Annotated in this window: 52 protein-coding genes and 1 tRNA gene (1 of these 53 only partly in view); 22 read left to right on the top strand and 31 right to left on the bottom strand. The window is 64.2% G+C overall.

Annotated elements, in window-relative coordinates; all coding sequences use genetic code 11:
* The 3 genes from LB538_RS08805 to LB538_RS08795 form a co-directional block, all read right to left on the bottom strand.
* Window positions 1-365, bottom strand: partial view of a carbohydrate ABC transporter permease gene (locus LB538_RS08805; RefSeq protein WP_224531480.1) — the beginning only. The gene continues 502 nt to the left of window position 1, outside the view; 365 of the gene's 867 nt are visible here — the first part of the coding sequence; its start codon is at window positions 363-365; its stop codon lies off the left edge, out of view.
* 2 nt (window positions 366-367) lie between these two features.
* Window positions 368-1,264: a carbohydrate ABC transporter permease gene (locus tag LB538_RS08800; protein ID WP_224531483.1), complete on the bottom strand. Its 897-nt coding sequence runs from the start codon at window positions 1,262-1,264 to the stop codon at window positions 368-370.
* Between the two features lie 133 nt (window positions 1,265-1,397).
* Window positions 1,398-2,714 (bottom strand): ABC transporter substrate-binding protein, encoded by a 1,317-nt coding sequence (locus tag LB538_RS08795; RefSeq protein WP_224531488.1) that lies wholly within the window; start codon window positions 2,712-2,714, stop codon window positions 1,398-1,400.
* A gap of 165 nt (window positions 2,715-2,879) precedes the next feature.
* Between LB538_RS08795 and LB538_RS08790 the strand changes: the two genes are divergently transcribed.
* Both LB538_RS08790 and LB538_RS08785 read left to right on the top strand, forming a co-directional pair.
* Window positions 2,880-3,668 carry an IclR family transcriptional regulator gene (locus LB538_RS08790; RefSeq protein ID WP_095769349.1) on the top strand — a complete coding sequence of 263 codons (789 nt, stop codon included), beginning with the start codon at window positions 2,880-2,882 and terminating at the stop codon, window positions 3,666-3,668.
* A 167-nt stretch (window positions 3,669-3,835) separates the two neighbouring features.
* Window positions 3,836-4,672, top strand: coding sequence for an amidohydrolase family protein (locus LB538_RS08785; RefSeq protein ID WP_224531491.1), 837 nt, complete (start codon window positions 3,836-3,838; stop codon window positions 4,670-4,672).
* A gap of 40 nt (window positions 4,673-4,712) precedes the next feature.
* Here LB538_RS08785 and LB538_RS08780 read toward each other — a convergent pair whose 3' ends face one another.
* The 4 genes from LB538_RS08780 to LB538_RS08765 form a co-directional block, all read right to left on the bottom strand.
* Complete coding sequence (locus LB538_RS08780; protein WP_224531601.1) at window positions 4,713-5,840, bottom strand: extracellular solute-binding protein; 1,128 nt, start codon at window positions 5,838-5,840, stop codon at window positions 4,713-4,715.
* Between the two features lie 14 nt (window positions 5,841-5,854).
* Window positions 5,855-7,015, bottom strand: a complete 1,161-nt coding sequence (locus LB538_RS08775; RefSeq protein ID WP_224531494.1) for a CaiB/BaiF CoA transferase family protein — start codon at window positions 7,013-7,015, stop codon at window positions 5,855-5,857.
* A 3-nt stretch (window positions 7,016-7,018) separates the two neighbouring features.
* Complete coding sequence (locus LB538_RS08770) at window positions 7,019-7,570, bottom strand: MaoC family dehydratase (RefSeq protein WP_224531496.1); 552 nt, start codon at window positions 7,568-7,570, stop codon at window positions 7,019-7,021.
* A gap of 408 nt (window positions 7,571-7,978) precedes the next feature.
* Window positions 7,979-8,335: a hypothetical protein gene (locus LB538_RS08765; RefSeq protein WP_224531500.1), complete on the bottom strand. Its 357-nt coding sequence runs from the start codon at window positions 8,333-8,335 to the stop codon at window positions 7,979-7,981.
* 493 nt (window positions 8,336-8,828) lie between these two features.
* Between LB538_RS08765 and LB538_RS08760 the strand changes: the two genes are divergently transcribed.
* Window positions 8,829-9,287: a YbhB/YbcL family Raf kinase inhibitor-like protein gene (locus LB538_RS08760; RefSeq protein ID WP_224531503.1), complete on the top strand. Its 459-nt coding sequence runs from the start codon at window positions 8,829-8,831 to the stop codon at window positions 9,285-9,287.
* Between the two features lie 63 nt (window positions 9,288-9,350).
* Window positions 9,351-9,851 carry a DUF6496 domain-containing protein gene (locus LB538_RS08755; protein WP_224531505.1) on the top strand — a complete coding sequence of 167 codons (501 nt, stop codon included), beginning with the start codon at window positions 9,351-9,353 and terminating at the stop codon, window positions 9,849-9,851.
* A gap of 55 nt (window positions 9,852-9,906) precedes the next feature.
* Here LB538_RS08755 and LB538_RS08750 read toward each other — a convergent pair.
* Window positions 9,907-9,982: transfer RNA gene (locus LB538_RS08750), tRNA-Ala, on the bottom strand.
* Between the two features lie 164 nt (window positions 9,983-10,146).
* The gene (locus tag LB538_RS08745; RefSeq protein WP_140845574.1) at window positions 10,147-10,542 is read right to left on the bottom strand and encodes a TIGR02300 family protein; all 396 of its coding nucleotides are present in this window, start codon (window positions 10,540-10,542) and stop codon (window positions 10,147-10,149) included.
* A gap of 196 nt (window positions 10,543-10,738) precedes the next feature.
* Between LB538_RS08745 and aroA the strand changes: the two genes are divergently transcribed.
* The 3 genes from aroA to rpsA all read left to right on the top strand — a co-directional run bounded on the left by aroA (window position 10,739) and on the right by rpsA (window position 14,896).
* Complete coding sequence (gene aroA, locus LB538_RS08740) at window positions 10,739-12,097, top strand: 3-phosphoshikimate 1-carboxyvinyltransferase (RefSeq protein WP_224531507.1); 1,359 nt, start codon at window positions 10,739-10,741, stop codon at window positions 12,095-12,097.
* Between the two features lie 256 nt (window positions 12,098-12,353).
* Complete coding sequence (gene cmk, locus LB538_RS08735) at window positions 12,354-13,004, top strand: (d)CMP kinase (protein WP_140845572.1); 651 nt, start codon at window positions 12,354-12,356, stop codon at window positions 13,002-13,004.
* A gap of 194 nt (window positions 13,005-13,198) precedes the next feature.
* On the top strand, window positions 13,199-14,896 hold the full coding sequence (gene rpsA, locus LB538_RS08730; RefSeq protein ID WP_095769359.1) for a 30S ribosomal protein S1: 1,698 nt from the start codon (window positions 13,199-13,201) through the stop codon (window positions 14,894-14,896).
* Window positions 14,897-15,015: 119 nt separating this feature from the next.
* On the opposite strand, the gene LB538_RS08725 is transcribed toward rpsA, so the two are convergent.
* From LB538_RS08725 to LB538_RS08710, 4 genes are all read right to left on the bottom strand, one after another.
* On the bottom strand, window positions 15,016-15,723 hold the full coding sequence (locus tag LB538_RS08725) for an SDR family NAD(P)-dependent oxidoreductase (protein WP_224531510.1): 708 nt from the start codon (window positions 15,721-15,723) through the stop codon (window positions 15,016-15,018).
* Window positions 15,724-15,922: 199 nt separating this feature from the next.
* Entirely contained in the window at window positions 15,923-17,503 is a 1,581-nt protein-coding gene (locus tag LB538_RS08720; RefSeq protein WP_224531513.1) for a 5-guanidino-2-oxopentanoate decarboxylase, read from the bottom strand.
* Window positions 17,500-18,168: a TetR family transcriptional regulator C-terminal domain-containing protein gene (locus tag LB538_RS08715; protein WP_224531530.1), complete on the bottom strand. Its 669-nt coding sequence runs from the start codon at window positions 18,166-18,168 to the stop codon at window positions 17,500-17,502. Before LB538_RS08715 ends, LB538_RS08720 begins: the two co-directional genes overlap by 4 nt.
* Entirely contained in the window at window positions 18,138-19,010 is an 873-nt protein-coding gene (locus LB538_RS08710; RefSeq protein ID WP_224531533.1) for a dimethylarginine dimethylaminohydrolase family protein, read from the bottom strand. The genes LB538_RS08715 and LB538_RS08710 overlap by 31 nt, the downstream gene beginning before the upstream one ends.
* A gap of 211 nt (window positions 19,011-19,221) precedes the next feature.
* On the opposite strand from LB538_RS08710, the gene LB538_RS08705 reads away from it, so the two are divergent.
* From LB538_RS08705 to LB538_RS08680, 6 genes are all read left to right on the top strand, one after another.
* Entirely contained in the window at window positions 19,222-20,037 is an 816-nt protein-coding gene (locus LB538_RS08705) for an ABC transporter ATP-binding protein (RefSeq protein WP_318011852.1), read from the top strand.
* Window positions 20,038-20,094: 57 nt separating this feature from the next.
* On the top strand, window positions 20,095-20,892 hold the full coding sequence (locus LB538_RS08700) for a transporter substrate-binding domain-containing protein (RefSeq protein ID WP_095769365.1): 798 nt from the start codon (window positions 20,095-20,097) through the stop codon (window positions 20,890-20,892).
* Between the two features lie 145 nt (window positions 20,893-21,037).
* A complete protein-coding gene (locus tag LB538_RS08695) occupies window positions 21,038-21,751 on the top strand; it encodes an ABC transporter permease (RefSeq protein ID WP_411909005.1) in 714 nt (237 codons plus the stop codon).
* The gene (locus LB538_RS08690; RefSeq protein ID WP_224531536.1) at window positions 21,751-22,560 is read left to right on the top strand and encodes an ABC transporter permease; all 810 of its coding nucleotides are present in this window, start codon (window positions 21,751-21,753) and stop codon (window positions 22,558-22,560) included. Before LB538_RS08695 ends, LB538_RS08690 begins: the two co-directional genes overlap by 1 nt.
* An 88-nt stretch (window positions 22,561-22,648) precedes the next feature.
* A complete protein-coding gene (locus tag LB538_RS08685; protein ID WP_224531539.1) occupies window positions 22,649-23,650 on the top strand; it encodes an Ldh family oxidoreductase in 1,002 nt (333 codons plus the stop codon).
* 378 nt (window positions 23,651-24,028) lie between these two features.
* A complete protein-coding gene (locus LB538_RS08680; RefSeq protein ID WP_140844809.1) occupies window positions 24,029-25,012 on the top strand; it encodes a complex I NDUFA9 subunit family protein in 984 nt (327 codons plus the stop codon).
* A 9-nt stretch (window positions 25,013-25,021) separates the two neighbouring features.
* On the opposite strand, the gene LB538_RS08675 is transcribed toward LB538_RS08680, so the two are convergent.
* Window positions 25,022-26,392 (bottom strand): cytochrome P450, encoded by a 1,371-nt coding sequence (locus LB538_RS08675; RefSeq protein WP_224531543.1) that lies wholly within the window; start codon window positions 26,390-26,392, stop codon window positions 25,022-25,024.
* A 271-nt stretch (window positions 26,393-26,663) separates the two neighbouring features.
* Here LB538_RS08675 and gyrB point away from each other — a divergent pair, with 271 nt between their 5' ends.
* Window positions 26,664-29,135: a DNA topoisomerase (ATP-hydrolyzing) subunit B gene (gene gyrB, locus LB538_RS08670; RefSeq protein ID WP_095769371.1), complete on the top strand. Its 2,472-nt coding sequence runs from the start codon at window positions 26,664-26,666 to the stop codon at window positions 29,133-29,135.
* Between the two features lie 73 nt (window positions 29,136-29,208).
* On the opposite strand, the gene LB538_RS08665 is transcribed toward gyrB, so the two are convergent.
* From LB538_RS08665 to LB538_RS08620, 10 genes are all read right to left on the bottom strand, one after another.
* The gene (locus LB538_RS08665) at window positions 29,209-30,606 is read right to left on the bottom strand and encodes an NAD(P)(+) transhydrogenase (Re/Si-specific) subunit beta (protein ID WP_095769372.1); all 1,398 of its coding nucleotides are present in this window, start codon (window positions 30,604-30,606) and stop codon (window positions 29,209-29,211) included.
* A gap of 1 nt (window position 30,607) precedes the next feature.
* Window positions 30,608-31,027 (bottom strand): NAD(P) transhydrogenase subunit alpha, encoded by a 420-nt coding sequence (locus tag LB538_RS08660; RefSeq protein WP_224531546.1) that lies wholly within the window; start codon window positions 31,025-31,027, stop codon window positions 30,608-30,610.
* Window positions 31,027-32,304: a Re/Si-specific NAD(P)(+) transhydrogenase subunit alpha gene (locus tag LB538_RS08655; protein WP_224531548.1), complete on the bottom strand. Its 1,278-nt coding sequence runs from the start codon at window positions 32,302-32,304 to the stop codon at window positions 31,027-31,029. Before LB538_RS08655 ends, LB538_RS08660 begins: the two co-directional genes overlap by 1 nt.
* Window positions 32,305-32,389: 85 nt before the next feature.
* The gene (locus tag LB538_RS08650; RefSeq protein ID WP_095769375.1) at window positions 32,390-32,614 is read right to left on the bottom strand and encodes an aa3-type cytochrome c oxidase subunit IV; all 225 of its coding nucleotides are present in this window, start codon (window positions 32,612-32,614) and stop codon (window positions 32,390-32,392) included.
* 149 nt (window positions 32,615-32,763) lie between these two features.
* A complete protein-coding gene (locus LB538_RS08645) occupies window positions 32,764-32,913 on the bottom strand; it encodes a DUF3096 domain-containing protein (RefSeq protein ID WP_095806758.1) in 150 nt (49 codons plus the stop codon).
* A 148-nt stretch (window positions 32,914-33,061) separates the two neighbouring features.
* Window positions 33,062-33,754, bottom strand: coding sequence for an N-acyl amino acid synthase FeeM domain-containing protein (locus LB538_RS08640; protein WP_224531551.1), 693 nt, complete (start codon window positions 33,752-33,754; stop codon window positions 33,062-33,064).
* Between the two features lie 367 nt (window positions 33,755-34,121).
* Window positions 34,122-36,437 carry a putative bifunctional diguanylate cyclase/phosphodiesterase gene (locus tag LB538_RS08635; protein ID WP_095769378.1) on the bottom strand — a complete coding sequence of 772 codons (2,316 nt, stop codon included), beginning with the start codon at window positions 36,435-36,437 and terminating at the stop codon, window positions 34,122-34,124.
* A 148-nt stretch (window positions 36,438-36,585) separates the two neighbouring features.
* A complete protein-coding gene (locus tag LB538_RS08630) occupies window positions 36,586-40,059 on the bottom strand; it encodes an indolepyruvate ferredoxin oxidoreductase family protein (protein ID WP_224531554.1) in 3,474 nt (1,157 codons plus the stop codon).
* 207 nt (window positions 40,060-40,266) lie between these two features.
* Window positions 40,267-40,797 (bottom strand): hypothetical protein, encoded by a 531-nt coding sequence (locus LB538_RS08625; RefSeq protein WP_224531556.1) that lies wholly within the window; start codon window positions 40,795-40,797, stop codon window positions 40,267-40,269.
* A complete protein-coding gene (locus tag LB538_RS08620) occupies window positions 40,790-41,398 on the bottom strand; it encodes a CGNR zinc finger domain-containing protein (protein WP_095769381.1) in 609 nt (202 codons plus the stop codon). Before LB538_RS08620 ends, LB538_RS08625 begins: the two co-directional genes overlap by 8 nt.
* Window positions 41,399-41,491: 93 nt before the next feature.
* Between LB538_RS08620 and LB538_RS08615 the strand changes: the two genes are divergently transcribed.
* From LB538_RS08615 to LB538_RS08600, 4 genes are all read left to right on the top strand, one after another.
* Window positions 41,492-42,397, top strand: coding sequence for a branched-chain amino acid ABC transporter permease (locus LB538_RS08615; protein WP_224531558.1), 906 nt, complete (start codon window positions 41,492-41,494; stop codon window positions 42,395-42,397).
* A 187-nt stretch (window positions 42,398-42,584) separates the two neighbouring features.
* The gene (locus LB538_RS08610; protein WP_224531562.1) at window positions 42,585-43,190 is read left to right on the top strand and encodes a TRAP transporter small permease subunit; all 606 of its coding nucleotides are present in this window, start codon (window positions 42,585-42,587) and stop codon (window positions 43,188-43,190) included.
* Window positions 43,190-44,980 carry a TRAP transporter large permease subunit gene (locus LB538_RS08605; protein ID WP_224531607.1) on the top strand — a complete coding sequence of 597 codons (1,791 nt, stop codon included), beginning with the start codon at window positions 43,190-43,192 and terminating at the stop codon, window positions 44,978-44,980. Before LB538_RS08610 ends, LB538_RS08605 begins: the two co-directional genes overlap by 1 nt.
* A 7-nt stretch (window positions 44,981-44,987) precedes the next feature.
* Window positions 44,988-46,016, top strand: coding sequence for a zinc-dependent alcohol dehydrogenase family protein (locus LB538_RS08600; RefSeq protein WP_224531565.1), 1,029 nt, complete (start codon window positions 44,988-44,990; stop codon window positions 46,014-46,016).
* 232 nt (window positions 46,017-46,248) lie between these two features.
* Here LB538_RS08600 and LB538_RS08595 read toward each other — a convergent pair whose 3' ends face one another.
* On the bottom strand, window positions 46,249-47,358 hold the full coding sequence (locus LB538_RS08595) for a TRAP transporter substrate-binding protein (protein ID WP_095769385.1): 1,110 nt from the start codon (window positions 47,356-47,358) through the stop codon (window positions 46,249-46,251).
* A gap of 267 nt (window positions 47,359-47,625) precedes the next feature.
* Here LB538_RS08595 and LB538_RS08590 point away from each other — a divergent pair, with 267 nt between their 5' ends.
* A complete protein-coding gene (locus LB538_RS08590; RefSeq protein WP_224531567.1) occupies window positions 47,626-48,399 on the top strand; it encodes a gamma-glutamyl-gamma-aminobutyrate hydrolase family protein in 774 nt (257 codons plus the stop codon).
* 18 nt (window positions 48,400-48,417) lie between these two features.
* On the opposite strand, the gene LB538_RS08585 is transcribed toward LB538_RS08590, so the two are convergent.
* From LB538_RS08585 to LB538_RS08565, 5 genes are all read right to left on the bottom strand, one after another.
* Window positions 48,418-48,804 carry a hypothetical protein gene (locus LB538_RS08585; protein ID WP_224531570.1) on the bottom strand — a complete coding sequence of 129 codons (387 nt, stop codon included), beginning with the start codon at window positions 48,802-48,804 and terminating at the stop codon, window positions 48,418-48,420.
* 174 nt (window positions 48,805-48,978) lie between these two features.
* A complete protein-coding gene (locus tag LB538_RS08580; RefSeq protein WP_224531573.1) occupies window positions 48,979-49,962 on the bottom strand; it encodes a 2-hydroxyacid dehydrogenase in 984 nt (327 codons plus the stop codon).
* Window positions 49,959-50,981 (bottom strand): LacI family DNA-binding transcriptional regulator, encoded by a 1,023-nt coding sequence (locus LB538_RS08575; protein ID WP_095769389.1) that lies wholly within the window; start codon window positions 50,979-50,981, stop codon window positions 49,959-49,961. The genes LB538_RS08580 and LB538_RS08575 overlap by 4 nt, the downstream gene beginning before the upstream one ends.
* Before the next feature lie 66 nt (window positions 50,982-51,047).
* Complete coding sequence (locus tag LB538_RS08570) at window positions 51,048-51,932, bottom strand: DMT family transporter (RefSeq protein ID WP_224531610.1); 885 nt, start codon at window positions 51,930-51,932, stop codon at window positions 51,048-51,050.
* A 426-nt stretch (window positions 51,933-52,358) separates the two neighbouring features.
* Window positions 52,359-52,766 carry a DUF2000 family protein gene (locus LB538_RS08565; protein ID WP_224531576.1) on the bottom strand — a complete coding sequence of 136 codons (408 nt, stop codon included), beginning with the start codon at window positions 52,764-52,766 and terminating at the stop codon, window positions 52,359-52,361.
* Between the two features lie 44 nt (window positions 52,767-52,810).
* Here LB538_RS08565 and LB538_RS08560 point away from each other — a divergent pair, with 44 nt between their 5' ends.
* Window positions 52,811-53,671 (top strand): helix-turn-helix domain-containing protein, encoded by an 861-nt coding sequence (locus LB538_RS08560; protein ID WP_224531579.1) that lies wholly within the window; start codon window positions 52,811-52,813, stop codon window positions 53,669-53,671.
* A 220-nt stretch (window positions 53,672-53,891) separates the two neighbouring features.
* Here the strand turns inward: LB538_RS08560 and LB538_RS08555 are convergent, their stop codons facing one another.
* Window positions 53,892-54,365 (bottom strand): MarR family winged helix-turn-helix transcriptional regulator, encoded by a 474-nt coding sequence (locus LB538_RS08555; protein ID WP_224531613.1) that lies wholly within the window; start codon window positions 54,363-54,365, stop codon window positions 53,892-53,894.
* A gap of 372 nt (window positions 54,366-54,737) precedes the next feature.
* Between LB538_RS08555 and LB538_RS08550 the strand changes: the two genes are divergently transcribed.
* Together LB538_RS08550 and LB538_RS08545 are read left to right on the top strand one after the other, a co-directional pair.
* Window positions 54,738-55,769, top strand: coding sequence for a CobW family GTP-binding protein (locus LB538_RS08550; protein ID WP_224531589.1), 1,032 nt, complete (start codon window positions 54,738-54,740; stop codon window positions 55,767-55,769).
* Between the two features lie 229 nt (window positions 55,770-55,998).
* The gene (locus LB538_RS08545) at window positions 55,999-56,973 is read left to right on the top strand and encodes a WD40 repeat domain-containing protein (protein WP_224531595.1); all 975 of its coding nucleotides are present in this window, start codon (window positions 55,999-56,001) and stop codon (window positions 56,971-56,973) included.
* Window positions 56,974-57,105: the final 132 nt, after the last annotated feature.

Below are 57,105 nucleotides of genomic sequence, written 5' to 3'. Positions count from 1 at the left end.
AGGCCGAGGAACATGCCCGACTTGCCGCGGAAGCGGTAGCGCGCAAAAGCGTAGCCGCCAGCCATGCCGATGGCCACCGCGATCACCGTCGAGGTGACCGAGATGATCAGCGAGTTGCGGAAATAGTCAAGCACCGGGATGCCGCCTTTGCCGATGCCGCTGAACATGGCGACATAAGCGTCGACGGATAGCTGCTGCGGAATCCAGACCGGCGGCTTGGCCATGATCTCGACCGTCGGCCTCAGCGACGACAGCACGATCCATATGCCCGGCAGGCAGATCACCAGCATGGCGAGGAATAGGCCGACACGGTGCGCGATAGTCAGCGCGCGGCGCGTGAGGCGGGCGGAGGCGTTCTCGTCCATTCTCACCACTCCGCGCCGATCTGCGCGCGCGCCGCGGCGAGCTTGTTGTAGAAATAAACGGTGAAGGCGATCGACAGCAGAATCGAGAAATAGGCCATGGCATTGGCGAGGCCCATGCGGGCATCGCTGTAGGCCGTGCGCCCGACCAGCGTCCACAACAGCTCGGTGCGGCCGGCCGGGCCGCCATCGGTCATGATCTTGACGATGTCATAGGCGCGCGCGACATCGAGCGAGCGGATCGTCATGGCGATGTAGGCGAAGGGCATGACGAAGGGCCAGGTGACATAGCGGAAAGTCTGCCAGGGTGTGCAGCCATCGACGCGGGCCGCCTCGATCGGCTCCTTGGGCATGGCGAGCAGGCCGGCCAGGATCAGAATCGCGAAGATCGAGGTCGACGACCAGATCTCGGCGATCGAGATGGCGATGAAGGCGAGATGGCCTTCGATCAGCCAGGGGATGGCGTCCTCAGTGATGCCCAGCGACTGCAGCGCATTGTTCACCAGGCCGATATTGTCGTTGAACATGAATTTGAACTGGAAGCCGACAAGGATCGGCGAGAACATCATCGGGAACATCATCAGCGTGCGCAGGATGCGCTGGCCGCGCGTCGCCTTCTCGACCAGCATGGCCAGGCCGAGGCCGAGCAGCATCTCGAGGTTCAGCGCGATGGTGAGCAACAGAACGGTGCGGCCGAAGGCCCACCAGAAATCCGCATTGGTGAGGATCGACAGATAGTTCCTGAAGCCGATGAAGACGAAGAAGGTCTCGGGCCGCGTCAGGCGGAAGGGCGTGAAGCTGGAATAGAGCGACAGGATCAACGGTAGCACCACCACAGCCGCCAGCACGACCATGGCCGGAAGCAGCAGCAGGAACGGCTCGGATGGCTTGAAGCCTTTCATCAGGATCCTGTGGTGTATTGCATTCATTTCGGGCCGCCACGGGCATGGCCCCAGCCGGAGCGGAAAGTCAGCGGCGACAAGACGCTGTCGCCTCCCCCATTCACGATGGGGGAGGCAGCCTTGGGAGTGCTGCTTAGAGCTTGCCGGCGTCCTGAAGGATCTGCGTCGCCTTGGCGGCCGCCTCGTCCAGGGCCTGCTTGGACGTCTTGTCGCCAAGGATCGCCGCCTGCAGCTCGGGGTAGACGGCGTTGGAGATCTCGATCCACTCAGGCGTCTGCGGCACGGCGAAGGCGTGCTTGGCTTCCTCCTGGAAGGCGGCGAGGACCTCCTTCTTGTACGGATCGTTCTCAGCCTGCTTCAGGTCCCAGTCCCAAACCGCGGTGCGGGTCGGCAGCGGGCCGGCGGCGGCTTCCAGCTTCTGGCTGTCCTCATTGGTCAGCCACCACGCCAGAGAAGCGGCGGCTTCCTTGTTCGGGCAGTTCTCGGTCACTGAGAAGCCATGGAAACCCGACCAGCCGGTGCGCTTGCCAGAAGACCCCTTGGGCGCGACCTTCACGCCGACATTGCCGGCGACCTTCGAGGACTTCGGGTCGTTGAAGAAGCCGGCCCAGCCCGGCCAGTCGAGGTTGATCGCCACGGTGCCCGAGGCAAAGCCCTGGCCGAGATCGTCCCAGAGATAGTTGGTGGTGCCGGCCGGCACGGCCTTGGCCTTGTAAAGATTGACGAACCAGTCCAGCGCACGGATACCGGCCTCGGAGTTGAAGACGGGCTTGCCATCCTTGTCGAGATATTCGCCGCCCTCGGCGACCACCATCTCATAGAAGCGGCCGTTGATCGCCTCTTCCTTGCCGGCGAACTGGGTGCCGTAGAAATTGGGCGGGTTGGCGAAGAACTCGGCCTGGTCGGTCACTTCCTTCCAGGTGTCGGGTGGCGCAAGGTCATAGCCGTATTTGGCCTTGAACTTGGCCTTGTTGTCAGCGTTGTCGTAGAGGCTCTTCTGGTAATAGAGCGCCGAGACATCGAACTGCGCGCGCGGCAGCATCTCGAGCTTGCCGTCGATGGTCGCGGCCTTGATTGTCGACGGCACGAAAGCGTCGATCTCTTCCTTCGGCAAGAGCTTGCTGAGGTCGGTGTAAAGGCCGGTATATTGCGGCGCGAAGGACGAATGGTTCCAGCCGACGCACCAGTTGGTGCTGCCCGAGGCGATGTCGGACTTCAGCTCCTTGTCGATGTCGAAGCCGTTCTTCTTGGTCAGGATGTTGACCTTGGCGCCGGTCGCCTTCTCCCATTCGGGGATGCGCTCATAGAGCTTTTCATATTGCTGACCGCCGATCAGCTTCACGTCGATCGTCACGCCCGGAAATTTGCCGGGCAGATCGGCCGAAAACGCAGTGCCGCTCAGCAGCAGGCCAGCCAGGCCGGCGGAAATGCCTAGAACCAGTCTCGTCATGTTCTCCTCCCATGGGCTCGTAGCGACGGCCTGCCGAGTGCCCGACCGATCGCTTGAGCTTCATTCATATGCAAATAGCATTTTCATTCCCGGGTCAAGCCGAATGTGCTTCCAGTGGAATGAAGTTCATGCATATATGCAGATCGAAATTCACTGGAGGGACGGGTGGCAGAGGAAGAAGACGGGGACCGCTACCGCGCGCCGGCGCTGGACAAGGGGCTGGATATTCTCGAGTTGTTGTCCAGCGTGGACGGAGGGCTGACGCAGGCGGAGATCGCAAAGCGGCTCGACCGCAGCCCGAATGAGTTCTATCGCATGCTCGACCGCCTGGTGCGGCGCGGCTATGTCACCAAGATCGACGGCGACCGTTACTCGCTGACGCTCAAGCTCTTCGGCCTCGCGCAATTGCACGCACCGGTTCGCCGGCTGGTGTCCTATGCGACGCCGATCATGCGGGAGCTGGCCGAAACCTCATCGCAGGCCAACCAGCTGGTGGTGTTCGACCGGGGCGCCGCCGTGGTCATTGCGCAGCAGGAAGCGCCGCGCTATTGGGGCATCTCGATCCGCGTCGGCTCGCATATCAGCCTGTTCGACACCGGCTCCGGCCATGTGCTGCTTGCCTTCCGCTCGCCCGAAGAGCGCAAGATGATGATCGCCGAGCATCTTCAAAGCACCGAGCATCTCAACCTGACGCCGGAATTCTTCGCTCGCCTCGACCAGGTGCGCGACCGCGGTTACGAGATGATGGCGTCGCTGCAGACCGCCGGCGTCTACAATCTTTCGACGCCAGTGCTGGGGCCGGACGGCAGAGCCATCGCGGCGCTGACCATTCCCTACATCACCTTGGTCAACGCGCCCACGGCGCCGGACATCACACTGACGATCCGGCATCTGCAGGATGCAGCGGCAAGGCTCTCGCAGCTCGCCGGATCGGATGTGCCACAATCGTCGTAATTTCTTATTTGAATAATAGATTTTTCGGCGAGATAGTGTCCTGGAGCGGGATGAACCCAAAGCAGCCGGTCATCCCGTCCTAACGCTTTGTTTTTTGGAGCATGATCTTATCCGAAAAGTCTGCAACTTTTCAGGATCATTCTCCAGGCCACGGAGGATACGCCGCCATGATCATCGACACGCATCTGCACCTCATCGACCAGGGCGCGCTTCGCTATCCGTGGCTGTCCGGCGTACCGGCGCTGAACCGCGATTTCTCCTATGCCGAATATGCAGCCGATGCGCGGCGCTCAGGCATTGAAGCCGTGTTGCACATGGAGGTCGACGTCGACCCCGCCGACATCGCCGCCGAGACGGCGCATGTCAAGGCGATCGCCGGCCAGGCGGGCAGCCTGCTTCGCGGAGCGATCGCCTCCTGCCGGCCCGAGGAGGCGGGTTTCGAGGCTTATCTGGAAACGGTCAAGGCCGAGCCGTTCGTCAAGGGTTTCCGCCGCGTGCTGCATGTCGTTCCCGACGATCTTTCCGAAGGCGCGCTGTTTCGCCAGAACATCAAGCGGCTGGCCGGCACCGGCCTGACGTTCGATCTTGTGGTGCTGCCGCATCAGATCCCAAAGGCAATGGCGCTTGCCGACCTCGCGCCCGACGTCCAGTTCGTTCTTGACCATTGCGGCGTGCCCGACATCAAGGGCAATGCCGAGCATCCGTGGCGAGAGCATATGGAAGCAATTGCCAAGCGGCCCAACGTCGTCGGCAAGATTTCCGGCGTCGTCGCCTATGCCGATCCGGCGACGTGGACGGTCGAGACGCTCCGGCCCTATGTCGAGCACACGATCCGGTGCTTCGGCTGGGACCGAGTGATCTGGGGCAGCGACTGGCCGGTCTGCACGTTGGGCGGCGGGCTGACGACCTGGATCGCCGCCACGCATGCGCTGCTGGCCGGTGCAAGCGATTCAGAGCGGACCTGCCTGCTCTCGGGCAATGCACGCCGGCTGTGGCGGATATAGACGTCAAGCTCGCCGAGCGTCGCGGCGGCGATCGGCACATCTAGCCGGCGGCGGCTGGCGCGAAACTCTCCCGGAACAGGCGATTGATGTCGGCGACGACGCAGCGGGCGTCCTGCCGGCCGGCAAGGCCTTCATTGATGCGGTCCGAAGCCAGCTGCTGGAAGGCCATGTAGCCGTCATGGCGCGGGCGGACCCAGGCGCCCTCCAGTGTCGCCCGCGTAGCGCGATAGAAGTCGCCGGTCACGGCGTTGACGGCATCGTCCTCCCAGGCCGCGGCGTGGCCGGGCTGGCCGCCTGCGGCAGCATAAGGGCCGCGCTGCACGTCGCCGCTGGCGATCCAGTAGGCGAAGTCGATTGCCGCCTGGCGCTGGGCGGAAAAGGCGGAGACGGCAATGCCGGTGCCGCCAAGCGCCGAGCCGACCGGGCCGTTGCCGCCGGCGACCGGCATGTCGGCGAAGGCGAGGCGGTGCGGGCGGAAACCCGCCACCGCATAGGGAACATAGCCATAGATCAGCGGCGCGCAGGCGATGCGCGAGCCGGGCTCTACCATTTTCTCGAAGACGGCGATCGGATCCAGCGTCGGGCATGCGGGATCGACAAGTGCTGCGATCTCACGCAGCATCTCGAAGGCGGTTTCGCCAGTCTCGCCATCGACAAGGTCGGCCGAACCGTCGACTATGCATGGCCGGCCGAGGTCAGCAGTCAAAGTGTAGAAGCACATCAGCGAATGCGGCGGCCGAAGCGGCAGGAGCACGCGGCCCTGCCCGGCAAGCGCCAGCACCTCGGTCCAGATCGCCGGCGCGGCTTCGATCAGATCGGGCCGCCAGGCCTGCACCTGGGTCGCGGCGTCGATCGGGAAAGCCCATTGCCGGCCCTGCCAGCTATAGCTCGGATAGGATTGGCCGACGCTTGCCGCAGCCAGCGCCATGCGTTCCGCCTCGCGTCCGGGCACATCGAGCGGCGCAAGGCATTTCTCGGCGGTGATCTGGCCGACATGCGGGTGGTCGATGACGATCAAATCATAGGCGCGGGCGAGCTCTTCCACCGGGAAGGATTCGAAATCCTGCAGCGAGCGCTTTTCCCATTCGATCGAGACGCCGGTCTTTTCCTTCCACAGCGCCGAGCATGCCACCATCGGATCGTAGCCGCGCGGATGGTTCCAGGTCATGCCTTTCAACCGGATCACAGGCCGAACTCCGCGCGGATTTTCTCGCTGTGCTCGCCGATCCGAGGGGCGGCCCGATCCACCTTGGCGCGCGCGCCGTCGACGCGCAGCGGCGAACGCGTGGTGAGGATCGACACGTTGTCCTCGCGTGTCACGGTCTGCAGCATGTCGAGAGTCTTGAAGCCATCGCTCTGCATCAGTTCCGGCCAGGTCAGCACCTTGGCGCACCAGACATCGGCGGGCTCGAGGACCGCCAGCCACTCGTCGATGGTCTTCTCGGCGATGCGCCTGGCGATGATCGCCTTGATCTCGTCGCGGGCGGTGAACCAGGTCTCCGGCTTGTCGCGGAAAGGGTCTAGCTCGGGCAATTCGAGCAGGTCGGCTATCTTCGGGATCGGCGTCATGGCAATCGCCAGGTAGCCGTCCTTGGCCGGATAGACGCCGTAAGGCGCCGAGAGATAAGCGTGGGCGCTGCGGGAGGACGAGCGCTTCGGCAGGCGGCGGCCGTCGTTGAGATGCGTGGTCAGCACCTCGAACTGGAAATCGACCAGCGCCTCGAGCAGGCTGGTTTCGACAAGGCCGCCCTCGCCCGTGATGCCGCGCCGCACCAGCTTGGCCAGGATGCCTTGGGCGCTGGCCGCGCCCGCCAGCATATCGGCGATCGCCAGGCCGAACGGCACCGGTCCCTGCTCCTCGTCGCCGTTCAGCCACATCACGCCGGAACGAGCCTGCGCGAGCAGATCCTGCCCAGGGCGCTTCACCCATGGCCCTTCCTCGCCATAACCGCTGATCGAGGCATAGACGAGCCGGGGATTGATCGTGCTGACACGCTCATAGTCGAGGCCGAGCCGCTCGATGACGCCCGGCCGGAAGTTCTGGATAAGCACGTCGGCCTTGGCGATCACACCGCGCAGCGCGGCGAGGTCGGCTTCGTTCTTCAAATCGATGGCAAGGCTTTCCTTGCCGCGGTTGATGGCGTGGAAAATGGTGGAATCGCCGCCGATCTCGGTGTCGCTGAGATAGAGCCGGCGCGACAGGTCGCCGCCATCGGGCCGCTCGATCTTGATGACGCGCGCGCCGAGGTCGAGCAGGCGCAGCGAGCAGTAGGGTCCCGACAGGAACTGGCTCATGTCGATGACGACGAGGCCGGTCAGCGGAAGTTCGTTGTCAGCGGCCACGATTCACTTCTCGGTCTTGCCGACAAAATCGGCGGGGTTCTTGTATTTCACCGTCTGCAGATGCTCGCAGTAGAGCACCAGCTCTCCTTCACCCTTGAAGACTTCATAGCTGGCGCGGATCAGGCCCATATCCTGGTAGCGCGGCTTTTTGTCGAGGTTGGTGCGGATCGAATAGATGGTGTCGCCGATGAAGACCGGCTTGATGAAGCGCAATCTGTCGTAGCCATAGGAAAAGGCGTTGATGCAGTTAGTGGCGACCAGGCCGAGCCCGGCCGAGAAGACGAAGGCGCCCGCCACCAGCCGCTTGCCGAAGATACCTTCCTTCTCGGCGAACATCTGGTCCTGCACGTAAGGATGGATATCCAGCACCAACGCATTGAACATATGGCTTTCGCCCTCGGCGATGGTGCGGCGAAGCGAGCGGATTTTGTGGCCGGGCTGCCAGTCCTCGTAGAACCAGTTTTCCGAATTCCAGACAGGGATTTCGGCATGCGCCTCAGGCATGTCGGCAGGATGCGTCGAGGCCATACCAACGGTCGGCGAGAATGCGCTCATGATCCTCTCCGGGAGCTTCCGGCGCGGCCTGCAAGGCGGTTCCGGGCGCGATGCCGGATGGCGAGATGCATGGTCGCTTTCCTCCCGCTGTTTTCTTTCGTGAATAATATTTTCACATATGGGACTACCTTGCAAGCGACGATCGGCGAAATTTTCGCAAGGCGGCACCAGCGGAGGAGCCGCCGGCGACGCCAGGAAGATCGATGCAAAGCGCCTGTCTTGCCTCTGTTGGCAGCCTCAATCGCGAGGCGCCCTACTTCCAGGGCATAGCGTCTACGACGAGGCGACGCTCGCCGTGCAGAAGCTTGCCGAGACCGACGAGGTCGGAACGCCGATGTGCGTGCGGATCATCGAGGACCGGCTCCAATCCTGATCTTAGCGAGTGGAGTTCTTAGCGACTGACTTTGCTCACTGACCGATCCGCGCGAACGAGCCGGTATAGGTCTGGCCGGCAAGCGCGTAGGTGACGTTGAGCGTTCCCGGCGACGGCATCGTGGCGGTGATGTCGGCGCCGTTCGGCAGGCGCCCGAGCTTCAACGTGCTGCCAGAAATCCTGCCGGAGCCGTCGGCGACGCCGGGCTTGTTGTCGGCCAGGTCGCCCCATGCGTAGCTGGCCGTCACCTGCCCGCCTGAAGACACGGTCAGGACCGCCAGCTTGCCGTCATACATGCCGTTGAGCTGCCCCGCCCATATGCCGGAGAATGCGGCGTATCTGGCGGGAACGCCCTTGCCGGGTGGAACGATCGCGGCCGCCTCATCCAGCACCGCCGAATTCGGTGAGGCCGGAGCGAGAGCGGCGGCCGGAGCGGGTTGCGGGTCAGCAACAGGCTGTGTGTCTGGGGTCGATTGACAAGCAGCAAGCGCGACCGCAATGCAAAGCATCGACAAGAGATTGTTTTGTCGCGCAAGCAGCCCGGATCGAACACGTCCCTGCGCCGGATTTCCACCCAAAGCCGGAATTCTCATAAGCATCCCTCTGACAGGAAGCACTTAGCCTAGTTGCGGCCACCAGCATAGGGATTTCCTCCGGCGCTTGTTTCGCCGGATACGAGCTGGCGTTCGCTTCCGTTGGAGCAGCTTTCCCGACATCTCGACTTGCTGGCATCCATCGACGCTCCGTCGCGGGCATGAGGCTGGAACTCCCGCCAATGCGCCGCGTTCCAAAAGAAACCAGTAGCGAGCGCGCTCCGCCGATCCGAGCAAAGATCGTTCGTGAATTCCTTCGAGAAGAACGCGATGGGTGCACGGAGCTCCAGCCATGGCTTTCACGCTTGAGAGTCCAGCCTTTGAAAACGGCCATACCATTCCCGAGCCCTATGTCCGCAACGGAGGCAATTTGTCGCCTCCCCTGCGGTGGAAGAACGCACCGGCCGGGACCAGAAGCTTCCTGCTCGTCGTCGAGGATCCCGATGCGCCGCGCGGCATGTTTCGCCATTGGGCGGTTTATGACATTGCCGCCGGGCGAGACCGCTTGCCGGAAGGCACCGCTGGACCGGAAACTTTCCACCAAGCCGTGAATGACTTCGGCAATGCCCATTATGACGGTCCCCAGCCGCCAAAAGGGCACGGCGTTCACCATTATCACTTCCGCCTTTCAGCACTCGACGTTGAGGCGCTGGAGACCAGCGGGGAACCGGAAATCGCGAATCTTCTGGCCCAGGCGGCGCCGCATATGATCGCCACTGCCGACCTCGTCGGCACATATGAAAGCCGCTGATGCGCGATCCGACGCATCCTGTCGGCATTCGATCATGGCCCCGTTCGAACGAGGAGAAAGACAATGCCGGACAAGAAAACCATCGAAAAGGCGCGCGAGGACAAGCGCGAAGGCAAGTCGGCAAGCACGCAGGCCGGTGAATTCGTTCACGCGGAAATCGACAAAGTCCGCAAGGGCAAGCACGGCGCCCGCTCCACCAAACAGGCGATTGCCATCGGCCTTTCGGAGGCGCGCCGCGCGGGCGTCGACCTGCCGCCTCCGAAGAAAGGCGATGTGAAGGAGACCACGCGCAAGAGCGCCAAATATGCTTACGAGGCAGGCCAGGGCGAACGCAAGCCGAAGCGCCAGCCGAAGGTCTCGAAGGCGGTATCGAAGGTGCTTGAGAACGAGCCTAAGAGCACCGCCTCCCACAAGGCTCTGTCGAAGCAGGCCAAGAGCGCCGCAGCTGGCCGCACAGCCGAAGAGCGGTCGGCGGCGGCAAGGAAGGCCGCGCAGACCAAAGGCGCCGCCGGACGATCGGCTGCAGCGCGCAAAGCAGCCAGAACCCGCGCCCAGCGCGGTTAGAGCAATTCCGGCGCGAGCGGTCTTCCGTTCGTGCAGTTGTTCAGGAAGGACTGTTTGGTGGAGCCAATCGGAATCGAACCGACGACCTCTTGAATGCCATTCAAGCGCTCTCCCAACTGAGCTATGGCCCCACTCCCGGCAGTCGGCCGGCGCCGTTTCCGGCGAAGAGATCCGGCGCGGTTGGGAACCGCGCCGTCGTTTAGTGCTGGCGGCTTCTAGCGCCGCCTTCGGTCAAGATCAAGCCTTGAAAAGCCGCTTTTTCGTCACAGGCCAAAATGGCCGGCAAACGGTCCAATCAGACTTCGTCATCGTCGTCGCCGACGCCGATCATATCGGCGACGTCATCGTCCTCTTCCTCTTCGTCGGCCAGGAAGGTGTCGTCCTCATCGTCGCCGAGATCGACATCCTCTTCATCGTCGCCAAGATCTGGAAGCTCGTCGCCGCCGCCCTTCACCTCGTCATCGGCCTCCTCGAGCGAGACGACTTCGGCGCCTTCCTCTTCGTCGGCGTCCACTTCCTTCTCGGCGATTTCCTCATCTTCCTCGAGGGCGGAAATCTTGCCTTCCTCGAAATAAGAGCGTGGATAGCTCTTGCCGGTATAAGGCGAGACGATCGGGTCTTTGTTGAGATCGTAGAATTTCCGACCCGTTTCGGGGTCGACACGCTTGGTGCCAAGTTCAGCTTTTGCCACAGCAGGCCTCGTCAATAAAAGAGTGGTCCCCATAACCGCAGTTTTGAGCGCTGTCAAAGCCAAAAGCCGGCATTGTAAAATGCTCGTATTCGAAGGCCTCGCACAAGGGGATGACCATTGCAACGCACCGTGATACGAGACCGCCGCAGCATGACGAACCGAGCCGGCCAGCCGGCATTTCATTTGGAAGACAAGGATGTCTCACTCCGCCGCCGCTAAGCCGGCCACGGCCCGCAAATCCCCTGCTCTTGCCGGCACCGCGCGCGTGCCCGGCGACAAATCGATCTCGCACCGCTCGTTCATGTTCGGCGGCCTTGCCTCCGGCGAAACCCGCATCACCGGACTGCTCGAAGGCGAGGACGTGATGCGCACGGGCGCCGCCATGAAGGCGATGGGCGCGCATATCGAAAAGAACGGCGGCGAATGGGTGATCCGCGGCACCGGCAACGGCGCGCTGCTGCAGCCCGAAGGCCCGCTCGACTTCGGCAATGCCGGCACCGGCTCGCGCCTCACCATGGGGCTCGTCGGCACCTATGACATGGAGACGACCTTCATCGGCGACGCCTCGCTTTCGGGCCGGCCGATGGGCCGCGTGCTCGACCCGCTGCGCCAGATGGGCGTGCAGGTGCCGAAGGCCGCTCCCGGCGACCGCATGCCGATCACGCTGCGCGGCCCGAAGCATGCAGCGCCCATCACCTATCGCGTGCCGATGGCATCCGCCCAGGTGAAGTCGGCGGTGCTGCTTGCCGGCTTGAACACTCCCGGCATCACCACGGTGATCGAACCCGTGATGACGCGCGACCATACCGAAAAGATGCTGAAGGGGTTCGGTGCCAACCTGAGCGTCGAGACGGATGAGCGCGGTGTGCGCCACATCTTCATCGAAGGCCAGGGCAGGCTCACCGGACAGACGATCGCCGTGCCGGGCGACCCGTCGTCGGCCGGCTTCCCGCTTGTCGCGGCGCTCATCGTGCCGGGTTCGGACATCATCATCGAGAACGTGCTGATGAACCCGACCCGCACCGGGCTGCTGCTGACATTGCAGGAAATGGGCGGCCGTATCGACATCCTCAATCCGCGCAATGCCGGCGGCGAGGACGTGGCGGACCTGCGCGTGCGCTCCTCAGAGCTGAAAGGCGTGGCGGTGCCGCCCGAGCGCGCGCCGTCGATGATCGACGAGTATCCGGTGCTGGCCGTCGCCGCGAGCTTCGCCGAGGGTGAGACGCTGATGCAGGGGCTGGAGGAACTTCGGGTCAAGGAATCCGATCGTCTGGCGGCGGTCGCCAGGGGCCTGGAGCTCAACGGCGTCGACTGCACCGAGGGCGAAGCCTCGCTCGCCGTGCGCGGCAGGCCGGGCGGCAAGGGACTGGGCGCTCATCCCAACGGCCCCGATACGGCGGTGAAGACGCATCTCGACCACCGCATCGCCATGAGTTTTCTGGTGATGGGCCTAGCCACCGAGAAGCCGGTGACGATCGACGACGCCAACATGATCGCGACGAGCTTTCCGGAATTCATGGGGCTGATGAAGGGGCTGGGCGCGGAGATTGGGTGAGGTCGATGAGATTGGCCCAAACTGAAAGGCTGGCGGGACAGCACCCCCCTCTGTCCTGCCGGACATCTCCCCCTCAAGGGGGGAGATTGGCGGCTTTGGCGTTCCGCTCAATCCTGCAACACAGACAATTGGCGAAAGCCGCGATGACGGCTGATCTCCCCCCTAGAGGGGGAGATGTCCGGCAGGACAGAGAGGGGCGCGAAGGATCGCGGCGTCCGTCTTATTCAGCGCGTCTTCCGATCGCTGTGCCCGTCCAATGAGCACCCCCTTCACCATCGCCATCGACGGGCCTGCCGGTGCCGGCAAGGGCACACTCGCGCGCCGGCTTTCCGACCATTACCGGCTGAACCTGCTCGATACCGGCCTCACCTACCGCGCGGTGGCCCACAAGCTGCTCGAACTCGGCCTGCCGCTCGACAATGTCTCGGCGGCGGAAACCGCGGCGCGGCAGGTCGACCTCTCCAACCTCGACCGCACCGTGTTGGCCGCGCATGCGGTGGGCGAGGCGGCCTCCAAGGTCGCGGTCATTCCGACCGTGCGGCGCATTCTGGTGGAGAAGCAGCGGGTCTTCGCCAAGGCGCCGCCGGGTGCCGTGCTCGACGGCCGCGACATCGGCACGGTGGTGTGCCCCGATGCCGACATCAAGCTCTATGTCACGGCAAGCGCCGAAGTGCGCGCCAGGCGCCGGCTGGCCGAGATCGAGAGCATGGGCGGCAGCGCCGATTTCGCCACCATCCTTGCCGATATCGAGCGCCGCGACGAGCGCGACATGGGCCGCGCCGACTCGCCGCTGAAGCCGGCGGCAGACGCGCACTTGCTTGATACCAGCGAAATGGCTATAGAAGCCGCGTTTCTGGCGGCGATGGCGATCGTTGACGACGTCCTTGCCAAGAGAAACAAGGCCTGATCAGGTTTTTCGATTGCCGTTGGCGGCGAAAATACCCATATCGGGCACGAACCAGCCTGCCAGCATTCTTCATGCGCCGGACTTGCCGCCTGAACAGCGGCCAAGGGCTTTCAGCCCGGAACGCCGGCAGGCCCACGCAACGCTAACCCACGGCGCCCGCCCCGCTTGAAGACCGGGGTATTCCAGGAGAAACAATGTCAGTAGCTAATCCGTCTCGCGACGATTTCGCGAGCATGCTCGAAGAATCATTCACCGCCGGCCATTCCGGCGAGGGCCAGGTTGTCCGGGGCACGATCACCGCGATCGAAAAGGACATGGCCATCATCGATGTCGGCCTCAAGGTCGAAGGCCGTGTGCCGCTGAAGGAATTCGGCGCCAAGGGCAAGGAATCCTCCCTCAAGGTCGGCGACACCGTCGAGGTCTATGTCGAGCGCATCGAAAACGCGCTTGGCGAAGCCATGCTGTCGCGCGAGAAGGCTCGCCGCGAGGAGAGCTGGGTGCGTCTCGAAGAGAAGTTCACCAAGGGTGAGCGCGTCGAAGGCGTCATCTTCAACCAGGTCAAGGGCGGCTTCACCGTCGATCTCGACGGCGCCGTGGCGTTCCTGCCGCGCAGCCAGGTCGATATCCGCCCGATCCGCGACGTCACCCCGCTGATGCACAATCCGCAGCCCTTCGAGATCCTCAAGATGGATCGCCGCCGCGGCAACATAGTGGTGTCGCGCCGCACCGTGCTCGAAGAGAGCCGCGCCGAACAGCGTTCGGAAATCGTGCAGAACCTCGAGGAAGGCCAGGTGGTCGAAGGCGTGGTCAAGAACATCACCGACTACGGTGCGTTCGTCGACCTCGGCGGCATCGACGGCCTGCTGCATGTCACCGACATGGCATGGCGCCGTGTCAACCATCCGACCGAGATCCTCAACATCGGCCAGACGGTCAAGGTGCAGATCATCCGCATCAACCAGGAAACCCACCGCATCTCGCTCGGCATGAAGCAGCTCGAGTCGGATCCGTGGTCGGATATCGGCACCAAGTTCCCGATCGGCAAGAAGATCAAGGGCACCGTCACCAACATCACCGACTACGGCGCATTCGTCGAGCTGGAGCCGGGCATCGAGGGCCTCATCCACGTTTCGGAAATGTCGTGGACGAAAAAGAACGTGCATCCCGGCAAGATCCTGTCGACGACGCAGGAAGTCGACGTGGTGGTGCTCGAGGTCGATCCGGCCAAGCGCCGCATCTCGCTCGGCCTCAAGCAGACACTGGAGAATCCGTGGCAGGCTTTCGCTTCGAGCCATCCGGTCGGCAGCCAGGTCGAGGGCGAGGTCAAGAACAAGACCGAGTTCGGCCTGTTCATCGGCCTGGAAGGCGACGTGGACGGCATGGTGCATCTCTCCGACCTCGACTGGACCCGTCCGGGCGAGCAGGTCATCGAAGAGTACAATCGCGGCGACATGGTCAAGGCGCAGGTGCTCGACGTCGACATCGAGAAGGAGCGCATCTCGCTCGGCATCAAGCAGCTGGCCCGCGACACGGTCGGCGAAGCGGCCAGCAGTGGCGAGCTGCGCAAGAACGCCGTCGTCACCTGCGAGGTCATCGGCGTGAAGGATGGCGGTCTGGACGTGCGGCTGGTCGACAGCGGCATCGAGACCTTCATTAAGCGTTCGGACCTTTCGCGCGACCGCGACGAGCAGCGGCCCGAGCGCTTCACCGTCGGCCAGAAGGTCGATGCCCGCGTCATCGCCTTCGACAAGAAGACCCGCAAGCTGCAGGTCTCGATCAAGGCGCTGGAAATCGCCGAGGAGAAGGAAGCGGTCGCTCAGTACGGCTCGACCGACTCCGGCGCTTCGCTGGGCGACATTCTGGGCGCCGCGCTGAAGAAGCAGGGCAACTAAAGCCTTCCGGGAAAGCCGTTTGCGGCTTTCCGTCGGAATTGCGTAAGCCCTTTGGCGACAACAAAAACCCCGCCGGAGCGATCCGGCGGGGTTTTTCTATTGTCGGGATTTCTATGCGGTCAGGCGCGGCCGTAGAGCGGCACCAGCGTACCGCTCATCGCCAGGTTGGCGGGCGAGGCGAGGTAGGCGATCGCTTCCGCCGCGGCCTCCAGGCTGACCCATTTGGCGAAATCGGCATCGGGCATGTCGGCGCGGTTGGCGGGCGTGTCGAGCGTCGAGGGCGCCACGGCGTTGACGAGGATGCCCTTGCCCTTCAACTCCTCGGCCATGGCCACCGTCATCGCAGCGACCGCCGCCTTGCTTGCGGCATAGGCAACCATGCCGGAGCCGCGCCTCGGATCGAGTCCGGCGCGCGCGGTGACGTTGACGATGCGGCCGGCCGTGTTGGACTCCAGCATCGAGCGCACCGCGGCGCGGCTGCACAGGAAAGCCGTGCGGGCGTTGGTGTCCATCATCTCGGCGAAGGAGGCCGACTCGATCTTTTCGACCGGCGCCATGGTGAAGCCGCCGGCAAGGTGGATCGAGGCCCAGAGCTCGGGAACCTGATGGTAGAAGGCCTCGACCTTGGCCGAATCCGACAGGTCGACATTATGCGCCAGATGCACGCTGGCATGGGCTGCATAAGGAAAATGCGGCGGGGCCGCCGCGTGGGCATTTGGCACGTGGCAGATCGCGCCCTGCTCCAGCAGTCTGCCGACAACCGCGCCGCCGAGCGCCCCAGTGCCGCCCGTCACCACGACATGCCTGCCATTCAGCGTTTCCGTCATACCTAGACCGCTCCTGTCATTTTTTTATGATTATATCTTGGGTTATGCCGCCCCAGGCTCGAACGTCGCGCCTTTCGCGCTGTCACTCAATTGAAATATCGACATGGCTGGCGCAGCGTCTTTGCATGCGTCGGACCGTGGCGGCCGGCATCGATTTGCCGGCGCCGGAAGGGGTCAGCCGGGCAGAGGCACCAATCTTTCAGTCGACGGTGATTTCAATGACGCGCGGCTTGCCGGCCGCCCGCGCGCGCTTCAGCGCCAAGGCAAGGCCGCCGGCCCCGGCCAGCCGCTCGGCCTCGATGCCATAGGCCTCGGCGAGCTTGCAGAAATCGGGCGGCGCCGGCGACACGCCGACCGGCTCGACGCCGACATCGAGCATCGAGGTTTCGATCTCGCGATAGCCGCGATTGTTCCAGACGACGAAGATTACCGGCGCTTCGGCGTCGAGCGCGGCGCCGATCTCCGGCAAGGTGAACTGGAAGCCGCCATCGCCGGTGAGGCATACCACCGGCGCCTCCGGCACCGCAAGTGCTGCGCCGATCGCCGCCGGCGGGCCGTAGCCCAACGCGCCGAAGCCGGTCGCGGCGTTGAACCAGCCGCCGGGACGGTCGTGGTCGTAATAGAGGTTGGCGGCATAGATCGGCTGGGTCGAATCGCCGACGATGATGGCGCCCGGCAGCGCGTCGCGGATCGCCTCCACGGCGCGCACCTGCGCCAGATATTCGGGCTTCAGCTCGGCCCGAGCAGCCTCGCGCGCGGCGGCCGCACGAGCCTCGCCATCGCTTGCCGCGGCATGGCCAGATCCGATCGCTGCAAGCAGCGCCTCGATCGCTTCCACGCAATCCGCGTGGATGCCAACCGTCACCGGCCGGCGCGCGATCTGGTCGGCGCCGATATCGATGCGGATCAGGCTCGGCGGCAGCACGAAGCCGCCGTCGCCATAACCGTCATAGTCGGTCGGGCCGAATTCGGTGCCGGCGGCAATCACCAGATCGGCGCCCGCCATCAACGCACGCACGGCCTTGAGGCTGGGGCTGGCCGGCACGCACAGCGGATGGCCGTGCAGCAGGCCACGCGCATTGGCGGTCTCGGCCACGGGGGCGCCGAGCATCTCGGCCAGACGCCGCAGCGCCGCATCGGCCTTCTTGGCGCCGCCGCCTGAAAGAATCAGCGGACGGCGTGCGGCCCTGCAAAGCCGTGCCGCCTCGGCGATCGCCGCCAACTCCGGAGCGGGCGGCGCGGCATTGCTAAGGACGGCCGCAACACCATCGGCGGGCTTGACCATGACGTCGGTGGGGATCTCGATATGGACCGGCCCCGGGCGTGAGGAGGAGAAAACGGCGAAGGCGCGGGCGAGCGCGCCAGGCAACTGCCCGGCCTCGGTGATGCGCTCGGAAAACAGCGCCACCTTCTCCATCATGCCGCGCTGGTCGGGCAGCTCATGCAGGAAGCCCAGCCCTTTTCCCAGCGTGTCGGTGGCGTTAACGCCGGAAATGACCAGCATCGGCACCGAATCGGCGCGCGCCTGTCCCATGGCGGTGATGGTGTTGGTGAGGCCCGGCCCGGTGATGACGAAGGCGACGCCGGGCCGGTCGCCGGCGCGCGCATAACCGTCGGCCATGAAGCCGGCGCCCTGCTCGTGGCGCGGCGTGACATGGCGGATCTTCGAGCCCGCCAGGCCGCGATAGAGCTCGACCGTATGCACGCCCGGAATGCCGAAGACGGTGTCGACGCCATGCGCCTCGAGCAATTTGATCAGCGCTTCGCCGATGGTGGTCATTGGTTTCCTCCCTTTCCCGGCGCCAAGCCGAGCTCGGCCTCTATGGCTTTGACGCCTATCGCCGCCAATTCGCCAGGCGAGAACATCTCTGCTGCCAGGCAGCCTTCGATCCAGAGCCCGTCGATGATCGCGTTGATCGCGATGGCATGGCGACGCAGCTCGCCTGCCTCCGGCTTGCGACGCTCGGCGGCGAGCACCTCGGCAACGACTGCTTCCACCTCGTCGCGAAAGCCGAGATAGCCTTCGCGATGGGCACGGGCGAGCGCCGGATCCGCATTGGCGCGGCCAAGAAAGGTTGCCCAGAGCGAAAACACCCGCCGGTCGACGATCGGCGCGTTGAGGTTGGCGGTGACGAAAGCCGCGAGGCGTTGGCGAGGCGAGGCGTCTTCCATGACCAATGCCGCCTTCGCCTGCTCGGTCATGCGGCCGACCAGCGCCGTATAGGCTTCCTGCAGCAATTCTTCCTTGCCGGGGAAATAGTGCCGGATCAGCCCGGCGGTGACGCCGGCGCGCAAGGCGATGGTGCGCAAGGTGGCGCCCTGAAGTCCATATTCCGCCACGCTGTCCAGCGTCGCATCGATCAGATCCTGCCGCCGCCGCTCCTCGCCCTCGCGGCGGAACTTGCGGCGCGCATTCATTGGCGCAGGATCGGCCGCGTCAGGCATGTCGGCCCGCCTTCACAGGCGATGCAGAGCGCATCCGCCTCGAATGTCTCGACCGTGCAGCCGGCGGCTTCCATCGCGGCCTTGGTCTTGGGAAAACCAGCAACGGCGATGACCTTGTGCGGGCTGGTCGGCAGCACGTTCAGGCTGAGGCCGTTGGAAGCGGCGAACTCTTCGGCGTCGCCTTCGACCAGCCGGATGCCGCGCGCCTTCAGCATCTGATAGAACGCGGCCGGCAGAAGCGGCGAATGGACCAGGGCCAGGTCGTCGGCCAGCGGGCTGATCACCGACATCAGATGCAGGCACGCCTCTTCGCCCTGCCACAGCGGCAAATCGAAGCCGTAGACGGAAATGCCCAGCGGCGTCAGCAGGTTGGAAACCTGCTGGATGCCTTCCTGGTTGGAGCGCACACCACGCCCGATCGCCAGCGTGCGGGCATCCACCCATACGCAGTCGCCGCCTTCGACCTGACCAGGCGCCTCGACACGACCGAGGACGGGAATGCCCAGTCTCTTATAGGTTTCCTCATGCAGCGAGGGCTCCAGGGCGCGCAGTGGCTTGCCCATGGACAGGATCAGCGCGCCGCGGTCGGTCATCAGCGACGGGTCATGCGTGAACACCGAATCCGAAAGGCCGTCGGTCGTGTCCTCGATCCATTCGATCTCGGCGCCGGAAGCCGCCACCATGTCGGCAAGGGCCGCATGCTGCACGGCTGCTTTCGCCGGGTTGAATCCCGGGCCATAGTGCCAAGCCGCCCTGTCGGCGTCGCGCATGGCGTTGGCTGCCGACCGCATCAGCACGCGCCGCAGCGGCGCCGCCATGGACTGTGACCCGAAAGCGCTCATCGATGCCCTTTTAAGATGAAAAAAATCGTGAAAATTTCATGAAAGGCTATTTATACACTTGCGCAACAAGGCCGCAAGTGCCGTAATGAGCGGGATTGACGGGCTCGCGCTGTCGGGTCCATGCTGAAGCCTGGAGCGGGTCAGTGCAGCGTATGTTGATTAGCCGGATAGACGTTCGACGACCTGCCGTCGGCCAGATAGAGGTCACCCGGTGAGCGCTGCAGCAGCTGCCGCAGTCCAATCCGGTGAGGCGCAGAACGGCGCCGCCGAAGCCATCCATGTCGAAAACCTGCACAAGAAATTCGGCCAGTTGCACGTGCTGAAGGGGGTTTCGCTGTCGGCGCGCGACGGCGAGGTGGTCGCCATCATCGGCGGCTCCGGTTCCGGCAAGTCGACGCTCTTACGCTGCATTAACTGCCTGGAGAACCCCACAAGCGGCATCATCCGGGTCAATGGCGAGGAGATCAAGCTCAAGGCCGACAGCCATGGACACACCGTTCCGGCCGACCGCAGGCAGATCGAGCGCATTCGCTCGAGGCTCGGCATGGTGTTCCAGAATTTCAACCTGTGGAGCCACATGACGCTGATCGAGAATGTCATCGAAGTTCCGGTGCATGTGCTTGGCGTCAAGCGCGGCGAAGCGATCGCCCAGGCTGAGAAGCTGCTCGCCCGCGTCGGGCTGGCGGAGAAGCGCGACGTCTATCCGGCTTTCCTGTCCGGCGGCCAGCAGCAGCGGGCCGCGATCGCCCGCGCGCTGGCGATCAATCCGCGCGTCATGCTGTTCGACGAACCGACTTCCGCGCTTGATCCCGAGCTGGTCGGCGAGGTGCTGAAAGTCATCGGCGACCTGGCGCGCGAGGGGCGCACCATGGTGCTGGTGACGCATGAAATGAAGTTCGCCCGCGAGGTCGCGACGCATGTCGTCTACCTCTACAACGGGCTGGTCGAGGAAGAAGGTCCGCCGGAACAGCTGTTCGGCGCGCCCAAATCCGAAAGGCTCAAGCAATTCCTCCGCAATGTCGGCTAGGTGCCGGCATCAAGCGGAGCGAAAAACCGGGAACAACAACAAACTGGGAGTCCTGACATGAAGACTGTTCTCAAGACATTTGCCGCCGCGCTGCTTCTCGGCGTCGCGGCGATGGGCGGAGTGGCCAAGGCCGAGCAGGTCAAGATCGGCGTCGCCGCCGAACCCTACCCGCCCTTCACCTCGCCCGACGCCAGCGGCAAATGGGTGGGCTGGGAGATCGACTTCGTCAACGCCGTCTGCGCCGAAGAGAAACTTGACTGCGTGATCACACCGGTGGCCTGGGACGGCATCATCCCGGCTCTGACGACCAAGAAGATCGACGCCATCGTCTCTTCCATGTCGATCACCGACGAACGCAAGAAGACGATCGACTTCTCGGACAAGTACTACAACACCCCGACCGCGATCATTGGGCCGAAGGACCAGAAGTTCGGCGCCACGCCGGACGATCTCAAGGGCAAGGTGATCGGCGTCCAGGTCTCGACCGTGCATGCCGTGTACGCGAAGAAGCATTTCACCGGCGCGCAGGAAATCAAGGAATACCAGACCCAGGATGAAGCTAACCAGGATCTGGCCGCTGGCCGAATCGACGCGGTGCAGGCCGACTCGATCGCGCTCGGCGAATTCCTGAAGTCGGACCAGGGCAAGGCCTGCTGCGACCTGAAGGGCATGGTGGCGCCCGACGACGAAGTGCTTGGCCCGGGTGTCGGCGCCGGTATCCGCAAGGAAGACACTGCGCTCAAGGAAAAGTTCAACGCCGGCATCAAGGCAATCCGCGCCAACGGCAAGTATGACGAGATCTCGAAGAAATATTTCGATTTCGACATCTATGGCGGCGCCACGCAGTCGAACTGAGCCCTCTCGAAATGAGTGAGGGCATGGCGTCCGCGCCATGCCCGATCTTGCCACGCGTGCCCGCCGCTGACCTGACCGTCGGCGGCTCGCCAGCAATCCGGGGACGAAGCTGATCGACGCCTTTCTTCCGGCCTCCGCGGCCGGCATCATCGAACTCCTGTCGCCCGTGGCGCCCGGCTGGGGCGGCACGCTGCTGGTCGGCCTGCTGCATTCGATCGAGATCGCTATAGGCGCGACGTGCCTCGGCCTCATGATCGGCACCGCGGGCGCGTTCGGCAAGCTCTATGGCGGCCCGGTGACGCGCGATCTGCTCGCGGTCTACACGACTGTCGTGCGCGCCGTGCCGGAACTGGTGCTGATCCTGCTGCTTTATTACGCCGGCACCGACCTCATCAACCAGGTGCTGACTGCGATCGGCTACAGCCGTGTCGACATCAGCGGGCTCGCGGCCGGCATTTTCGTGCTGGGTTTCGTCCAGGGCGCCTATTCGACCGAAGTCATCCGCGGAGCCATCCTCGCCATCCCGCAAGGCCAGATCGAGGCCGCCCGCGCCTACGGCATGTCGCCGGGCCTGATGCTGCGACGCATCACTGTGCCGGCCATGCTGCCCTTCGCCCTCCCCGGCCTGGCGAATCTGTGGCTCATCGCCACCAAGGACACCGCGCTGCTTGCCGTCGTCGGCTTCTTCGAACTGACGCTGGCGACGCGCCAGGCGGCCGGCGTGACCAAGGCCTACCTGCTTTTCTACCTTGCGGCCGGCGCGCTCTATCTCGCGCTCTCGCTGTTCTCCAACCTGATCATCGGCCGCGTCGAGGCCTGGTCGCGGCGCGGCATGCCCTCCGTCAGGGAGGCGCGCTGATGTCCGCCGAAGCCTCCGCGATCCACATGGCGGCGCGCGCCTCGATCTGGCTCAAGCCGCACCGCATCGTGCTGATCCTGATCGGGCTGGCGCTGGTTCTGTGCGCCGCCGTCTTCATGCGCTGGGACTGGCTGCCGCAATATTGGGAAATGGGCCTGATAGGCATCTGGCGGACGCTTTGGATCCTCGCCGTCACCTGCGCGCTGGGCTTTGCGCTGGCCGTGCCGCTCGGGCTCGCCCAGGCAGGCGGACCGATCTGGTTCTCGGCACCGGCGAAGGTCTTCTGCACCATCATCCGGGGAACGCCGCTGCTCCTGCAGCTCTGGCTGCTCTATTACGGCCTCGGCTCGATCTTTCCGCAATATCCATGGATCCGCGAATCGTGGCTTTGGCCGTATCTCAGGCAGGCCTGGCCCTATGGCGTGGTGGCGCTGACCTTCTCCTTCGCCGGCTACGAGGGTGAAGTGATGCGCGGCGCATTCGCCGGCGTGCCGCGCGGACAGTTGGAGGCCGCCCGCGCGTTCGGCATGAGCCGCTGGAAAATCTTCCGGCGCATCTGGCTGCCGCAGGCCTTCTACCGTGCGCTGCCGACGCTGACCGGCGAGACCGTGCTGCAGTTGAAATCGACCCCGCTGGTGGCGACGATCAGCGTCATCGATATCTTCGCCGTCTCCTCCAAGGTGCGCCAGGACACCTATCTGACCTACGAGCCTTTGCTGCTGCTGGCGCTGATCTATATGACGATCACCGGTATCCTGGTCTTCGTCTTCAGCCGGATCGAGGCACGGATTCCGGTCAAGATCGGATAGCGAATAGAGAGTAGCGAATAGCGAGTAGTTTCTTTATTTCCCCCTACTCGCTATTCCCTATTCGCTACTCGCTGCAGGGGCAACACTGATGCAACTCACCCTCGCCCAGGCAACAGGCCTATGCCGGATGGCGGCGCTCGGCGCCGGCGCCAATGAAGAGGCGGCGCAATCGCTGACGGCCTCGATCATCGCCGCGGAGGCCGAAGGCCTGTCGACGGTGGGGCTGTCGCATTTCATCGACTATCTGGAAGCGCTCGAAGCCGGCCGCATCGACGGCAACGCCGATCCGGCGATCACGCGGCCGGCGCTCGCCGTCTATCTTTCGGATGCGCGCGGCGGACTTGCCCATATCGGCTTCGACCGCACAATCGACGACCTGGTCAAGGCGGCAAAACTGTTCGGCGTCTCGATCTTCTCGCAGAAGAACGCCTACACATGCGGCGCGCTCGGCTATTTCACCGGTCGGCTGGCCGACCAGGGGCTGGTTTCCTTCGCCGCCACCAACGGACCGGCGGTGCTTGCCGGCTCGGGCTCGGTCAAGCCGGTCTATTGCACCAATCCGATGTCCTTTGCGTCGCCCGCCGCCGACGGGCCGCCGCTGATCATCGACCAGTCGTCGAGCGCGACCGCCTTCGTCAACATCCGCAAGGCGGCCGAGGACGGCAAGAAGATCCCCGAAGGCTGGGCGCTGGATGCCAGCGGCAACCCGACCACCGATCCGGCGGCGGCGATGAAGGGCGCCATGCTTGCCTTTGGCGGCCAGCGCGGCGCCAACATCGCTTTAATGGTCGAGGTGCTGGCCGCGGGCATTTCCGGCGCCAACTGGTCGCTCGACGCGCCCTGGTTCACCGATGGGGCGGAGAGCCCCGGCACCGGCCTTTTCGTTCTGGCCATCGAGCCAAAGCTGCTCGACCCGAATTTCGAGCGGCGCATGAAGGACCAGCTCGAGCGGTTGCGGCGGCGCTATGGCGTGCACATCCCCGGTCGCTCGCGCGCTGACGCCGCCGAGAAGGCAAAGGCGCGCGGCATCACCACGTCGAGGGCAGTGGTGCAGCGCATTTCGGAATTCGCCGAGCGTTATTCGGCCTGATTTTTCCCTCCGCGATTGAACCTTTTTAGACGCTGCACGACCCATGTCCGGCACCCCACGCCGCGAGCCGCCCGATTGGCTTCGTCCGGCTCGCGGCTGGCGGCGCCACGCCGGGCGTTCAGGGCGGGGCGGGCGTGCTTGCTTCACGCCACCTTGATGCCGTCTCAGGTCAGGCCGTCTCGTTGGACTCTGCTTCGGTGTGGACACTGCCCGGAAAACCCCGCTTCGGCGGGGTTTTCTGTTCTCCCAAATGCGGCGGGGCAGGCATTCCTGGCAAGTTCAAAAACAAGCCGACGGCGACTTCCGGTCGCTCTTTGCCTTTGGCGAGAAACGGATTAAGAAACGGCTTCAGCCAAGCATTTGCGCGCGGAGGCAGTCATGACCGAAATCCTGCAGACCCCCAAGCTCGTCGTCGTCTTCGGCGGCTCGGGCTTCGTCGGTCGCCACGTCGTGCGAGCGCTGGCCAAGCGCGGCTACCGCATCCGGGTCGCCTGCCGGCGGCCCGACCTTGCCGGCCATGTGCAGCCGCTCGGCAATGTCGGCCAGATTCAGCCCGTGCAGGCCAATGTGCGCGTGCGCTGGTCGGTCGACCGCGCCGTGCAAGGCGCCGACCATGTCGTCAACCTGGTCGCCATCCTGCATGAGACCGGCCGCCAGAAATTTGGCGCCGTGCACGAGTTCGGCGCGCGCGCCGTCGCCGAGGCCGCACGCTCGGTCGGCGCCGGCCTCACCCAGATCTCGGCGCTCGGCGCCGATCTCAATTCGCCGTCCAACTACGCCCGCACCAAGGCGCTGGGCGAAAGGGCAGTATTCGAGACGATTCAGGATGCCGTCATATTCCGGCCGTCGATCAATTTCGGACCGGAGGACCGCTTCTTCAACCGCTTCGCCGGCATGGCGCGCCTGTCGCCCGTCCTGCCGCTGATCGGCGGCGGGCAGAATAAGCTGCAGCCGGTCTATGTCGGAGACGTCGCAGAAGCGATCGCGCGCTCGGTCGACGGCAAGGTCAAGGGCGGCCAGATCTACGAGCTCGGCGGCCCGCAGGTGCTGACCTTCAAGGAATGCATGGAAGAGCTGCTCGCGGTCATCGACCGCCGGCGGTTGCTGGTGCCGGTACCGTGGTGGGTGGCGAACATCCAGGCGTCGATCCTGCAGCTGTTACCCAATCCGCTCCTGACCAAGGACCAGGTGCTGCAGCTGCGCGAGCACAATGTCGTCTCGGACGAAGCCGCCAAGGCCGCCAGGACGCTTGCCGGCCTCGGCATCCAGCCGCAGGCGATCGCCACCATCCTGCCCAGCTATCTCTGGCGCTTCCGCGCCGCCGGCCAGTTCCAGCAGCGCCGGCCGATCGCCGATCGGTAACCAGCCGCTTCAAGCCCGGCGGGAGACCTGCATCGGCAGGCCGCCCTGCGGCTGCGTGGTGAGTTTCTGCACCGGCCAAGGTCGGGTCTGCGATGTCGCGTCGAAGCGGAAGCGCGACAACAGGATCGCCAGAGCGATGATCGCTTCCTGCATGGCGAAGCTTGCACCGATGCAGACGCGCGGCCCGGCGCCGAAGGGCAGGTACTGGAAGCGGTCGATCCTGTCGCGGTTTTCGGGATGGAAACGCTCCGGCAGGAAGGCGTTCGGCCTGTCCCAGAGCTTGCGGTGGCGATGCACCACCCAGGGCATCACTAGCACGGCGGCGTATTTCGGAATGTATAAGCCGTTCCAGGTCTCCGGTTCGATCGGCTCGCGGTTGATCGAGGGCGCAGGCGGATAGAGCCTGAGCGCCTCCTCGAAAGCGGCGCGGGTGAGCGGCATGGCATCCAGCCACCTGGTCGGATCGGGTTCGCGCGCCAGCACGGCGTCGATCTCCTGCTCGATCTTGTCGCGTTCCCAGGGCGCCCCGGCGAGGCAATAGATCGTCCAGCCCAGCGCCCGCGCGGTCGTCTCATGGCCGGCGCCGATGAAGGTGATGATGTTGTCCTCGACTTCGGCGCGGGTCAGCCCGTCCGGCCCCTCGGCGCGCAGCAGAAGCGTGAGGAAATCCTGCGGCACGCCGTCGGGATCACGCTTCAACCGCCCCTCGCGCATCTTCACTGTGTTGGCCACGATATTGCGGAAATAGGCCATGGTCTTGCGGCCGCGGATGCGGGTTAGCCGCGGCAGCCATTCCGGCGCGCGCAACAGGTCGAGCGGATCGACGCGGCCCATCGTTTCGAACAGCCGGTCGATCTCCTTGGCGAAGCTGCCGGGCTCGCCGGCGATCTCGCCGGAGAACAGCGTCTCGGCCAGAATGTCATAGGTGAGCAGCGTCATGTCATGCGCGACATCGGTCATGCCGCCGGCCTCGTAGCGGGTGACGAAATCCAGCGTGCGCTTCAGCATCGGCCCGGCGAAGCCGAAGATGTGGCGCGGTGTGAACACCGGCGCCATCGCCTTGCGCGAGCGCCTCCAGACCTCGCCTTCGGCGGTCAACAGCCCGTCGCGCAGGATCGGCCGCAGGATCAGCTGGCGCACAGTCGCCATCTTGTAATTCCTGGCGTTATCGATCAGCACATGGCGGATGAGGCCGGGATCATTGGCGATGACCAGAGGGCCGCCGATGCCGGTCACCGAGATCCAGGGCTCGTTGTAAGTATGCTCGCCCCACAATTCGAGCGGATTGCGGTAGACGATGCGCATCATCTCCAGCGTCGAAGGCGGCATTGTGCGCGGCGTCGGCGCCGGCGGCACGAAAGGGGCGGGCTTGGTGTCCATGAAGCATGCTCCGCTGACAGCCGAATGTAGTGTCCGACGAAGCGGGCGTCCATCTGGCCGAGCAGGTCCGCGATCGTCACCAAATACGGCTCGCGTCAGCCGGCTTGCCGGTCCGTCGGCTGGGGTGAATGAAAGGCTTCTCGCCAAGCCGGCAAAATGGCCGCAAACCTTGGAAAACCAGCCGTTTGCGCCTATATCTAGGACATCAAAACGGCGCGATTCGGGGTGACTTTCCCGTGCCGGACCATCGACATCAATCAGACAGGTATTCATGAGCGACCAGACCGAAAGCGCCATTGGCGTGGAAGCCGAGTACGGCGCCGATTCCATCAAGGTTTTGAAGGGGTTGGATGCCGTTCGCAAGCGTCCAGGCATGTATATCGGCGATACCGATGACGGCTCGGGCCTGCATCACATGGTCTATGAGGTGGTGGACAACGCCATCGACGAGGCGCTGGCGGGCCACGCCGACCTCGTCTCGGTGACGCTCAACCCCGACGGTTCCGTCACCGTGATCGACAATGGCCGCGGCATTCCGACCGACATCCACTCCTCAGAGGGTGTTTCGGCGGCGGAAGTGATCATGACGCAGCTGCATGCCGGCGGCAAATTCGACCAGAACTCCTACAAGGTTTCCGGCGGTCTGCACGGCGTCGGCGTCTCGGTGGTCAACGCGCTTTCCGCATGGCTCAAGCTCAAGATCCGCCGCAACGGCGAAATCTTCGAGATGAGCTTCACGCATGGCAATGCCGACGCGCCGTTGAAGGTGACGGGCACATATGAGCAGAACAAACAGCCCGGCACCTATGAGGGCCGCAGCGGCAGCGAGATCACCTTCTTCCCGTCGGCCGAGACCTTCACCATGGTCGAATTCGACTATGGCACGCTGGAGCACCGGCTGCGCGAGCTCGCCTTCCTCAATTCCGGCGTGCGCATCGTGCTGACCGACGCGCGTCATGCCGACCTGGTACGCCACGAGCTGCATTATGACGGCGGCCTGGAAGAGTTCGTCAAATATCTCGACCGGGTGAAGAAGCCGCTGATCGAAACGCCGATCGCCATTCGCGCCGAGCGCGACGGCATCACCGTGGAAGTCGCGATGTGGTGGAACGACAGCTATCACGAGAACGTGCTGGCTTTCACCAACAACATCCCGCAGCGCGACGGCGGCACGCATCTGGCGGGCTTCCGCGCGGCGCTGACCAGGCAGATCACCGGCTATGGCGAATCGTCCGGCCAGACCAAGAAGGAAAAGGTCTCGCTGACCGGCGACGACTGCCGCGAAGGCCTGACCGCCGTTCTATCGGTCAAGGTGCCGGACCCGAAATTCTCCTCGCAGACCAAGGACAAGCTGGTTTCGTCCGAGGTCCGCCCGGTGGTGGAAAGCCTGGTCAACGAGGCGCTGGGCACCTGGCTGGAAGAGCATCCGAGCGAAGGCAGGGTGGTGGTCGAGAAGGTGATCCAGGCGGCGGCCGCGCGCGAGGCCGCGCGCAAGGCGCGCGACATCACCCGCAAGAGCTCGCTCGGCGTCACCTCGCTGCCCGGCAAGCTCGCCGACTGCCAGGAGCGCGATCCGGCGAAGTCGGAAATCTTCATCGTCGAGGGCGACTCGGCCGGCGGCTCGGCCAAGGGCGGACGCTCGCGCCAGAACCAGGCGATCCTGCCGCTGCGCGGCAAGATCCTCAATGTCGAACGGGCGCGCTTCGACCGCATGCTCTCTTCGGACATGATCGGCACGCTGATCACCGCGCTCGGCACCTCGATCGGCAAGGACGAGTTCAACGCCGACAAGCTGCGCTACCACAAGATCATCCTGATGACGGACGCCGACGTCGACGGCGCCCACATCCGCACGCTGTTGCTCACCTTCTTCTTCCGGCAGATGCCGGAGCTGATCGAGCGCGGCCATCTCTACATCGCCCAGCCGCCGCTCTACAAAGTGACGCGGGGCAAGAGCTCGCAATATCTCAAGGACGAAAGCGCCTATGAGGAATATCTGATCGGGTCCGGACTGGATGAGGCCTCGCTAGTGCTGGCCTCCGGCGAGGTACGGACAGGACAGGACCTGCGCGCCTCGGTCGACGACGCGCTTTCGGTGCGCCAGCTAATCAACGGGCTGCATACGCGCTATAACCGCAGCGTCGTCGAGCAGGCGGCGATCGCCGGCGCGCTCAATCCCGACCTGCTTGCCGATCTGGGCCGCGCCAATGCCATGGCCGAGCGCGTCGCGAAGCGGCTTGACATGATCGCCGAGGAGACCGAGCGCGGCTGGACCGGCAGGCTGTCGACCTCCAATGACGGTTCGGGCGGTTATGTGTTCGAGCGCACCGTGCGCGGCGTGAAGGATGTGGTCCAGCTCGACGCCGGGTTGATCAATTCGGCCGATGCGCGCCAGCTCGACCGCTACGCAGCGCGCCTGGCGGAAGTCTATGGCGAGCAGCCTGCCTTGCGTCGGAAAGAGACCTCGGAACTCCTCTCGGGGCCGCTGGCGCTGCTCAACGCAGTGTTCGCTTCAGGCCGCAAGGGCCTCACAATGCAGCGCTATAAGGGCCTCGGCGAGATGAATGCCGAGCAGCTCTGGGAAACCACGCTGGACCCGAATGTGCGTTCGCTGCTGCAGGTCAAGGTCAACGACGCGACCGACGCCGACTCGCTGTTCTCGCGGCTGATGGGCGACGAGGTGGAACCACGCCGCGAATTCATCCAGGACAATGCGCTGTCGGTGGCCAATCTGGATATCTGAGCGCGCCTTTACAGATTCAAAAAGAAAGGCCCGACAGCTGTCGGGCCTTTCTTTTTGATGCCTGCCATGACGCTCAGTGATCCATCGCCTTGACGATTTCCTCGGTCATCTTCTTGGCGTCGCCGAGCAGCATCATGGTGCCGTCCTTGTAGAACAGCGTGTTGTCGATGCCGGCATAGCCGGAACCGAGCGAACGCTTGACGAAGAGGCAGGTGCGGGCCTTGTCGACGTCGAGGATCGGCATGCCGTAGATCGGCGAGGACTTGTCGTCGCGCGCAGACGGGTTGGTGACGTCATTGGCGCCGATGACATAGGCGACGTCGGCCTGCGCGAATTCCGAGTTGATGTCCTCCAGCTCGAACACCTCGTCATAAGGCACGTTGGCCTCGGCCAGAAGCACGTTCATGTGGCCGGGCATGCGTCCGGCGACCGGGTGGATGGCGTATTTCACCTCGACGCCGTTGGCCTTGAGCTTGTCGGCCATTTCGCGCAGCGCATGCTGCGCCTGGGCGACCGCCATGCCATAGCCGGGCACGATGATGACCTTCTGCGCGTTCATCATCAGGTAAGCCGCGTCGTCGGCCGAGCCCTGCTTGACGGTGCGCTCGATGCCGTCGCTGGCCACCGCGGCCGTCTCGCCGCCGAAGCCGCCGAGGATGACCGAGATGAAGCTCCGGTTCATGCCCTTGCACATGATGTAGGACAGGATCGCGCCGGAGGAGCCGACCAGCGCGCCGGTGATGATCAGCGCCAGATTGCCGAGGGTGAACCCGAGTGCCGCCGCCGCCCAGCCGGAATAGGAGTTCAGCATCGACACCACGACCGGCATATCGGCGCCGCCGATCGGGATGATCAAAAGCACGCCGAGCACCAGCGAGGCGGCGACGATCAGCCAGAAGACGAGCTTGGACTCGGTGGTCACGAGCAGCACGATCAGCACCACCAGCGCGATACCGAGCGCGATGTTGATGAGGTGGCGGCCGCCGATCATGATCGGCTTGCCGGACATGCGTCCGTCGAGCTTCAGGAAGGCGATGACCGAGCCGGTGAAGGTGATGGCGCCGATGGCGACGCCCAGGCTCATTTCGACCAGCGCCTGGGCGTGGATGTCGCCCGCCGTGCCGATGCCGAAACTTTCCGGCGCGTAGATGGCGGCAGCCGCCACCATCACGGCGGCGAAGCCGACGAGGCTGTGGAAGGCGGCGACCAGCTGCGGCATCGAGGTCATGGCGATGCGGCGCGCGGTGACGGCGCCGATGCCGCCGCCGATGGCGAGACCGAGCACGATCAGGCCGAAGCGGCCGGCCGAAGGCAGCGCCAGCGCCAGCGTTGTGGCGATGGCGATGCCCATGCCGATCATGCCGTAAAGATTGCCCTGGCGGCTGGTGGTCGGGTGCGACAGGCCGCGCAGCGCCAGGATGAACAGGATGCCGGAGACAAGATAGAGGAAGGAAGCGAAGTTGGCGTTCACGTCACTTTTCCTTCTTCTTGTACATGGCGAGCATGCGCTGGGTGACGAGGAAGCCGCCGAAGATGTTGACCGAGACCAGCACCAGCGCGACGAAGCCGAAGCCCGCGGCCAAGCCTGAAGCGGCGATGCCGACGGCGAGCAGCGCGCCGACGACGATGACCGAGGAGATGGCGTTGGTGACGGCCATCAGCGGCGTGTGCAACGCCGGCGTCACCGACCAGACGACATAATAGCCGACGAAGATCGCCAGCACGAAGATGGCGAAACGGAAGACGAAGGGATCGATGGCGCCGCCCGAAAGCGCATGCGCGGCGTTGCCGACAGCCTCGCCGGCCGGTGCATTGGCGAGATCCTGCACCGCAAGACGGACGGCGGCGGTCGCCTGATCGAGCTGGTCGAGGGCTTTCTGCAGCTGTTCCATCACGCGGTCCCTTTCGACTTAGACGAGGGCGACTTGGCAGCGGCAGGATTCCTTGCCGCTGTCTTCTTCGGAGCAGGATTGGAGGCGTCGGCGACCATGGTCTTAGCAGGAACGGCGGCCGGTTCGACGCGCGGCTCTTGCGCCGCCTTGGCGAAATTCGGGTGCACGACTTGGCCAGCGTCAGTCAACATGGTGGCCTTGACCAACTCGTCATCGCGCCTGATCGAAAGCTGTTTCGCCGTCTTGTCGACCATCGTCTCGAGGAAGGCGTAGAGGTTCTTGGCGTAGAGCAGCGAGGCGGAAGCAGCAACACGACCGGGCACGTTGAGATGCCCGACGACCTTGACGCCGTTCTCCGTCGTCACGACTTTGCCGGGTACTGCGCCCTCGACATTGCCGCCGCGCTCCACCGCCAGGTCGACGATCACCGAGCCCGGCTTCATCGAGGCGACCATGGCAGCCGAGATGAGCTTCGGCGCCGGACGGCCAGGGATCAGCGCGGTGGTGATGACGATGTCCTGCTTAGCGATGTGCTCGGCAGTCAGCGCCGCCTGCTTGGCTTGGTATTCCTTCGACATTTCCTTGGCGTAGCCGCCGGCCGTCTCGGCCGCCTTGAACTCCTCGTCCTCGACCGCCAGGAATTTGGCGCCGAGCGATTGCACCTGCTCCTTCACCGCCGGACGCACGTCTGTAGCGGTGACGATGGCGCCCAGCCGACGCGCGGTTGCGATGGCCTGCAGGCCGGCAACGCCGACGCCCATAACGAAGGTCTTGGCGGCCGGCACGGTGCCTGCCGCCGTCATCATCATCGGCAGCGCGCGGTCATATTCGGCGGCCGCGTCGATCACCGCCTGGTAGCCGGCGAGATTGGCCTGCGAGGAAAGCACATCCATCGACTGGGCGCGGGTGATGCGCGGCATGAATTCCATCGAAAAGGCGGTGATGCCGGCCTTGGCCATCGCGGCGACAGCGGCATCGTTGCCGTAAGGATCCATGATGGCGATGACGGCGGCGCCCGGCTTGTAGCCCTTGAGCTCGCCATCCGTCGGCCGGCGCACTTTCAGCACCACATCAGCCTTTTTGGCGTCGGCCGCCGTTCCGATCGCGCCGCCGGCAGCAGTGAAATCCTGGTCGGGAATGCGTGAGCCGAGGCCGGCGCCCTTCTCGACGATCACGTCGAAGCCGAGACCCGCCAGGCGCTTGACCGTCTCCGGCGAGGCCGCGACGCGCGGCTCGTTCGGGTCAATCTCGCGAGGGATGAATACTGTTTGTCCCACCGGATGATCCTTTCGGCTGGAACCTTGACTGCGCAAGGCGTCGGCCGGACGTCCGGCGACGTCGAGGGCAATGGGCTTGGGAAGTCTACCGCAGAATGAGAGTGCCGACGGCCATGATCAGGATGAACAGGATGGTCGCCGAGAAGAAGCCGCCGACGAAGAAACCGAAGGCCATTGCAATAAGGACGGCGGCACAGAACAGCGAGCCGTATTTGGCAAGACCGAGGAAGCCTTTGTAGGTACGGTCGTGCTCGGCATAGTCCATCTGCGCGCCCAGCTCGACAGGACCGGTCGGCGTGTGATCAGCCATGGAAGTACCCCTTCGAAAATGCCTTCGAGGCACATAGCGAAAAGCCGAACCAAGAGCAATGGCGCTATTGCCGCACAGTCCGCGACAACAGCCTCAAACGAAAGTTGAAATCGAATGCCGCGCGATGTCGACGCGGCCGGCGCGGGATTTCAGGCCGCGAGGTGGGGGAAAAGGCCGAGCAGGCCGACAACGATCAGGTAAAGCGCGACGATGTAGTTGAGGAGCCGAGGCATCACCAGGATCAGCACGCCGGCGATCAGCGAGATCAGCGGCGTCAGCGCGAGCGAGTGGATGGTCATGCGGGATCCTTTCTATGACAGGCGCGATCGCCCGGGCAGACCGGGCTGCGGAGCTTGTATTGACGCAATTCCGAACGGAAAACCGCTCACACTTTTCCTGGAATTGCTCTGACAACGTCGCCGCCGGCGAAAGGTTCATGGCCTGCATTCAGGCCGCGGCGCGGTAATATTTCGCCGTCGGCAGAATGGTGAGGGGCGTCAGCCGGTTGATGGCCGGATTGCCGAACATCATCCGCTGCTCCATCGGCGTCGATCTGAAGAACGGCAATCGTTTGAGCGTCAGGCGCATGTTTTCGCCGGCCGGGATTTCGAACAGTGCGAGCGGGGGAAGAACGCCCGGAAATACTCTAGCCTCTGTCCTCTGCACGGCCTGAAAGTAACGAACGTAAAAAGCGGAATGCTCCATCTTGACCGGCGTCAGCACCGAGTCCTGGCCAAAATAACAGGAGGCGACCATGGCAATCCTGAGTGTCAGGAAAGGTATCACTCCGGGCGACGGTGCGCTGGCAGGATCGGCTGCGAACCGGGTTCCATCGATGAAGGTTTCTCCGCGCGCAAGCCGCTCCCTCAATATTTCCGGATAGGCATCGACGGAGGGCGAGAACGGGCACTCGCTGGTAATATAATGGAAACGCAGTGTGCTGACCAATTGGCCATAGCAATAGACACCGAACCGGTAGGCGTTGGGCAGATTATCCCAGCGATCCTCGAACATACCGCTCGCGATCGGACCACACATACCTGAGCGCCGATAGGAATTGTAGCGGAGCCGGTATATCGCCTCCTGATCTTCACCCCCGGTGATGAGACGATATTCGACATGATCCAGCAGTTGCATCATGGATCGGTTGAGCGCCGAGTCGATTCTAGCGCTGGCGTCGACCGACGCGCTCTTTCTAGCAACAACCATAGTCTGTCCTCGAATTCCGCTTATAAATAAGCTATTCGAGTTGAAATGAGACACAAGCTGAAAATTCGATATCGCTGGTTTACCGGTTGTTAACCTTAACGGCCGTGAATCGTTCGGCGATCTCATGTGAAAAATGCAGGATCGTGCAGCCGGGTTGTCTGATCCGAACTGGCGGCGATCACCGCGGTGATTCTGAAATCAGGTGCTGCGCGCACCAGGACGTGGCGGATTTAGACAGCGCCCGAGCTGTCATCCTCTCATTGGGTGAACATTCGATCTTTTTTGAACGCAATAGCGTTCAGCTGGCTGTCCGTTTGCCGGCGATATACAGATCCGCTGCAAACGGCCACGTGACACTCGACATCGTCTCGATGCCCGACGCGCTGAGCGCGGCGCCGAAGAGGAAGCCCTGCACGAAGTCCGGCTTGACCAGATGGACCAGCGTCTTCAGCTGCTCGAAGGTTTCGACCCCTTCGATGGTGACAGAAAGACCCAGCGTCCGGGACAGGCCGACGATGCCCTTCAGAAGATCGAGCGACTGCCGGTTCTGGTTCAAATCGATCAGGAAGGAGCGATCGATCTTGATCTTGTCGAGCGGCAGCTTGTGCAAATAGCTGAGGCTGGAATAGCCGGTGCCGAAATCGTCGAGCGCAATGCGGACGCCAAGCGTCTTCATCTCTTCGATCAGCTCGCGCGTCAGCGATTTGTCGTCGAGCAAGGCGGTCTCGGTGACCTCGATTTCGAGCCTGTGCGGCGCAAGGCCTGACGCCGCCAGCGCGTCACGAACCTTCTGCACGACATCGCGGTTGCGGAAATCCTTGGCCGAAAGGTTGACCGATACGCTGGTCTGCGTCGGCCATTTGGCGCATTCGGCGCAGGCCGCCTGCAACACGAAAGTACTGATGTCGGCAATGATGCCCATCTCCTCGGCGAGCGGGATGAAGACGCTGGGCGAGATCGGGCCGAGATCGGGATGGTCCCAGCGGCAGAGCGCCTCGCAACTGGCGATGCGCATGGTGCTGATGGCCACGATCGGCTGGTAGACGACGCGCAACTCCCTGGCCTGCACGGCATTGCGCAGGTCGGCCTTCATCAGCTGGCGACTGCGGAACGCAGCATCCATTGATGCCTCGAACAGCCGCCAGCTGTTCTTGCCGAGCTCCTTGGCCTTGTAGAGGGCAAGGTCGGCCTTGACGATCATGGCGTCGACATCGGTGTCTTCGACCCTGGACAACACGGCGCCGCCGCTGGCCTGGATGCGTAGGCTGTGACCGGCGACATCCACCTCCCCCTGCAGGTTGACGAAGATCTCGTCGAGCAAATCGTTGAGATGGCTCTCGTCCTCGATGCGGTCGAAGAAGACCATGAATTCGTCGCCGCCGAAACGGCTGACATTGATGCCTGGCCCGGCGACCGCAGCCAGCCGCTCGGCCAAGGCATAGATCAGCCCATCGCCGACCGGATGGCCGAGTGTGTCGTTGACGCTCTTGAAATCGTCGAGGTCGAGCACGGCGAGGCCGCAGAGCCGGTCGCGGTCGCCGGACGCCATGGCTTCGCCGACCAGTTCGTTGAAATAGGCGCGGTTCGGCAGCCCCGTCAAATTGTCGTAGCGCGCCATGAAGCGGATCTTTTCCTCCGCCTCGACGCGGGCCGTCACGTCCTCGAAGGTGATGACGCCCAATTCCTGACTGCCTTCGCGCGCGGAAAATTCATAGTGCTGGCCATTGGCAAGCGAAACCAGCACCTTGCGGTCGCGGCCTTCGCGCAAGGCGCGCGTCAGCTGCGCCTCGATGTAGCGGCAGTCCTTTGGCGCCAGCATGCCGCCGGCAACGCCGCGCATCAGCAGGCTGTGGATCGAGCGCCCGAGCAGCGCCTCGGACGATTTCAGCGACATCAGATGGGCAGCCTCGGCATTGGCGACCGCGACGCGGCCGTCCGGGCCTAGCATGACCAGGCCGTGCGACATGGTGTTGAGCGCGCGGTCGAACCGGCGCGTCAGGTTCCTCGCCTGCTTGTGGCCGATGACCGCGGAGAAGAGCACGTTGCGGACATGGTCAGCGCTGCTGATCGTGACGAACGTCAGTGGGATGATCATCAAGCCGAGGACGACAGAAGCCATATCCATACGCAGGATGAGCGCAAGAGCCGCCGGCCCGACGAGGGTCAATGAAAAAATCTGGACCATGCGCATGGACCCGTAACTTCGCCCGACAACCGTTACCAGGGTCGTCAACGACAACGACACCGACGCCAGTTCACCAAACTGGTCAGGACGCAGGTAGATCGACACGAAGCAGAATGACCCCAGTGCGAGGCCCTGCGCGCTGCCTTTGATAATGTAGTTGCGCTCTATCGCTTCTGCCTCTGCGACACTTGCTATGGTGCCGCCCGCTCTATGGAAGCCTTGGATGCTGAAGTACCGCCAGAGGCTGGCCGATAGCAGAACGAAAGCCAAGGCCAGATAAAGCAGATCCTGCGTGCGCAGGTAGACCATGAAACCGACAATCCAGTAGCATACGCCGCCGATCGCCACCATGCCGGCGTTGTCGAACAATGCCCGCACGAACTGGATATAGACGTCCGCCGGGATGCTCTCGGTCTTCGCTCTGCCCATACACTCGGCCCAACACTACGCCTTGTCATGCCACACCCCGCCTTAAGAAAGGCTTAGAACGGCGCGCGGCGACGGTTGCAGAGGGTTGCTATAAGCAGGACGGATAAGGATTCGGGATTTTGGCGCGGCGTCCAACGCGCCGGCGCGATCATTCCGCCGCCCGAAGCGAAGGCTCCGCGGGGGCTTGCTTCAAACGCTCGATCAAACGCGAGCGCTCGCCCGCCGCCTTGTCGGCGCTGGCCTGCCGGACATGGCCGTAGCCGCGGATAAGCGCCGGCACGGAGGCCAGGGCCGTCGCGGCTTCCATCCTGCCCGGCGCCAGCGCGCCGGCGATCAGCTCGAGATCGGCTTCGTATGCCCTCAGCGACTGCCGCTCGATGCGCCGCTCGGCCGTGTAGCCGAAAAGGTCGAAGGCGGTTCCACGCAGGCCCTTCATCGCCGCCAGCAGCCGAAAGCCCTTCATCATCCACGGGCCGAAGCTCGATTTGCGGGGCTTGCCGTCATTGCCGCGCCGCCCGAGAATCGGCGGCGCGAGATGGAACTCGAGCTTCTCGAAGCTCTGGAACTGCTTGGCAAGGTCTGCGGCGAAAGTGCCGTCGGTATAAAGCCGCGCCACTTCATACTCGTCCTTGATCGCCATCAGCTTGAAGAGGTTCCTGGCGACGGCCTCGGTCACCGCGGTCGAGCCGGGCACGGCCTTGGCTTCGGCGGCGCGCAACGTCGCCACGCGGTCGGCGTAACGCCTGGCATAGGCTGCGTTCTGATAGGCGGTAAGGAAGGCGACACGGCGGGCGATGACATCGTCCAGCGTCTCCGCCGGTCGGGAAGCCGGCTTGCCCGTCTGGCTGACCAGGCCGCGCACGAAATCGGGCTGATGCGCGGCGCGGCGGCCCCAGCGGAAGGCCGCGATGTTCATCGGCACAGCCTCGCCGTTCAATGCTATCGCCTTTTCAACGGCTTCGGCGGAAAGCGGCAGTCCGCCATGCTGGAAGGCGAAGCCGAGCATGAACATGTTGGCGCCCAGCGAATTGCCGAACAAGGCCGTCGCCGTGCGGGTGGCGTCGAAGAAATGCGCCTTGTCGTCGCCGGCCGCCGCCCGGATCGCCTTCTTCAGCCGCTCGACCGGCAGCGAGAAGTCGGCGGACCGGGTGAATTCGCCGGGCATGATCTCGGCGGTGTTGGCGAGGAAGATCGTGTGGCCCTCGCGCACCGCGCCCAGCACCTTCTTGGCCCCGGAGACGACGAGATCGCAGCCGAGCACAAGGTCGGCCTTGCCGGCCGAAACGCGGATGGCATGGATGTCCTCGGGCGTCGGGGCGATGCGGACATGGGTGAAGACCGAGCCGCCCTTCTGGGCGAGGCCGGCCATGTCGATCATGCCGCAGCCCTTCCCTTCAAGATGCGCGGCCATGCCGAGCACCGCGCCGACGGTGACAACGCCGGTGCCGCCGACCCCGTCGATGATCCCCGCCCAGCCCTGGGTGCCCATGCGGAATTCAGCCGGCGCGGGCACGCCGTCGAGAGGCTCGGCCTTGCCGGCAATGCCCTCTGCCTTCCTGATCTTGCCGCCATGCACGGTGACGAAGGACGGGCAGAAGCCGTTGAGGCAGGAGAAGTCCTTGTTGCAGCTCGACTGGTCGATCCGGCGTTTGCGGCCGAATTCGGTCTCGACCGGCTGGATCGAGACGCAGTTCGACTGGACGCCGCAATCGCCGCAGCCTTCGCAGACCAGTTCGTTGATGAAGACGCGCTTGTCCGGATCGGGGAAGGTGCCGCGCTTGCGGCGCCGGCGTTTCTCGGCGGCGCAGGTCTGGTCGTAGATGAGAACGGAAACGCCTTTGAGCCCACGCAACTCGCGCTGGACGAGATCGAGGTCGTCACGGTGATGGATGCTGACGCCGGCCGGGAAATCGGCCTTGCCGGCATATTTGTCGGGCTCGTCGGTGACGACGGCGATGCGCTCGACGCCCTCGGCGCGCACTTGTCTGGCGATCATGTCGACGGTCAGGCCGCCCTCATGCGGCTGGCCTCCGGTCATGGCGACGGCGTCGTTGTAGAGTATCTTGTAAGTGATGTTGGCGCCGGAGGACAGCGCGAAGCGGATCGCCAGCACGCCGGAATGGTTATAGGTGCCGTCGCCGAGATTCTGGAAGATGTGGTCGCGCTTCGAGAACGGCGCCTGTCCGACCCATTGCGCGCCCTCGCCGCCCATGGCGGTGAAGCCGACCGTATTCCTGTCCATCCACAGCGCCATGAAATGGCAGCCGATGCCGGCGGCGGCGATCGAGCCGTCCGGAACCTTGGTTGACGAATTGTGCGGGCAGCCGGAGCAGAAGAAAGGCGTGCGCGAGCCGATATCGACAGTGTCTGCGAGCATCGCCTGGAACTGGCGCAGCTTCGCCAGCCGCGCGGCGATTTCTTCCGACGGGCCGATGGTGCGCAGAATCCGTTCGCCGAGCGCGATGGCGATCTCGTTCGGATCGAGCGCGCCCTTGGCCGGAAACAGCCAGTCGCCGCGCTCGTCCTTCTTGCCGACGATCACTGGCTGCGTGGCGGTGCCGTAGAGGTTCTCGCGCAGCTGAACCTCGATCAAAGAGCGCTTTTCCTCGACAACGACGATGGTGTCGAGGCCGCGCGCGAACTCGGCGATGTGCTGGAAGTCGAGCGGCCACGGGCAGCCGACCTTGAACAGGCGGATGCCGATGCGGTTGGCGGCCGCCTCGTCAATGCCGATATCCTCCAGCGCCTGGCGGACATCGAGATAGCTCTTGCCGATGGTGATGACGCCGAGCTTGGGATTGCGGCCGCCGGAATAGACAATGCGGTTGAGACTATTGGCCTGGATGAAGGCGGAGGCGGCGGCGCGCTTGTACTCGTGCAGCCGCTCTTCCTGGCCGAGCATGTCGATCTCGTGGCGGATGTTGAGGCCGCCCGGCGGCATGTCGAATTCGGGAATGACGATGCCCAGACGCTCGATCGAGGCGTCGACCGAGGCGGTCGATTCGATGTTGTCCTTGACGCATTTGATCGCCGCCCAGGTGCCGGCGAAGCGCGACATTGCAAAGCCGTAGAGGCCGTAGTCGATGATCTCCTGGACGCCTGCCGGGTTGAGGATCGGCACCATGGTGTCGACGAATAGGAATTCGGTGGCATGCGCATTCGTCGAGGATTCGGCCATGTGGTCGTCGCCCATCAGGGCAAGCACGCCGCCGTGCTTGGACGAGCCGGCAAGATTGGCGTGGCGGAAGACGTCTCCGGAACGGTCGACGCCCGGCCCCTTGCCGTACCAGACGGAAAAGACGCCGTCATGCGTGCCCTCGCCCAGCAACTCGGTCTGCTGAGAACCCCAGCAGGCGGTGGCGGCGAGTTCCTCGTTGAGGCCGGGCTGGAAGACGATGTCGGCAGCCGCAAGCTGCTTCTTGGCCCGCCACAGCTGCATGTCGAGGCCGCCCAAAGGCGAGCCGCGATAGCCGGAGACGAAGCCCGCTGTGTTGAGGCCCGCGCGGCGGTCGCGCTCGCGCTGCATCAGAAGCATGCGCACGACCGCCTGCGCGCCGGACAGGAAGACGCGCTCCTTGCCAAGGTCGAACTTGTCGTCGAGCGCGACGTCGTGCAGCGTCATCAGGTATTTCCTCTGCGGAGGCGGCTCAAATCAGGCAGCCAACGTCGGAGTGGGACGCCGCAGTCTTTCTTCCCTTGGCGGAGAGGTCAAACAAAATCGCAGAGGCCAAATAACACGCAACAAACGGTCTGGCGAGTGGCCGACGGCGCATGCAAGACCGCGCTAACCGCTTCCCGAGGAACAAAAATTTCGTGAGCGCTGGGCGTTTCAGGTCGCTTTCGAGCAATCCGGCTTCTGCGCATCGGGCAGCCTGCCGTCAGGATGGCCGGCAAGGTCCGGGTTGAGCTCGTAATTCGGGCCGATCACCAGCGGCCGGTCCGGCAGCATCGTCTGATCCTCCGACGAGGTCATGGTGGTGTCGATGCTTTGCAGCAATGTGCCGCTGGCATCCTGGATGCGGATCGAGACTTTGTAAGGCTTGTCCTTGACCACGCAGGAGAGCGGCGGGCTGGTGAGCGTGATATGGGGCAGCTTCGGCCAGATCTTCTGGTTGACGACGAGCGGATCACCGCCGGCCGGGTTCTGGAAGCTCACCACCGCGATCTGGCCGTCGACCATCGGCCGCAGCGGCTTCAGCGTGATGACATAGGTGGCGATGGCCAGCCGGTAATTGAACTCGAACAGCTTGCCGGAGATGGCGAAGAGTTGCTCCTTGCCGGTGTCGCGGCAGGCGCCAAGCGCGAATGCAGCGATCAAGGCGACGCCGACCAGAGCCGAACGCGACAATTTCCTAAGCATTGCTGACCTCCCTCGCCGCTGTGCGGCGGCGGTAATAGCGGTTTGCCTTCTGGCGGTTGCCGCAAACCGCCATGTCGCACCAGAGGCGACTGGCGTTGCGGCTGCGGTCGACGAACAGCCAGCTGCAATTGGGACAGATCCTCAGCCTCGCCACCGTTTCGTCGCGCAGAAGCGACAGCGCCGAGACGGCCAAAGCCGCCTCGAAGGCGATTGGCGTTTGCGGATCGCCGAAAGGCTGGCCCGGCACCCCGATCTCGGTCGCGCTGCCGGACAGCCCGCCGGCGCAGGCCGTGAGGAAGTCCGGCAAGTGGCTGGTCGCAATCGCGCCGTTCGATACGGCATGGCGAAACAGGCGGTCGGTCGCTTCGCGAATCGAGACGACGGCTGGCTTTATCTCGCCCGGCTCCGGCGCCTGCAGCCTTCGGCCGCCGAGCTCGGCCGCGCGAAAGCCGCTCGCCGCCTCGGCGAAGCGGGCGATCTCGGCCGGATCGTCAAAACGGTCAAAGGACTTTTGCGGATCGTTGCGCAGCACGACGGTGTTCGCCGTGTCGAGCGCAAGGATGCCGCCGGTGAAGCGGTGCGGGGTCCAGGAAACCGTCATGATAGAAATCTAACCGATAAAACGCATTTGACAAGTTAGATTCCGAGTGCAACGGTCCGGCGGGGTCGCGTCATACGACCTGTAGGATATCGCATGCTCTATTTCTTCCAGCAGGTGCTGAACGGGCTGCATTCGGGCGCTCTCTATGCGCTGCTCGCCTTCGGCTATGTGCTGACCAACGGCATCCTGCATCGCACCAACCTGGCTTACGGCGCGTTGTTCGCCTTCTGCGGCCAGACGATGATCCTGACCGCCGCCTTCGGCTATCAGGCGCTGTGGCTGACGCTGGCCGCCGCGGTAGTGCTCGGCGTCGCCGCCGCCGTGCTTTATGCCGCGCTGATCAGCCACGTCCTGTCGCGCAGCGTTTTCGAGAGGCTCGCCGACCGCTCGCCCAACGCCATCGTGGTGACGACGCTCGGCATTCTCATCTTCCTGTCGGAAGCGAGCCGCATCGCCGCCGACACGCATGACCTATGGCTGCCGCCGATGCTCGCCAACCCCGTCATCTTTGCCCAGGGTGACGGCTTCAAGGTGACGCTCACCGTCATCCAGTTGCTCGATTGCGCTTGTATCATCGCGGTGGTGGCGCTGGCGGCCTGGCTGTTCTCGCATTCGCATTTCGGCCGCGCCTGGCGCGCCGTCTCCGACGACCCGAAAGCGGCGGCGATGTGCGGCATCGACGTCACCGCCGTGTTCCGCCGCGCCGTGCTGTTCAGCGGCTTTTGCGCCGCCCTGGCCGGCGTGCTTGCCGGTCTCTATTATGGCAATGTCTCCTTCGGCACCGGGCTGGTCTACGGCCTCAAGATCCTGTTCGTGACGGCGGTCGGCGGTTATCTGTCGCCGCTCAAGGCGGCGCTTGGTGCCGCGGCCTTCGGTATGGCGGAATCGCTCTGGGCCGGCTATTTCCCGCTCGAATGGCGCGACGCCTGGATCTATCTCTTCCTCGTCGCCATGCTGGTGCTGATCGGCGCCGGGCGCGACCAGGCCAAGATCGCCTGAGCTCCCAGACTTTGGTTGCATGACGTGGCGTCAAGCGGCGGCATTCCGCCTCTGCGCGGCTTGCCGATCTGTTTGCCGTCGCTTTGTCATGTTGACCTGCCGTACCACGCACTGCATATCGTTGGGCCAAGCGGCGCGACACCGGAGGGGGAATCGGGCGCGCTGCCGGTACCAGGGAGGACTATGCATGGCAGGGCTGCTCGCTCTATCCAGGACGATCGACCGCATCAACGAGTTCATCGGCCGCTGGGTGTCGTGGCTGATCCTGCTCGCGATCCTGGTGAGCGCCGGCAACGCCGTCATCCGCAAGGTGTTCGACATCTCCTCCAATGCCTGGCTGGAGCTGCAGTGGTACCTTTTCGGGGCCGCCTTCATGCTGGCCGCCGCCTACACGCTGAAACAGAACGACCATATCCGCATCGACATCGTCTACGGCATGTTCTCGCGCCGTGTGCAGCACTGGATCGACCTCTTCGGCCATGTCTTTTTCCTGATGCCGTTCGTGGTGCTGATGGTGATCTATTTCGTGCCTTACGTGTCGCTTTCCTTCCGCAGCGGCGAGATGTCGACCAATGCCGGCGGCCTGATCGTGTGGCCGGCCAAGGCCATCCTGCTGGTCGGCTTCTTCCTGCTCGCGCTGCAAGGGATTTCCGAAATCATCAAGAAGATCGCCATCATGCGTGGCGACATGGACGATCCCACTCCTTTCATCCCGGCCCATGAGCAGGCCGAGCTCGAGGCCAAGGCGCTGGCCGAGGAAGCCAAGGCGCACGCGGGCGAGGTGCGCTCGTGATCGAATTCATTGCGCAGAACATGGCGCCGATCATGTTCGCCTCGCTGGTTGTCTTCCTGTTGATCGGCTACCCCGTAGCCTTCTCGCTCGCCGCGAACGGGCTGATGTTCTTCTTCATCGGTGTCGTGCTGTCGCCCTATTCCGGCGGGTCGATCAACCTTGCCTGGCCGTTGCTGCATGCGCTTCCCGACAATTTCTACGGCACCAGGGTGATGTCCAACGACACGCTCTTGGCGATACCGTTCTTCACCTTCATGGGTATCGTGCTGGAGCGCTCCGGCATGGCCGAGGATCTGCTCGACACGATCGGGCAGCTGTTCGGGCCGATCCGCGGCGGGCTTGCCTATGCGGTGATCTTCGTCGGTGCGCTGCTTGCCGCAACGACCGGCGTGGTGGCCGCTTCGGTCATCGCCATGGGCCTGATCTCGCTGCCGATCATGTTGCGCTACGGCTACGACCGGCGCGTGGCCTCGGGCGTCATCGCGGCCTCCGGCACGCTGGCGCAGATCATTCCGCCGTCGCTGGTGCTGATCGTGCTGGCCGACCAGCTGGGACGCTCGGTCGGCGACATGTATGCCGGCGCGTTGATCCCCGGCCTCGTGCTCACCGGCATCTACATGCTCTACATCCTGATCATGTCGATCGTCCGGCCGAACTCGATGCCGGCGCTGCCGCTCGAGGCGCGTACGCTCGGCCACGGCGTGATATCTCTGCTGGTGGCAGTTGTGGTGACGGGCGCGATTTCATACGCGGCCTATCGCTACCTTGCGCCGACCCACGGCGACAATGCCGACATCCTCGGCTTCGCCGTCGGCGTCATCGTCATTTATGTCGTCGCCATCCTCGATCAGCGGCTCCGTATCAACATGATGTCGAAGCTGGCGCAGCAGGTGGTGATCGTGCTGATCCCGCCGCTGGCGCTGATCTTCTTGGTTCTGGGCACCATCTTCCTCGGCATCGCCACGCCGACGGAAGGCGGCGCCATGGGCGCCGTCGGCGCGCTCATCATGGCGGCAATGAAGGGCCGCCTGACGATGGACGTCATCAACCAGGCGCTGGCCTCGACGACCCGGCTTTCCGCCTTCGTGCTGTTCATCCTGATCGGCGCGCGCGTCTTTTCGCTGACCTTCTATGGCGTCAACGGCCATATCTGGGTCGAGCACCTGCTGACCTCGCTGCCCGGCGGCGAGACCGGCTTCCTGATCGGCGTCAACATTCTGGTCTTCGTGCTTGCCTTCTTCCTCGATTTCTTCGAGCTCGCCTTCATCATCGTGCCGCTGCTGGCGCCGGCGGCGGACAAGCTCGGCATCGACCTGATCTGGTTCGGCGTGCTGCTCGGCGTCAACATGCAGACCAGCTTCATGCACCCGCCCTTCGGCTTCGCGCTGTTCTACCTGCGCTCGGTCGCGGCCCGCGTGCCCTACCTCGACAGGATCACCGGCAAGCAGATCGCGCCGATCACAACCGGGCAGATCTATTGGGGTGCCGTGCCGTTCGTCCTGATCCAGGTGATCATGATCGGGCTGACCATCGCCTTCCCGCAGATGGTCATGCGCTACAAGGGCGCCGCGGTGGAGCCCAGCACCATCGACCTCAGGCTGCCCGACATGCCTTCGCTGTCGCCGCTCGGAACGCCCCCGGCGAACAACAATGGAGCTGCGCCATCCAATGGCGGCGCGCCGGCGGCACCCGGCACGCCCGACCTGTCGCAGCCGCCGAGCTTCGGCGATGCGCCGGCCAAGCCGGCGGCGCCAGCGCCCGATCTCTCGCAGCCGCCCAAATTCAATTGAGGACACCATGAGAGCCGTGCGGCTGGAGGCGGTAGGTAAGATCGGGTTGCGCGAGGTCGCAAAACCCGTTCCCGGGCCTGAGGACGTTCTGGTGCGCATCGAGGCCTGCGGCGTCTGCGGCACCGACCGCCACCTCTTCCATGGCGAATTTCCCTGCACGCCGCCGGTGACGCTCGGCCATGAGTTCTCCGGCATCGTCGAAGCGGTCGGCGCGGCGGTGACGGGCATTGCCGTCGGCAACCGCGTCACCGGCGATCCGAACATTGCCTGCGGGCGCTGCGCCCATTGCCATGCCGGCCGCGTCAATCTCTGCAGCAATCTGCGCGCCATCGGCATCCACCGCGACGGCGGCTTCGCCGATTACGTGCTGATGCCGCAAAGCCAAGCCTTCCGACTGCCCGCAAACCTCAAGCCGCCGCATGGCGCTTTCTGCGAGCCGCTCGCCTGCTGCCTGCACGGCGTCGACCTGGCCGCGATCCGGCCGGGCGCATCGGTCGTGGTGCTGGGCGGCGGCGTCATCGGCCTGCTCGTCGTGCAGCTGGCCAAGCTCGCGGGCGCGGCGACCATCATTCTGTCGACCCGGCAGGCTTCGCGTCGCGCGCTCGCCGAGGAACTCGGCGCGACCGCGACGATTGACCCAAGCGCCGGCGACCCGATCGCGGCCGTCGCCGGACCGAATGGCCTGGCGCCCGGCGGCGTCGACGTGGTGCTGGAATGCGCCGGCGTCCGCGACACGGTGGAGCAGTCGATGCGCATGGCAAAGGCGGGCGGCACGGTGGTGATCGTTGGCGTCGTGCCGCAAGGCATGAAGGTGGAAATCGAGCCGTTCGATCTCTTGTTTCGCGAACTGAAGGTGCTCGGCTCCTTCCTCAACCCGTTCACGCATGGCCGGGCGGCTCAGCTGATTGCCTCCGGCGCGATCGAGATCGACCGGCTGATCTCGAAGCAGGTCAGCCTCGAAGAGGCACCGGACGTGATCGCCAATCCGCCGGCGCCGGGCGAGGTCAAGGTGCTGGTGGTGCCGGGCCGAGGCTGACCCACTTCCTGGGAAAGCGTTCCAGTTCACTGATGTACAGGCGCTGGCGCTGCCCGTCATCTGGCTAGGCGCGGTTTTCCCTTCTCCCCTTGTGGGAGAAGGTGTCGCCGAAGGCGACGGATGAGGGGTGCTCCAGCTTGGCAAGGACGGCGATCCTTCCAACACCCCTCATCCGTCTCGGCGCTTCGCGCCGATCCACCTTCTCCCACAAGGGGAGAAGGAGGGCGGCGGTCTACAGCTTGCCGTTGCGCTGCTGCACCATCATGAAGGTGTCGTAATTGTATTCGGCGACCTGGGCCCAGAGATAGTGCTCCTTGCGGAAGGCCTTGATCGATTCCCAGATCTTCTTGAACGGCGCGTTGTTGGATTCCATCTCGGCATAGACCTCGTTGGCCTTCTCGAAGCAGGCGGCCATGATCTCCTGGCTGAAGGGCGCCAGCTTGGCGCCGTTCGACACAAGCCGCTTCACCGCCGCCGGATTGAGATAGTCGTACTTCTGCAGCATGTTGGCGTCCGCCGCTTGCGCGGCGGTATGCACGAGCGACTTGTAGGCCGGCGAAAGCTCTTCGTATTTGGCCTTGTTGAACATCAGATGCACGGTCGGGCCGCCTTCCCACCAGCCGGGATAGTAGTAGTAGGGCGCGACCTTATAGAAGCCGAGCTTCTCGTCGTCATAGGGGCCGACCCATTCGGCGGCGTCGATGGTGCCCTTCTCCAGCGCCGGATAGATGTCGCCGCCGGCGATCTGCTGCGGCACGACGCCGAGCTTCTGCACAACTTTGCCGGCAAAGCCGCCGATGCGCATCTTGAGGCCCGAGAGATCGGCCACCGTGTTGATCTGCTTGCGGAACCAGCCGCCCATCTGAACGCCGGTATTGCCGCCCGGCAGGCCGAACAGCCCTTGCGTGGCGAGGAACTCGTTGAACAGGTCGATGCCGCCGCCATGATAGTGCCAGGCATTCATACCGCGCGCGTTGAGCGAGAAGGGCACTGCGGCACCGAGCGCCCAGGTCGGGTCCTTGCCCCAGTAATAGTATGCGACCGTATGGCAGGCCTCGACTGTGCCGGCCGTGGTGGCGTCCGCAGCCTGCAGGCCGGGCACGAGCTCACCGGAGGCGAAGACCTGGACCTGGAAATTGCCGTCGGTCGCCTCCGACAGCATTTTTGAGAAGACTTCCGCGCCGCCATAGATCGTGTCGAGCGATTTCGGGAAGGACGATGCAAGCCGCCAGGTCACCTTGGGATTGGACTGGGCAATGGCCGGCGTGGCAAGTGCCGCCGCGGCTGCCGCGGCGCCCACGCCGGACGCACCGGCCTTGCGAATGAAAGAACGACGATCCATTAAGTTTCCTCCCTTGCGGATCAGCTGACCGACGTCAGGGCATCCTCGTGCCCGGATCGGTTGGGGAAGAAACATACACAGGCAAAGGGTCGAGTCCAGTGTTGCGGGCGAGGGTTGCAGCCATTCCGGCGCCGCGTGCAACTATAGTCTAACGAGCCTGCCGCTGGCCCATGCAAGGCAGCGAAACTTGCCATGGCAAACTGCCCTCAGATCGCCTATTTTGTAGGCAGATTAACTCCTTAGCTCTCGCAGGAATCCAAACCCAAAATGCAGCAACCGCTCGTCGCAGTGTCGTCCGACGTCCGCCAGTTCGACAACTACACCTGGCACGCGGCACCCCAGCAATATCTGGAAGCGGCGGTCGCGGGCGCCGGCGTGTTCCCGCTGCTGGTGCCGTCCTTCGGCGATCGGCTCGATTTCGACGAGCTGCTGTCGTCGGTCGACGGCGTCATGGTGACGGGCTCGAAGTCCAACGTGCATCCCTCGCTCTATGGCGGCGATCCCAGCGAAGCCAACGGCCCCTACGATCCGGCGCGCGACGCAACCACGCTGCCGCTGATCCGCAAGGCGATCGAGCGCGGCGTGCCGTTGCTTGCCATCTGCCGCGGCATCCAGGAGCTGAACGTCGCGCTCGGCGGCACGCTGGGCACCGAAATCCAGGAGCGCGATGGCTCGCTCGACCACCGCGCGCCGGTGAGCGACAATCAGGACGAGCGCTTCGGCATCCACCAGACGATCTCGATCAAGCCCGGAAGCTGCCTTGCCGGCGTGTTCGGCGCCGGCGAGATCAAGGTGAATTCGCTGCATCGCCAGGCGATCGACCTGCTGGGCTCCAGGCTCCAGGTCGAGGCTTTGGCCAGCGACGGCACGATCGAAGCAGTCTCCGTCAAGGATGCTCGTGCCTTCGCAGTCGGCGTGCAATGGCACCCCGAATACTGGGTGAAGTCGGACAGCAATTCCGCCAAGATCTTCAAGGCCTTCGGCGATGCGGTGCGCCTGCATGCGGCCTCCAAAACAGGTGCCCGCGCCGCGGCAGAGTAAGCCTGGACAGTTCCGCGGCTATTCGCTCGTGCTCAGCGCCAGAAGCGGCGCGGCCGGCGCGTAGGATTCGTAGCCGTCGCCATCGGCAACGCCGAAGGTGACGATCGGATCGACCCCGTCGTCACTGAAAGCGACCGAACCATCCGCCTGCTCGCGCCAGAATTTCGCGTGCTCGATGCCAGGCATCAGCTTGCGGCAGTTCGGGGCGACGGAAAGCAACGACAGGCCTTTCGAGACTTCGGCGCCGCGGTGGATGGCGCAGGCCGCTTCATCGCCATTGGCGGTCAGCCGATAGGCGTTTGTCGGGATGAGTTCGGTGGCCTCGCTTTGGCCATTGCCGCCATGCAGGAACTGAACGCCCCCGAACAACGCTACCGATGCTGCCAAGCCAACGAACAGCTTCACCCTGCCTCTCCGCACATAACCAAGTATGCAGAATGATTCCAAAGGGTTAAGTGGGCGTTAATAAATGTGGCGACGCGTGCGGATTGGAGCAATTTCCAGGACGGCTTTCCGTCCGGAATTGCACCAAACAAAAAGGCAGGCGGTTTGCCGTTTCCGTGAGGACCGAGAAATGCCTCAGGCGCGCGCCTTGACGTTGAGCGTCTCCGGCACCGGCGTCAGCGGCCGGCGGTCGGTAAACCAGGCGACGAGGTTGTCGACGCACAGATCGGCCATGGCGCGGCGGGTGTGGACCGACGCCGAGCCGACATGCGGCAGAAGCGAGGCGTTGGGAGCATCGAGCAGGGCCTGCGGCACGTTCGGCTCGTCGGCAAAGACGTCGAGCCCAACGGCTGCGATGGTGCCGCTCTTGAGGGCGGCAGCAAGGGCTGCCTCGTCCACCGTCGAGCCGCGGCCGATATTGACAAAGACGCCGTTCGAACCCAGCGCCGACAGGACCTCGGCATTGACCGCTTTCTCGGTAGAGGTGCCGCCCGGGGCAATGCAGATCAACGTGTCGACGGCTTCGGCAAGCCCCTTCAAAGTGGCATGATATTCGTAAGCCAGGCCTTCGACCTTGCGCCGGTTGTGATAGGCGATCGGCAGGCCGAAGGCTTCAAGGCGACGGGCGACGGATCGGCCGATGCGGCCCATGCCGAAGATACCGACGCGGCGGCCACGCAAGGTAAGCCGGCTCAGGCGATAATTGCCCTTGGTCACCCAGTCGCCGTCGCGCAGCCATTTCTCGGCGGCGTAGAGCTCGCGCACGGTGTTGATCAGAAGACCGATGGCGGTGTCGGCGACCTCCTCGGTCAAGACATCGGGCGTGTTGGTGACCATGACGCCGCGCTTGGCCGCGTGACCGGCGTCGACCGAATCATAGCCGACGCCGAAGCTGGCGATAATCTCAAGATTGGGCAGCGCATCGATCATCGCCGCGTCGATGCCTGCATAGGAGGCGATGCCGCGCACCGTGGCGCGGATCTCGTCCGTAACCAAAGACGGATCGGCGCGTTCGATCCGCACACACTTGAACGCCTCGTCGATGCGGCCGAGGGCATGGTCGTTGAAATCGCCCGGCACCAGGATGGCGACCGGCAATTTTCCTTCGGCCTTACTCATGCACGCTCCACCGGCTTGCCGGTCGACTGCCGCACATGCAGTTCCGGCTTGATCAACTCCTGCGAGGGCCGCACTGCCTGTCCGTTCAATTTGTCGAGCAGGGCGCTGGCGGCGCGGCGGCCGACCTCGCGCTGGCCGTTCCAGACCGTGGTCAGGGCCGGTGTCGCGATTGCCGCCTCCTCGAGATCGTCATAGCCGGTGACCGAGATATCGACGCCCGGCACGAGGCCGGCGCGCGCGATGCCGTTCATCAACCCGATCGCAACCAGATCGTTCCAGCAGCAGGCAGCGGTGGGCCTGTCCTTCAGCGCCAGAAACTGTCCCGAGGCCTCGAAACCCGCCTGCTTGGTGCGCGGCCCGGGAATGCGCCAGGACGGCTTCACCTCCAGGCCGGCCGCCTCCATCGCGTTGAGATAGCCCTGGTAGCGGTCGCGGCCGGTCGAGGTCTGGTCGGTGCCGCCGACCATGGCGATGCGCTTGTGGCCGAGCGAGATCAGATGATTGGTGGCGAGCGCCGTGCCATAGGCATCGTCGCCGCGGAACACCGGCACATCGGCGCCGGCGACGGTGCGCGCGATCAGCACCGCCGGCAGGCCGTTTTCCTCGGCCATGATGATGTCCTCGGCCGGCGTGCCGATGGCCGGCGACATGATGACGCCGTCGGCACCGAGCTGCAGCAGCGTGTCGATGAAGGTGCGCTGCTTTTCCAGCTGGTCGTAGTGGTTTGACAAGATGAAGGTCTGGCGGCTGCGGTCGAGCTCGCTTTCGATCGAGCGCAGTATCTCGGCGAAGAACGGGTTCATGATGTCATGCACGACGACGCCGACGATGCCGGAGCGCGAGGTGCGCAACGAGGCGGCGCGACGGTTGTAGATATAGCCGATGGCGCGGGCGTGCTCCTTGATGCGCTCGCGCGTGGTGCCGGCGACCAGCGGGCTGTCGCGCAGCGCCAGCGACACCGTTGCCGTGGACACGCCGAGCGCATCCGCGATCGTCGAAAGCTTGATCTTCTGTGCCAGTGCCCTTCGCTCCCCAGGGTCTTTAAATTTTTTAAAACGGCCTTATGCCACCGGATTCGGCGCAAATCAAAGTTTTTTCGCCAGCGCCTCGGCCTCGGTGTCGAGCGAGGCGGAGTTGCGGACGCGAAGCCGGTGCTCGCGATGGATGATGTAGAGCCCGCTGGTAACGATGATGGCGGCGCCGAGCAGCGTCCAGCGGTCGGGGAACTGGTGGAAGATCAGCCAGCCGGAAATGATCATCCACACCATCTGCGAATAGGGATAGGGCGCGAGCTGCGTCGTGGTCGCCAGACGATAGGCCCGGACCAGCAAGTAGTGGCCGCCGGCGCCGAAGACGCCGAGCATCAACAGGATGACCCAGTGCCAGCCATCCTGCGGCAATGACAGCGAGAAAGGCAGCAGCGGCAGGAGCAGCACGGCGGGTGCCAGCGCCGAAAAGAGGATCAGGCTCTCCGAGGTCTCCGTCGACGACATGCGCCGCGTCATGATCACGTAAAAACTGTTCGACAGCATCGAGCCCAGCGCGAAGAGATGACCGATGCCGAACACGCCGACGCCAGGCCTGGTGATGATGAGCACGCCGACGAAGCCGGTGAGAATCGCCAGCCAGCGCCGCCAGCCGGCCCATTCGCCGAGCAGCGGGCCGGCAAGCGCGGTGATGACCATCGGGCCGAAGAAATAGATCGACGTTGTCTCGGCCAACTGCAGCGTGCGCAGCGCCAGGATATTGAACATGGTCGAGCCGAACAAAAGGACGCCGCGCAAGAGGTGCGCCGGCAGGTTGTTGGCGCGGAAGCGAACCGGCTCGCGCCAGCCGCGCAGGAAGATGCCGACCAGCAGGACATGCACGGTGAAGCGGGCCCACGCGACGATCAGCGCCGAGACGCCGGCCAGCACCAGATATTTGCTGGAGGTGTCGAGAAAGGTGAAGCAGACATAGACGCACAGCATCAGAAGCATCGCCGCGGGCGGCGTTGCGCTGTCGTCATTGTTTCTGGGAGTGCTCAAGGTCGGGCCGAAGGAAGATAGACGGTACCCTTCTGAGGCAATCGGCCCTTGCCAGCAAGCCAAAAGCGACTGGCCCAACAAGCGCTTCGGACAGGCTTAGAGCGCATTGTCTGTTGGCGATGGCCTGAACAGTTCGCGCAGTCGTCATCCACGGGCGAAGCAAGGAGCGAAGCGACGCGCGCAGACCCGAGGATCCATGCCGTTACATTGACGCTCCGCCAGCGGCGCAGAATTCTGCCCCGTTGCACACTCCGGCTAAGGTCGCGGAATGGATCCTCGGGTCTCCGCGTCCGCTTCGCTCCCGCTCCGCCCGTGGATGACGAAGCTGGTGAGTTCGCTGCCAATCTCGACGGTTCAAGATGGCATAAATCAGCCATGCATGCGGGCGCCCTTGGTGATCTTGTCGACGAGCTTTTTATCGCCGCGCATGGCGATCCCCACGACCTTGGCGTCGTCCGGGGCGAATTCGGCGAAGACGGCGCGGTTGGCGAGGTCGTGGCCGGTCGCGAACATCTCCTCGACATAGGCGGATGTCGTCACGCCGCGTTCCAATGCCCGGCGGTGGATCGCGCCCAGCGTCGCGGCATCGGCCGACAAGACAATGACCGGCTGGATCGACATCGGGTTGTAGAGGTTGCCGGCACGATCACGGTAAGCCTCGCCGATGATTCCGGGGAACTGCGCAACGATGCCGCTGGTCAGGAACGCGGTGACGTTGAGCTTCTGCCACACCGGCAGGTCCTCTCTCAGAACAATTGCAATTTTCGTATCGAACACCAAGATTGAGACTCCGAGACGGCCCGTGACGGGCGGGACAGGCAATGGCGCAGGCTCTAAGCGAAGAAGCGAAGGAAGGTCTTGAACATTCGTGCGCGGATGCGGCCAACGGCGATCGCATCGTTTCGGCTCCGGGCGGCTCGGGTCTCGAACGCATCGAGGCGCGCTTCCATGGCAACGCCTTCGAGCTGCACCGGCACGACACCTATGCCATCGGCGTGACGTTGAACGGCGTGCAGCGCTTCCATTATCGCGGCGCGCTGCGACACAGCCTGCCCGGCCAGGCGATCGTGCTGCATCCGGACGAATTGCACGATGGCGGCGCCGGCACGGAAGACGGCCTGCGCTACAGGATCCTGTATCTGGAGCCGTCCCTGCTGCTCGACTGCCTCGGCGGCGAGCCGCTGCCTTTCGTTCGCGACGCCGTGGTTGACGATCCATGCTTGCGCGACACGTTGTTGTCGGCACTGGCGCCGCTGGACGAGGCACTCGGCGACCTGTTCGTGGCAGATTTCGTTGCGCAGCTGGCGCAACACCTCAAACGCCATGCCGGGCAGCCGGCAAAGTCAACGGGCAAGACCGCATGGCGCGCCGCCGCGCTTGCTCGCGACTATCTCGAGGAGAATGCCGAGCGACCGGTGCGCTCCGATGAGTTGGAAGCCGTCACCGGCCTCGACCGCTACGCGCTGTCGCGCCATTTTCGCGCGACCTATTCGACCAGCCCGCATCGCTTCCTGCTGATGCGCCGGCTGCAAAGGGCGCGGCGCATGATCGCCCAGGGCGAGTCGCTGGCGGAAATCGCCGCCGGCGCCGGCTTCAGCGACCAGAGCCATTTCAACCGGCATTTCAAGAAGGCGTTCGGCATGACGCCGGGGCGCTGGGCAGCGCTGGTGCGCGACGCGTAAGCGCGACGCGCAGCGTCGTCGCTCAGGCGCGATGCGCAGCATCGTCGCCTTTCCGCTAAGCCGCCGATACTTGGGTGAAGCGACGACGCTTACGCGTCGCGCTTGCAATGCTAAGCCGGTGCGTGGAGCGACGATGCTGCGCATCGCGCTTAGCTCGAGACGACGCTTCGCGTCGCTCGTTAATGGGAACGTCTCGCGGTTGAGCGATGACGCTCACGCGTCACGCTTCATCCAACTCCGCGTCATCGTCGATCAGCACCAGATCTTCGTTCGACAGATTCGCTTCGATGCGGGCGAGCAGCTTGAACAGCGCCTTCTGGTCCTTCTTGTCGAGGCCTCTCAGCGCCTGCTTCTCGGTCTTCCTGACCGACTTCTCGATGGCGCGGATGGTTTCACGGCCGGACTCGGTGAGGAAGATATGGGCCTGGCGGGCATCGGCGTTGGAGGCGCGCTTTTCCAGGAAACCCTGCGCCTGGAGCCGGTTGATGGTCTTGGTGATGGTCGGCGGGCGCACGCCGAGCCGGCCGGCGAGGTTGCCGGGGGTCTGGCCGTCCTCGCGGTCGAGCGCCAGCATGATCTGGTCCTGGCCGGCATAGAAGCCGTGCGCCAGAAGCCGCGCGGCGAGCGCTGTGCGCGCCAGCCTTGCCGCCGAATGCAGCCGGCTCATTGTCGCTGTCTTGTCCGCCTTGGCCATGGTCGTTCCCTCTTCGGCCGAACCGGCGCGGACAAGCATAGAGGCTGTCCGACGGCTGGCAAATGACGATTTAAAGAGTCCGGCTTGCGGAACGCTTTGCCGGCAAGCATTGCGGTGCCCGCGCAGGTGATGCCAGATGTTTATTTCAGTTAGATGACAAACGACTTTTGCACCGGCGAGATTCACAGCGGACGCTGATGAAGGCGCTTGGGCGCCCGAGCGGCTCCTGCGTCTGGCCTGCCTCGGCCGCCGCCGATCCGTGTGTGGCGCCGCTCCGCTTGGAGGGTCGGCCTGGCCCATCGGTTTGGCGCGTGCAAAAGCTCGACACCCATCCTATATCAGGCCGACAATCCAGGATTTTCGAGGCAACCCATGAGCGACGCACAGACGCAAATCCCCGTAACCGTTCTCACCGGCTATCTCGGCGCGGGCAAGACGACGCTGCTCAACCGCATCCTGTCGGAGAGCCACGGCAAGCGTTACGCCGTCATCGTCAACGAGTTCGGCGAGATCGGCATCGACAACGACCTGATCGTCGAATCCGACGAGGAAATCTACGAGATGAACAATGGCTGTGTCTGCTGCACGGTGCGCGGCGACCTGATCCGCGTGGTCGAAGGCCTGATGAAACGCCCGGGCCGCTTCGACGCCATCGTCGTCGAGACCACGGGTCTTGCCGACCCGGTGCCGGTGGCGCAGACCTTCTTCATGGACGACGACGTGCGCACCAAGACCAAGCTCGACGCGGTGGTGGCGCTGGTCGACGCCAAGCACCTGCCGCTGCGCCTGAAGGATTCCAAGGAAGCCGAAGACCAGATCGCGTTCGCCGACGTGGTGGTGCTGAACAAGACCGACCTCGTCACGCCCGATGAGCTTGAAAAGGTCGAAGCGACGATCCGCGCCATCAACCCGGCGGCAAAAATCCATCGCACCCAGCGTTCCGGCGTGGCGCTTGACGAAGTGCTCGACCGCGGCGCCTTCGACCTGTCGCGGGCGTTGGAGAACGATCCGCATTTCCTCGACGCGCACGACCATGACCATGACCATGACCATGATCATGACGGTCACGATCATCACCATCACGATCAGGCTTCCGACATCCATGACGTGACGGTGAAGTCGGTGTCGCTGCGCGGCGGCGAGATGGATCCCAAGAAATTCTTTCCCTGGATCGAGAAGGTGACCCAGATGGAAGGACCGAACATCCTGCGGCTGAAGGGCATCATCGCGCTGAAGGGCGACGAGGACCGCTATGTGCTGCAGGGCGTGCACATGATCCTCGAAGGCGACCACCAGCGCGCCTGGAAGGATGGCGAAAAACACGAAAGCCGGCTGGTCTTCATCGGCCGCGATCTCGACGCCGAGCGGCTCAGGAAGAGTTTTGAAGCCTGCCAGGCGGCTTGATTTCCTGACTTTCAAGCGCTAGCGCTGCCCGTTCTTCCTTCTCCCCTTGTGGGAGAAGGTGGCCTCGCGAAGCGAGGTCGGATGAGGGGTGCTCCAGTTCGGCGATGACGGCGTTCCGTCACCCACCCCTCAACCGTCTCGGCGCTGCGCGCCGATCCACCTTCTCCCACAAGGGGAGAAGGCAAGGCCGCACCTAGCCCCGCTGGCTAATCTCGAACGGACCGTTTGCATGCCCACAGTCGCCCCGCTTGATCTCGAAGGCCATTGCGTTGCCGCCGTCTTCTTGAACGACGTGCCGCATTTCGCGCTCGCCGACGGTTCAATCCACCGGCTCGACAATGGGCACAAGACCGTGCAGGCCAATGACGGCCTGCTTGCCGCCTTCCATGACGCGGCCAACGACCGGCTGATCACCGGCGGCGAGGATGGCAAGGTGTTTGCCGTGAAGGCCGGCGGCGAGGTGAGCGAGCTGGCCAGCGCCGGCAAAAAGTGGATCACCAGCGTCAGCGCCGGGCCGCAGGGCGCGATCGCCTATGCCTCGGGCAAGACGGCCTTCGTGCGTTTCGCCGACGGCAAGATCAAAGAATTTGCCCATCCGCGTTCGGTGGAGGGGTTGGCCTTCTCGCCCAAGGGCATGCGTTTCGGCGTCGCCCGCTACAATGGCGCGACGCTGCATTTCCCGGCGGCCGAGGGCAAGCCGGTGGAGCTCGAATGGGCAGGCGCCCATACCGGCATCACCTTTTCACCGGAAGGCGCCTTCCTCGTCACCACCATGCAGGAGAACGCGCTGCATGGCTGGAAGCTCGCCGACGGCAAGCACATGCGCATGTCGGGCTATCCGGGCAAGGTGAAGAGCCTGTCCTGGAGCGTGAAGGGCAAATGGCTGGCGAGCTCCGGCGCGCCGGCAGCGATCGTGTGGCCGTTCGCCAGCAAAGACGGACCGATGGGCAAGGCGCCGCTGGAGCTCGGCACGCGCGGCAATACCATGGTGACCTGCGTCGCTTGCCATCCGAGCCAGGATGTCACGGCCATCGGCTATGAGGACGGCATGGTGATCGCGGCGCGCTTCGCCGACGCCAAGGAAGTGCTGCTGCGCCGCCCCGGCAAAGGCGCCATCACGTCGATGATGTGGGACAAGGAAGAACGCCGCGTCGTGTTTGGCAGCGCCGCCGGCGATTGCGGCGTGATCGATATCACGGCTTAAGGGGAGTAAGGCAGTAGGGCAGTAAGGGAGTAGGGAAATAGCGCTTGAAAGCTGCCCTACTGCCTACTGCCTACTGCCTACTGCCTACTGCCTACTGCCTACTGCCTACTGCCTACTGCCTACTGCCTACTG

This window comes from Mesorhizobium sp. Ca11 (assembly GCF_020165275.1).
Classification (GTDB): Bacteria; Pseudomonadota; Alphaproteobacteria; order Rhizobiales; family Rhizobiaceae; genus Mesorhizobium.
The sequence above is the reverse complement of the archived record's forward strand: the minus strand, read 5'-3'. Positions and strand labels throughout refer to the sequence as shown.

Bases quoted from the DNA above. Each gene is read 5' to 3' on its own strand.
- LB538_RS08800 (WP_224531483.1), bottom strand. From the start codon at position 1,264: ATGAAAGGCTTCAAGCCATCCGAGCCGTTCCTGCTGCTGCTTCCGGCC.
- LB538_RS08795 (WP_224531488.1), bottom strand. From the start codon at position 2,714: ATGACGAGACTGGTTCTAGGCATTTCCGCCGGCCTGGCTGGCCTGCTG.
- LB538_RS08785 (WP_224531491.1), top strand. From the start codon at position 3,836: ATGATCATCGACACGCATCTGCACCTCATCGACCAGGGCGCGCTTCGC.
- LB538_RS08780 (WP_224531601.1), bottom strand. From the start codon at position 5,840: ATGACCTGGAACCATCCGCGCGGCTACGATCCGATGGTGGCATGCTCG.
- LB538_RS08770 (WP_224531496.1), bottom strand. From the start codon at position 7,570: ATGAGCGCATTCTCGCCGACCGTTGGTATGGCCTCGACGCATCCTGCC.
- LB538_RS08760 (WP_224531503.1), top strand. From the start codon at position 8,829: ATGGCTTTCACGCTTGAGAGTCCAGCCTTTGAAAACGGCCATACCATT.
- LB538_RS08755 (WP_224531505.1), top strand. From the start codon at position 9,351: ATGCCGGACAAGAAAACCATCGAAAAGGCGCGCGAGGACAAGCGCGAA.
- aroA (WP_224531507.1), top strand. From the start codon at position 10,739: ATGTCTCACTCCGCCGCCGCTAAGCCGGCCACGGCCCGCAAATCCCCT.
- cmk (WP_140845572.1), top strand. From the start codon at position 12,354: ATGAGCACCCCCTTCACCATCGCCATCGACGGGCCTGCCGGTGCCGGC.
- rpsA (WP_095769359.1), top strand. From the start codon at position 13,199: ATGTCAGTAGCTAATCCGTCTCGCGACGATTTCGCGAGCATGCTCGAA.
- LB538_RS08725 (WP_224531510.1), bottom strand. From the start codon at position 15,723: ATGACGGAAACGCTGAATGGCAGGCATGTCGTGGTGACGGGCGGCACT.
- LB538_RS08720 (WP_224531513.1), bottom strand. From the start codon at position 17,503: ATGACCACCATCGGCGAAGCGCTGATCAAATTGCTCGAGGCGCATGGC.
- LB538_RS08715 (WP_224531530.1), bottom strand. From the start codon at position 18,168: ATGCCTGACGCGGCCGATCCTGCGCCAATGAATGCGCGCCGCAAGTTC.
- LB538_RS08710 (WP_224531533.1), bottom strand. From the start codon at position 19,010: ATGAGCGCTTTCGGGTCACAGTCCATGGCGGCGCCGCTGCGGCGCGTG.
- LB538_RS08700 (WP_095769365.1), top strand. From the start codon at position 20,095: ATGAAGACTGTTCTCAAGACATTTGCCGCCGCGCTGCTTCTCGGCGTC.
- LB538_RS08690 (WP_224531536.1), top strand. From the start codon at position 21,751: ATGTCCGCCGAAGCCTCCGCGATCCACATGGCGGCGCGCGCCTCGATC.
- LB538_RS08685 (WP_224531539.1), top strand. From the start codon at position 22,649: ATGCAACTCACCCTCGCCCAGGCAACAGGCCTATGCCGGATGGCGGCG.
- LB538_RS08680 (WP_140844809.1), top strand. From the start codon at position 24,029: ATGACCGAAATCCTGCAGACCCCCAAGCTCGTCGTCGTCTTCGGCGGC.
- LB538_RS08675 (WP_224531543.1), bottom strand. From the start codon at position 26,392: ATGGACACCAAGCCCGCCCCTTTCGTGCCGCCGGCGCCGACGCCGCGC.
- gyrB (WP_095769371.1), top strand. From the start codon at position 26,664: ATGAGCGACCAGACCGAAAGCGCCATTGGCGTGGAAGCCGAGTACGGC.
- LB538_RS08660 (WP_224531546.1), bottom strand. From the start codon at position 31,027: ATGGAACAGCTGCAGAAAGCCCTCGACCAGCTCGATCAGGCGACCGCC.
- LB538_RS08650 (WP_095769375.1), bottom strand. From the start codon at position 32,614: ATGGCTGATCACACGCCGACCGGTCCTGTCGAGCTGGGCGCGCAGATG.
- LB538_RS08645 (WP_095806758.1), bottom strand. From the start codon at position 32,913: ATGACCATCCACTCGCTCGCGCTGACGCCGCTGATCTCGCTGATCGCC.
- LB538_RS08640 (WP_224531551.1), bottom strand. From the start codon at position 33,754: ATGATGCAACTGCTGGATCATGTCGAATATCGTCTCATCACCGGGGGT.
- LB538_RS08635 (WP_095769378.1), bottom strand. From the start codon at position 36,437: ATGGGCAGAGCGAAGACCGAGAGCATCCCGGCGGACGTCTATATCCAG.
- LB538_RS08630 (WP_224531554.1), bottom strand. From the start codon at position 40,059: ATGACGCTGCACGACGTCGCGCTCGACGACAAGTTCGACCTTGGCAAG.
- LB538_RS08625 (WP_224531556.1), bottom strand. From the start codon at position 40,797: ATGCTTAGGAAATTGTCGCGTTCGGCTCTGGTCGGCGTCGCCTTGATC.
- LB538_RS08620 (WP_095769381.1), bottom strand. From the start codon at position 41,398: ATGACGGTTTCCTGGACCCCGCACCGCTTCACCGGCGGCATCCTTGCG.
- LB538_RS08615 (WP_224531558.1), top strand. From the start codon at position 41,492: ATGCTCTATTTCTTCCAGCAGGTGCTGAACGGGCTGCATTCGGGCGCT.
- LB538_RS08610 (WP_224531562.1), top strand. From the start codon at position 42,585: ATGGCAGGGCTGCTCGCTCTATCCAGGACGATCGACCGCATCAACGAG.
- LB538_RS08600 (WP_224531565.1), top strand. From the start codon at position 44,988: ATGAGAGCCGTGCGGCTGGAGGCGGTAGGTAAGATCGGGTTGCGCGAG.
- LB538_RS08595 (WP_095769385.1), bottom strand. From the start codon at position 47,358: ATGGATCGTCGTTCTTTCATTCGCAAGGCCGGTGCGTCCGGCGTGGGC.
- LB538_RS08590 (WP_224531567.1), top strand. From the start codon at position 47,626: ATGCAGCAACCGCTCGTCGCAGTGTCGTCCGACGTCCGCCAGTTCGAC.
- LB538_RS08580 (WP_224531573.1), bottom strand. From the start codon at position 49,962: ATGAGTAAGGCCGAAGGAAAATTGCCGGTCGCCATCCTGGTGCCGGGC.
- LB538_RS08570 (WP_224531610.1), bottom strand. From the start codon at position 51,932: ATGCTGTGCGTCTATGTCTGCTTCACCTTTCTCGACACCTCCAGCAAA.
- LB538_RS08560 (WP_224531579.1), top strand. From the start codon at position 52,811: ATGGCGCAGGCTCTAAGCGAAGAAGCGAAGGAAGGTCTTGAACATTCG.
- LB538_RS08555 (WP_224531613.1), bottom strand. From the start codon at position 54,365: ATGGCCAAGGCGGACAAGACAGCGACAATGAGCCGGCTGCATTCGGCG.
- LB538_RS08550 (WP_224531589.1), top strand. From the start codon at position 54,738: ATGAGCGACGCACAGACGCAAATCCCCGTAACCGTTCTCACCGGCTAT.
- LB538_RS08545 (WP_224531595.1), top strand. From the start codon at position 55,999: ATGCCCACAGTCGCCCCGCTTGATCTCGAAGGCCATTGCGTTGCCGCC.